The following is a 57671-nucleotide window of genomic DNA, read 5'->3' as shown; positions in this document are numbered from 1 at the left end:
GTGAGGGGGGAGTTCACCGCGGTGTTTGAAAGGTTGGATTACTTCTTCGCGACGATGACCGCCCGCATCGGCGCCGGCAGCCCTTCGATGGTCTTGCTGTGATCTTCCGGATCAAGGAAGTCACTCAGCGACTGATACTTCATCCATTCGGTACCGCGTTGTTCTTCAACGGTGGTGGTGCTGACGTCCACGCATTTCACATCGGTGAAACCTGCCCGACGCAGCCACAATTCCAGCGCCGGCACCGACGGCAGGAACCACACGTTGCGCATCTGCGCGTAGCGATCTTCCGGCACCAGCACCTGATGCTTGTCGCCTTCAACCACCAGCGTTTCCAGCACCAGTTCGCCGCCCTTGACCAGGCAATCCTTCAGCGCCAGCAAATGCTCGATCGGCGAACGTCGGTGGTAGAACACACCCATCGAAAACACTGTGTCGAAGCCTTCAAGGTTCGGCGGCAGGTCTTCGAACGGGAACGGCAGGTGCCAGGCATTCGGCTCGGACAGATAACGCTGCACGGCCTGGAACTGGCAGAAGAACAGCCAGTTCGGATCGACGCCGATCACGCTGTCGGCACCGGCGCCGAGCATGCGCCACATGTAATAGCCGTTGCCGCAACCGACGTCGAGGATGCGTTTGCCCTTCAGGTCCAGATGCGGGGCGACCCGCGACCACTTCCAGTCCGAGCGCCATTCGGTGTCGACGTGCACGCCGAACAGGTCGAACGGCCCCTTGCGCCACGGCGACAGGCCCATCAGCGCGGTGCGCATCTGCGCGCGGGTTTCGTCGTCGCAGTCGGTGTCGAGTTTCAGGCCGTTGAACAGATCGACTTCAGTCGGCTGGAGTTTCGGCAACGCGTCCAGCGCGCTCTGCCAGCGCTCCAGATCGCCGTGACCTTTCTCCATTTTCCTGTCGAGTTGCACTTGCAGGGTGTTGGCCCAGTCGGCCAGCGGGGTGCCGGCCAGACGGCGGGCGAGGGGGGACAGATCAATCATGGCAAGGCAATCAACGAGGCAAAGTTAAGACACTGGAACCACGGCACGACTTTCGAGAACCCGGCGGCCAACAGGCGTTCGCGGTGTTCTTCGAGGCTGTCGGGCTTCATGACGTTTTCGATGGCGCTGCGCTTCTGGGCAATTTCCAGTTCGCTGTAGCCGTTGGCACGTTTGAACGCGACGTGCAGATCGGTGAGCAGCGCGTGCTCTTGCGCATCGTTAAAGCGCAGTTTCTCCGACAGAATCAGCGCGCCGCCGGGCAGCAGCGACTGGCGGATGCGCGAGAGCAACGCGGTGCGCTGCTCCGGGGCGATGAATTGCAGGGTGAAGTTCAGTGCCACCACCGAGGCCGGTTTGAACTCGAGCGCGAGAATGTCGCCTTCGATCACTTCGACCGGTAACAACTCCTGGAACATCGAATCCTGACCGTTGAGGTACTCGCGGCAGCGTTCGACCATCGCCGCCGAGTTATCCACCGCGATCACCCGGCAACCGTCGGTGCGCACGTGACGGCGCAAGGCTTGAGTCACGGCGCCGAGCGAAGCACCGAGGTCGTACAGAACGCTGTTCGGTTGGGCAAATTGCGCCGCGAGTACGCCGAGGTTTTCGACGATGGTCGGGTAACCCGGCACCGAGCGCTTGATCATGTCCGGGAACACCCGCACCACGTCCTCGTTGAAGGCGAAGTCAGGCACCTGGGCCATCGGCTGGGCGAAAATGCGATCGGGTTCTTTGCTCACGGCGGTTCCGGCGGTGTTGATGAAAAGGCCGGCATTTTAGCCAAAGTGGCGTCGGGATGCTTGGGTTGTCCGACGTGGCGAGGGGATTTATCCCCGATGGGCTGCGAAGCAGCCCCAAGATCTGTGCCTGCGGTCTGTCTGACATACCTGATTGACCGGTTTCAGGGCCGCTGCGCAGCCCATCGGGGATAAATCCCCTCACTACAAAATTAGCGGTGTTTCACGGAAAACGCCGAAGCGGCAATCCCCCACTGCCCCAGCCAGTAACTGAGGATGATCACGTACGGCGCAGCATGAAACGGCGCCACAAAGCGATCAATGCCGATCACACTGTCGGAGAACACGAACGCCAGCGCACCCGCCGCCGCCAGCAGCGCCGAACGCTTGGGCACATCGGTGCCGAGGCGGGCGAGGGCGCGCCAGAGCATGGCGCTGATCGCGGTGCCATAGACGAGCACTGGCACTAGCAACGGCCCGAGGCCACTGGAAATCAAAATCCCCAGCAGCACCGCGCCGACGCCGAGCGCGAGCACCAGCGGCAAGAGCGCCAAACGCTTGCAATCGCTGAGGTAAGCCTTGAGGTACGCCAGATGCGCCACCAGAAACGCACCCAGACCAAACACAAACAAATCCCCCGGCCACGCCAGCAACACGTCACCGAGCACAGAGAAAATCAGCCCCAGACTGATCCAGCGTCGATAGTCGCTGGGTGGCGCATCGTGCAGCCAGCCGAGCAGCGCCAGCACCGGTAACGGTTTGACCAGCAGGCAGAGCAATGCCGCATGCGTGCTCACACCGTAGATAAACGTCACCGCGCCCATCAGCGCCAGAATCAGCCAGCCCACGATCAGTTCACCGAAATGGCGCAGTCGAAGGTTTCTGCCGGTTCAACTTCCGGTTCCCACGGCTGCTGCGAGGTCAGGCGCAGGCGGCCGTTGCCGGTGGCAAAGGCCTGGAAGCGCCAGGTGGAAAAACCGCCCGCGCCGACCATGCCGGAATCTTTCGGACTGCTGTAAACCTCGGGACTGAGTGCATGTAGCACGCCGCCGGCGGAATCCTGAATTGCCCAGCGATAGCCCGTGGTCGGGTTGCTCGGCAGCATCACGATCAGGTTTTGTCCGTTGGTCAACTGCACGGGGCATTCGCTCTGGTTTTCCACGGTCACGTTCTGTTTTGGCTGCGTGGCGCAGGCGGCCAGCAAAGAGAGGGCGAGAGGGACAAACAGGCGAGTGGCGGACATAGGCTCAGTGGCTCCGGCGTTGACGACGAACGGCGAGCATAACTGAAGATGAGACAAAGTGTGACAGTGCCTGCCCTCACCCTAACCCTCTCCCAGAGGGAGAGGGGACTGACCGGGGGATATTCCAGAGATACACCGACCTGAAATAGATCGCTGAATCCATAATCGACTCGGTCTTACAGGTCGATGCGTAGCGCAAGACAACTCGGTCGGCTCCCTCTCCCTCCGGGAGAGGGTCGGGGTGAGGGGTTTTCTGTCAGAACAAGATCTTCGCCACATCCGCAAAGCGCTTGGCGAAGTGCACGGTAATCCCTTCCTTCAGATAATCCGGCAACTCCTCAAAGTTGCCCCGGTTCGGCTCCGGCAGGATCAGTTCGAAGATCTTCTGCCGCCGCGCCGCGATGACTTTCTCGCGCACCCCGCCAATCGGCAGTACATGCCCGGTCAGGGTCAGTTCGCCGGTCATCGCCACGCCTTTTTTCGGCGGCTGATTGCGGGCGAGCGAGAGCAGGGCGCTGGCCATGGTCACGCCGGCGCTCGGGCCGTCTTTCGGTGTGGCGCCTTCCGGCACGTGCAGGTGGACGAAGGCCTCGTCGAAGAATTTCGCATCGCCGCCAAACTGTTTCAGGTGTGAGCTGACGTAGCTGTAGGCGATCTCCGCCGACTCTTTCATCACGTCACCCAGTTGCCCGGTGAGTTTGAAACCACGGTTGAGCGTGTGAATTCGCGTGGCTTCGATCGGCAGGGTCGCGCCGCCCATGCTGGTCCAGGCCAGACCGGTGATCACACCGGTGCCCGACAGCACTTGTTCATTGCGGAACACTGGATGGCCCAGCGATGCTTCGAGGTCTTTCGGGCCAAGCTTGATCACCGCTTTCGGGTCGTCGATCAGCTTCATCACCGCCTTGCGCACCAGTTTGCCCATCTGTTTTTCCAGCTGGCGCACCCCGGCTTCGCGGGCGTAACCGTCGATCAAGGCCTTGAGCGCGCTGTCGCTGATGCTCAGGCTGCCCTTGGACACGCCAGCCTTTTCCAGCAGTTTCGGCCACAGGTGACGCTTGGCGATGGCGACTTTTTCTTCGGTGATGTAGCCCGACAGGCGAATCACTTCCATGCGGTCCAGCAACGGCCCGGGAATCGAATCCAGGGTGTTGGCGGTGCACACGAACAGCACTTTCGACAGGTCCATGCGCAGGTCGAGATAGTGATCGAGGAATTCGACGTTCTGTTCCGGATCGAGGGTTTCCAGCAGCGCCGACGCCGGGTCGCCTTGGTAGCTCTGGCCCATCTTGTCGATCTCGTCGAGCATGATCACCGGGTTCATCACTTCGACGTCTTTCAATGCCTGTACCAGCTTGCCCGGCTGCGCGCCAATGTAGGTGCGGCGGTGGCCCTTGATCTCGGCTTCGTCACGCATGCCGCCGAGGCTGAAGCGGTAGAACGGCCGGCCAAGGGATTCGGCGATGGATTTGCCGACGCTGGTTTTACCCACGCCCGGCGGACCGACCAGCAATACGATGGAGCCGCTGATTTCGCCTTTATAGGCACCGACCGCGAGGAATTCGAGGATGCGATCCTTGATGTCGTCGAGGCCGGCGTGGTGTTTGTCGAGTACCTTGCGCGCGTACTTGAGGTCGAGTTTGTCCTCGCCGTACACGCCCCACGGCACCGAGGTCGCCCAGTCGAGGTAGTTGCGGGTGACCGCGTACTCCGGCGAGCCGGTCTCGAGGATCGACAGTTTGTTCATTTCCTCTTCGAGGCGTTTCTGCACCTGTGCCGGCAGGACTTTGCCTTCCAGGCGTTGTTCGAACTGTTCGAGATCGGCGCTGCGGTCGTCCTTGGTCAGGCCGAGTTCCTGCTGGATCACCTTGAGTTGTTCCTTGAGGAAGAACTCGCGTTGGTGCTCGCCGATCTTGCGGTTCACTTCGGCGGAGATCTCTTTCTGCAGGCGCGCGACTTCGACTTCCTTGCGCAGCATCGGCAGGACTTTTTCCATGCGCTTGAGCATTGGAACGCAGTCGAGCACTTCTTGCAGCTCATTACCTGTCGCCGACGTGAGGGCGGCAGCGAAGTCGGTCAGCGGCGACGGATCGTTGGGGCTGAAGCGGTTGAGGTAGTTCTTTAATTCTTCGCTGTACAGCGGGTTGAGCGGCAGCAGTTCCTTGATCGCGTTGATCAGCGCCATGCCGTAGGCCTTGACCTCGTCGGTCGGCTCGGTGGGCTGGTGCGGGTATTCGACTTCGACCAGGTACGGCGGGCGGTGGTGTTTGAGCCAGGTCTTGATGCGTACGCGGCTCAGGCCTTGGGCGACGAATTGCAGTTTGCCGTTTTCGCGGCTGGCGTGATGGACTTTGACCAGCGTGCCGTATTCGGGAAGGGCGCCGGTGTTGAAGTGGCGCGGGTCTTCCTGGGGCGTGTCCATGAAGAACAGGGCCAGGGAGTGGTGGTCGGATTTGCTCACCAGATCGAGGGTTTCGGCCCAGGGTTCTTCGTTGACGATGACCGGCAGCACTTGGGCCGGGAAGAACGGGCGGTTGTGGATCGGGATGACGTAGACCTTGTCCGGCAGGTTCTGGCCGGGCAGGGCCAGGCCTTTGCCGGATGAGGTGTGTTCGATGTGTTCTGCTTCGGTGTAGTCGTCGGGGTTGTCCGGGAATTCTTGCTGGTCGCTCATGGGGCACCTGCGCAATGGGGTATGGGTCTTAGATGGGGCAGGCTTTGGGTGGTTTCAATGGGGGGCGGTGTTTCTGCTTGTGCGTTCAGGGTTTTGACAGGCGTCACGCTTTGGACTTGGCGGCCTTTGGGCCGACCAGGTTCTTGGGGTTTTGGGGGTATATCCGTTTTTTTGGGTGTGGCGGCTGGCGGTTTCGCCCTTACGGCGAGTCACCTTTTCCAGACGCCGAAAAGGTAACCGAAAAGGCTTGCTCCTGCGTTCGGCCCGCTCGCTGGGGCTCGGGGTTCCTTCGCTCCGGGACTGATCCGTGGGGCAGCGCCTCCGGTTTGCTTCGCTGCACCTCCTCTCGCTGTGTTTGGCTGCGCCAAACGGTCGCTGCGCTCCCACCCCCGGATCAATCCCTCCACTCAGCCTTCCGACGTCGCCCGTGGATCAAGATCAAGAGCGGTACTCGAGCTTGCGCTCATTGTTTTGAGTGGGGCGGCTGCGCCGCATGGGGCGTACACAAATCAAAACTGTGGGAGCTGGCTTGCCAGCGATGGCGGCCTGACAGCCGACCATGTTCTGGCTGAATGCACTCAATTTACCTGTGGGAGTGAGCCTGCTCGCGATGGCGGCCTACGAGCCGACCCATCTCCACCTGACTCACCCAATTCCACTGTGGGAGCGAGCTTGCTCGCGAAAGCGGTGTGTCGGTCACCGCAAGTGTTGGATGTGCTGACGCTTTCGCGAGCAAGCCCGCTCCCACTATGGCTCAGCTGTGTGCCGCAGATTGGGTGATTTCCACATTATCCAGCACCCGATTCACCGCCAGTTCTGCGAGCATGATGATTTGCTGAATGGCCAGTATCGTCCGGCGCTGCGGGATGTCGATGTACGCGGCGATGTCGCTGGTCATGAGGCTGGCTTGGGCCAGTGATTCGCAGGCGTGGACCAGCAGGCTTTCGTTGTCCATGTCCGGGGCGACCTGGAACATGCTGCTGGGTTTGTGGAATCTCACAGCGGCGGCGGAGGGTTTCAGGTAATGATCCAGCGCACGCTCGGCGGCGTCGTGGAGTTTTCTGGAATCGAGGGATTCGTAGGGGGAGGTTTCGGGGGGATTGGGTGTGGGTTTGATCATGATGAATTCTCAGTTGGTGAAGTGGAACTACCTTCAATTGCCGCGACGCAATCTGAGGTGGCAGCTGTACGCGGGTTCGCGGACCGATAACTGAGGAATCGGCATACCCCCAAAGAAGGTATCCCGCGCACAGCCGCCATGACACAACCAACAGGCATCCGAGGTGCTGTCAGGTTGGCGATTATGCATCAGTTATCAGGCCGCGACGCCCGGCCGCTGAATTTCCAGCGACCACCAGAGCCTATCCAGCCAATTTCCGAGGCACAACCGACGCGACTTGTCGGAAAACTCCCGCGTATAACGCGCTTCTGTAGGACGGACACCGTCCAGTGTGGGAGCGGGCTTGCTCGCGAAGGCAATGTGTCAGCCGGCAAACTCATTGGTTGATACACCGCTTTCGCGAGCAAGCCCGCTCCCACAGGTTTGTCCGGTGGACTCAGAAAGGGTGGGCACAAAAAAGGCGATGCCCCTCACGGAGCATCGCCTTTCCTTTACCGCCGCTAAAACTTATTCCGGCAGTTTGTACGCAATCACATAGTCACCCATCTTGGTGCCCAGCGAGCCGTGACCGCCAACAACGAGCAGCACGTATTGCTTGCCGTCCTTGCCGGTGTAGGTCATCGGGGTCGCTTGGCCGCCGGCAGGCAGACGCGATTTCCACAGTTCTTTACCGGTGTTCACGTCGTAGGCGCGCAGGTACTGGTCGAGGGTGCCGCTGAGGAAGCCGACGCCGCCTGCAGTGACCATCGAACCGCCCATGCTTGGTACGCCCAAGGTGAAGCCGATCGGGATTGGCGAGCTGTCGCGGCTGGTGCCGTTTTTGCGTTTCCACACGACTTTACCGGTGGTCAGGTCGATACCGGCGACGTAGCCCCAGGCCGGGGCCTGGCACGGTACGCCCAGTGGCGACATGAACGGGTGCATGATCACCGCGTATGGCGCGCCGGTGTTTGGCTGCACGCCAGCGGTTTCGCTCTCGCGTTTGCTGCCGGCGGCGACTTTCTCGCGTGGCACCATTTTCGAGACGAAGGCCATGTAGTTCGGGCTGGTGAACAGCATCTGGCGAACCGGGTCGACCGAGACGCCGCCCCAGTTGAACACGCCGACGTTACCCGGATAGATCAGGCTGCCCTGTTCCGACGGAGGCGTGTATTGGCCTTCGTAGCGCAGTTCCTTGAACTGGATGCGGCACAGCATCTGGTCGAACGGGCTGGCGCCCCACATGGCTTTTTCGGTCAGTTCCGGGGCCAGCAGGTTGAGGTCCGAACGGGCCTGGGTCGGTGCGGTGTGGTCGCCTTTCACGGCGCCTTGCGGAACCGGGATTTCCTTGATCGGGATGATCGGCGTGCCGTCACGACGGTCGAGGACGTACAGGCTGCCCTGTTTGGTCGGGGCGATCAGCGCCGGCTTCACGCCGTCGGCGGTTTTCATGTCGAGCAGGGTTGGCTGGCTGCCAACGTCCATGTCCCACAGGTCGTGGTGGGTGAACTGGTAGTTCCAGCGCACTTTACCGGTGGCCAGGTCGAGGGCGACGATGCCGGCGCTGAATTTCTCGGCGCCTGGAGTGCGGTCGGCGCCCCACTGGTCTGGAGTCTGGTTGCCCAGTGGCAGGTAAACCATGCCGAGTTTTTCGTCGACGCTGGCCAGCGACCACATGTTGGCCGAGTTGCGGCTGTAGGTTTCGCCCGGCGCCAATGGCTCGGTGGCGTCCGGCTTGTCGCTGTCCCAGTTCCACACCAGGTGACCGTCGCGCACGTCGAAGGCGCGGATTACGCCCGATGGCTCGTTGGTCGACTCGTTGTCGGTGACGTGACCGCCCATGATCACCAGATCACGGGTAATCGCCGCTGGCGAGGTGGAGTAGTAGCCACCGGCGGTGAACGGGCCGATGCCTTGGGTCAGGTCGACCACGCCGTTTTTGCCGAAGCCTTCGCAGATCTTGCCGGTGTCGGCGTTCAGGGCGATCAGGCGCGCATCGGCGGTTGGCAGGTACAGGCGACGCGGGCAAGCCTGAGCAACGGCTTTGCCAGCTTCGGAGATAACGGCCGAGGCAGCGTTCTCAGACTTGGCGTAAGCGGCTTCGTCGTAGTACGACACGCCACGGCAGGTCATGTGGGCGAAGCCCTTGAAGCCGACCGGGCTCTTGATCTGCGGGTCGAAGCGCCACAGTTCCTTGCCGGTGTCCGGATCCAGCGCCAGCACTTTGCTGTGCGCGGTGCAGGCATAGAGCATGCCGTTGGCTTTGAGCGGGGTGTTTTCGTTGGTCAGCTCGACCGGGTCATCTGCGGTTGGCAGGTCGCCGGTCTGGATGCGCCAGGCTTCTTGCAGCTTGCCGACGTTGGCCGGAGTGATCTGCTTCAGCGGCGAGTAGCGGTCACCGAATTCGGTGCGGCCATAGGCCTGCCAGTCGCCTTCAGGCATTTGCGGTGCGGTACTGGTCATGTCCGCGGTGTCGCGGCCCAGTTCGCCAAAGGTTTCGCCCGGGTGGGTGAACAGGCTGGCCAGGGCAGTCACACCGGCCAGCACCACGGCCACGGTCAGGCCACCCGTGCCCATCGGCGCAGGGCCATTGAGCAGCAGCGGACGACGGAACCACGGCAGCAACATCACGAGGCCGAGAACGAACCACAGGGCCAGACGCGGTACCAGTTGCCACCAGTCCAGACCGACTTCCCACAAGGCCCAGACCGTGCTGGCGAACAGCACGATGGCGTACAGGCCCAGCGCTGCGCGACGACGCAGCAGCAACAGAATGCCGCTCAGCGCAATGCCGATACCGGCCAGCAGGTAGTACAGCGAGCCGCCGAGCATGCTCAGCTTGACTCCCCCGGCCAGCATGGCCAGGCCCATCAGTAGAAGCAGAATGCCGAGCAGGCTCGGTAGCAGACGGCCCCGACTCGAAGCACTTTCGGTGCTCATAGTGTGATTCTCCGTGACGTTTATGTAGTCCCGCGCTGTAGTCACTTTAGATGACGATTGGGCACAGGTATGGTTCAGATAAAACTTGTGTAGCTAACGAATTTCATAAATCTCCTTGTGGGAGCGGGCTTGCTCGCGAAAGCGGTGTGTCAGAAGGCTGATGCATCGACTGACACGCCGCCTTCGCGAGCAAGCCCGCTCCCACCTTGGGGATTTGCGTAAATCTTTAGAACGAGGACTGGATCTTGATCCCCGCGATCAGTGCGTCATCGACCTCGTTCACACCGCCCGGATGGCGGATGTATTGCAGGTTCGGGCGCACGGTCAGCCAGTTGGCGACGTGCACGCCGTAATACAGTTCGGCGCTGTATTCGGTGTCCTGCGGCGGCAGGAAGGACGGGTCGTCATAGTCGTAGACGGCGTGCGCCTGATTGCTCGCTTCGGCGTTTTTGCGAAAGGCCGGGTTGACGTGGACGCGGGCCAGGGCGAAACCGATGTCGTCCTTGGCGCGGGCATCGAACGGGCCTTTGTAGACCACACCGGCCTGCACGTAGTTGTCGATGGCGTTGGTTTTCTTGTCGTGCATCGTCGCGTTGGCAAACACGCTCAAGCCGCGCGAGTGGTCGCTGGCGAGGCTGGTGACTTGCTGCTGCGCACCGAACCACACGCCGTGTTTGCTCGACGCGCTGCGGTAGGCTTCGCCGCTCAGTGCGGCGGGCTGGCCGTTCTGGTCTTTATAGACGTCAGAGGCCTTGGCGCTGCTGTAGTAGTAACCGGCACGGTATTCGCCCGGCAGACCGTTGAGCTTCGGCGTCCACACCAGTTCCACCGGCAACACGGCGCCTTGGGTACCGCTGCCGCTGAGTTTGAAGCCGTTGCCGCGATCGAGGTTTGACGGGTTCTGCTCGTAGGCGCCGACCTGCGCGTACAACTCTGGGGTCAGGTGATATTTGACCCGCAGCGCCCATTGGCTGACCGGCCAGTTGTACCAGATGCCGCCGACCCAGTTGCCGACCTGCGAGCCGCAGAACGCCAGGTTCTGGAAGTCGCACGGGAAGCTGTTGAAGTCTTCGCCTTCGCCGAAGCGGCCGACCTTGATGTCGAGCTTCTGGTCGAAGAATTTCTGCTGGTACCACATCTGCGTCAGGCGCGTGGTCTGGCCACGGCCCCAGACTTCCTGGGCCGAGGTGAAGCCGCCAACGCGTGGGTCGTTGATGCGGTCATTGCTGATGTTGTTGCCGCTGCGCTTGGTGATGGTCAACTGAAACTCGGCGTCGTCCCAGCCAAGGATTTTTTGCAGGTCCAGGTGCGTGCCCAGACCGAACTGGTCGCTGTAACGCGCGGTGCGATCGTGGTCGTAGCCGCCGTGCAGGTTACTGCCCATTTCGCCGGTGTAATCGAGTTTGAAGTCGTAGCCTTTTTCCGCGAGTTCGGTACGCGTGCCGTTCCAGTCACCGAGCATCCACGGTGAGTCGCTGTCGAAGGCGGGGGCCGCCTGGGCGTAGGTGGCGAAGCCGAGCGCGGTGCAGCCGCCGAGCAGGCGCAGGGCTGAGATAGCGCTGTCTCGGGAGAAGGAAAAATCAGGCATGGGTCAGTCTTTTTTTGGTGTTTTACGGGGGTAAACCGAGCGCTTCAATTTGACGCAGGCAGTGAAGCGATTCAGCTGAAGGGCGGCAGGATAATGATCTGTAACAAAAAGACAAAGGGCTTTTGCAGACATGCAGCATTTCTGATTTGGTAACAGTGCGGCAAACGGGCGCATTGTGGCGATGGTCGCAGGCTGCGATCTTCTCGGGTTGGCCTACATTTGATGCAAGGCCTTCCACCTGACCGGCCCCTCGGCTAAGGTGCGCGGCTTGTGCATTTTCCCTCCGTCCAAAGGCCTGGCATGAACGACCACACTCCCGATCCGCTGCATGGCGTAACCCTCGAACAGATCCTCAATGCGCTGGTGGCGCATTACGAGTGGTCGGGGTTGGCCGAGCGCATCGATATCCGCTGCTTCAAGAGCGATCCGAGCATCAAGTCGAGCCTGACCTTCCTGCGCAAAACCCCGTGGGCGCGGGAGAAGGTCGAGCGCTTGTACGTGAAACTGATGCGCACCAAGCGTCCGCTCTGAGATGGACGCCGTTACGCGGCGACGCCTGATCACGCTCATCGCCACGCTCGGTTGGGCCGGGCTGAGTATCCAGCTGTACCTGATTTTCCTTGCGCGGCTGAGTGTCGACGCCAGCCTGCTGGGCGGGCTGGTGAGTTTCTTCAGTTACTTCACGGTACTCACCAACACCCTGGTGGTGACCGTGCTGACCTGCGCTGTCACCGGGCGTGAATCCGCTGCGCAGCGCTGGTTTCTGCAGCCATGGGTGAGCAGCGGGATTGCGGTCAGCATTGCGGTGGTCGGTCTGGCTTACAGCATTCTGCTACGGCATTTGTGGCATCCGCAGGGCTGGCAGTTTATCGCTGACGAACTGCTGCACGACGTGATGCCGCTGCTGTTTCTCGGTTACTGGTGGTTTTGCGTACCCAAAGGCACGTTGCGCCTTTGGCACCTGCCGCTGTGGCTGATTTACCCGTTGGTGTATTTCATTTACGCGTTGCTGCGCGGGCATCTGCTTGGCGCGTATGCGTATCCGTTCATCGATGTGGCGCTGCTGGGTTATGCACAGGTGTTCGTCAATGCTGGAGGGATATTGGTGGGGTTTGTGCTGATTGGGTTGTTGGTGATCGGCATCGACCGCTGGCAGTCAGGACGAAGTTAAAAGGTCAATGTGGGAGCGGGCTTGCTCGCGAAGGCGTCAGGTCAGTCAACATCATGGTTGAATGATCGACCGCATTCGCGAGCAAGCCCGCTCCCACAAGGGTAAATCACTCTTCTGCCGAACCCTCAGCGCGCCAGTAGCCGACGGCTTTGACGAACTGCTCATTGAGTCCATGCTCATCCAGCAGCACCCGACGGATCTGCCGCGAGACCTTGGTCTCGGTCGCTACCCACGCATACAGATTGCCCTTGGGCACCTGCAGCTCTTTGACCGTGGTCAGCAGGTTGTCCTTGCCGCCTTCACGCAGGACCCAGATCACATTGACCTGCGCCTTACTTTCCAGCACTTGTTGCTCGGCACCGTTCTCCACTTCGATCACCACCAGCGCCTTGCGATTGGCCGCCAGACCTTCAAGGCGGCGGGCGATGGCGGGGAGGGCGGTTTCGTCGCCGATCAGCAGGTAGCTGTCGAAGATGTCCGGCACGATCATCGAACCGCGCGGCCCGCCGATGTGCAGAAACTGTCCCGGCTTGGCCTGTTCAGCCCAGGTCGAGGCAGGGCCGTCGCCGTGCAGGACGAAGTCGATGTCCAGCTCGAGTTTTTCCAGGTCGTAGCGGCGCGGGGTGTAGTCGCGCATCTCGGGCAGCGGGCCGTTGTCCTTGCCGGCGCCGAGCACCATGGTCTCCAGCGCAGCGGTTTGTTCGGCATTCTGCGGGAACAGCAATTTCACGTGATCGTCGGTGCCCAGGCTGATGAACCCGGCCAGCTCTGGCCCGCCGAGGGTGATGCGGCGCATGCGCGGGGTCAGGTCGACCACGCGCAGGACTTCGAGTTTGCGGCGTTTGATTTCGTGCATCACGCGGTGAATGGTTTGCGTATCGACTGCAGTCATTCGGCTTTCTCCGGGGCAGTTTGAACGGCGGGGCCGTCGACGATGGCTTTGGCGGTGTCGTTGAGCAGCGCGGCAACCCGCTGGATTTCTTCCGCGCTCCAGCGTCCATGGTGCAGTTGCAAGGCGTGACGCAGGTTGTGCACTGCCTCGTGGATTTCCGGCGGCCGGTCATGGCCGCGCAACGAGCGTTTGCTGACGTCGATGCGCATGCGCACGCCGTCCAGCGCTACCGCTTGTTCGATTAGGGACAAACGACCGGCGTCGGTCACGCTGTAGCGTTTTTTGCCGGCCTCGGCGTCGCCGCTGATCAGGTCGCTTTCTTCAAGGAAGGTCAGGGTCGGGTAGATCACGCCGGGGCTTGGGCTGTAGGCGCCGTCGAACATGCCTTCGATCTGGCGGATCAGGTCATAGCCGTGGCACGGCTGCTCGGCGATCAGCGCCAGCAGCAACAATTTCAGATCACCGGGGGCGAAGACCCGTGGGCCGCGTCCACCGCGTTCGCGGCCGGGGCGTTTTTCGAAGCCGTCACGGCCGTCGCCGTGTTCGCGGTGATGATGGGGGGAATGATGGTCTCTCATTTTCCTGCTCTCTCGTCGTGTTTAGATACAACTTAAGATATATCTTTAGGCGTTGACAAGGGTTCCTGACCAACGGCGCTCACCTGACCGATCGAATCTGCGGTCGAAAAAAACGGAAAATGATCAAGAAAACGCAGTATTAAATCCCCCGGCAAAGGCGCAGATTAGTGCAGATTCTCTAATATTCCGTTTCGCCCTTTGTTTCCGGGAAAGTGTGGTACATGTCTTACGGAAGTTGCTACCAAGTTGTGGCGCATGCAGTCATTCGGCTGGCGCGCTGTAGCCTGCTTCTTACAGTTGGACAGGAACTTTCCTGAATTTCGCGGTTTTTTCTTTCTCATCTAATAGCGTCCAGGCTACAAGGTCGCAGGACGTTGCCTGCTTACTTTGAAGATAAATTGGTTGAACATTCTTCGGCGTTGAAAGTTAACGGTGAGCACTGACTGCTCGTGACTGTTCAGTTCACCTTGACTGCTCGACGACTCAACTAATTTATATAAGACAGGTATTCAATGATGCTCAAGAAACTCGCCTTTGCCGCCCCTCTGACTGTCCTGGCCATGAGCGCCTCGATGGCGTTTGCCGCCACTGAAGCCAAGCACTCCATCAGTCTCGTGGCGCACGTGCCGGCTGACGACTTCTATGCGGTGCCGGTGGATGCCGATCTGGTCAACAAGGATCAGGACATGAGCTACAACCCGGCCACCAATTCGATGCGCGAAGTCAACGGGCACTTCGACGTGCTGCACACGGCCGGCAAGGTTCATGCACGTCTGGAAGGTGTGCCGAAGCTGATTGGCGGTAACAACACCATCGACCTGAAAGTCGAACTCAACGGCAAGACGCTGACCACCACTTCGCAGGAAGTGGTCGGTGATACCGAGTCCAATACGCGTTATCGCGCGCCCTTCAAGATCAGCGCTACCGGTGCCAAACCGGCCGCTGGCGATTACACCGGTGTGGTCATGCTGGTCGTCGAACCTTCGGTTTGAGTCATAACGGCAATACCTGACGTTACTTGTCCAGTAACGTAACCGGCCGGCAACTTTGAAGTTGCCCGGCCGGGCTTTTACTTCCGGTAATCAGAGTATTAATCCATGTATCCGATGACGCCCATCGCGGCTGCGCTTGCATTGCTTTTGAGCAGCAGCGTACTGGCGGCGCCGCCTCCAGTCGATAATACCCCGCGAAGTTTGCTGGCTCAGGCGAAAGGTCTTCCGGCGGACTTTGAAGAGCATTTCTTTGATGTGCCTTTGGCGGTTCGTGTCGAACTTGATCAACAACCGCTGGGTGAGGCGATGATTATATTGTCGCGCGATGATCGCATTACCTTGCTCGACTTCACCGACACCAGTGACAGCCGTATCAGTGCCGCCGAGCGCGAAACCTGGGCCAGTCTCCTCAAATCCGGCGTAGCCCTGGGCAACTGCAGCGGGCAATGCCCCGAGCAACTGCTGGCGGTGCATTACAACCTGGAAAACTCACTGCTCTCGATCGCCACCGAAAACGCCGAGCGCGATCTGCAGACGCAACGCTTCCACGAGCAGCCCGAGGGGGGCAGCAGCGGTCTGATGCTGCGTAATCAGCTGAACCTCAATGGCGGCCAGAACCAGGATCTGGGCGGACGTTTCGGTCTGGAAGCCAGTGCCAGTCTCGGCAACTGGAGCCAGGCCTTCAATATGCAACTGGCGCGCCTCGGCGGGCCGGACACCAAGACCTATCATGCGGTACACGAACTCTACACCCAGCGCGAACTGCAGGGCAGTTTTTTCCGCCTGGGCTATTTCACCCCCAATTCCGAAGGCCTGACCCGCCAGCCCCGGTCGTTCGGCACCAGCCCCGATACGGCGGTGGGTGTGATGTATGGCAGCTCCGACAGCCTGGCGATCGACAGCCCGCGACCCAGCGTCTACCCGATTTTCGTCACGGCCAATCGCCAGGCGTCGGTGGAGATCTATCGCGATGGCCTGCTGATCAATACGCAAGCCGTGCCGGCCGGGTTGCAGACGCTGGATACCCGGCCCTTGCCCGGCGGCATCTATGAAGTCGAAGTGCGCCTGATCGAGGATGGCCAGACCACCGCGACCACACAGGAGCTGGTCTACAAACCGGTGAACTGGCAAAACCTCGACCAGCGCTGGCGCTATAACGTGTTCGCCGGGCAGGAAAGCAAACTGCTGAGCAATTGGGAGGAACAGCAAAGCGGTGATCTCACCGCCGGCGCGGCGCTCAACTACCTGCTGCACCCGCGGGTGATCCTTGGCCTGTCGGCGCGTCAGGTACGCGATACCTTGCAGTACGGCACTTCGATCGACTGGAGCCTGGCCGACAGCATCAGCCTCTTCGCCAATCTCTATCAGACCGAAGACCACGGCACCGGCGCCGATGTGCAGGGCCTGTACAACTATGGCGCCGGCAGCCTGGTGGTCAGCCACAACCGCAGCTGGCTCGACACCCGCAACAGTTACGACACGCTGCCCGACGGCACCCGGGTGCGGCAGCGCAATGTGTTCACCGGCGAAACCAGCAACTCGTCGCTGGCGCTCAACCACCGTATCAGCCGCAAGGATTCGCTGAGTGCGCGGGTCTCGCACAGCACAGGCAACGTCGAAGGCGTCGGCATGGACCTGGGCTGGACGCAGCGCACCGAGCTGTTTGGCAGCGATGCCAACTGGCGGCTGTCGCTGTTCGACCGGCCGGGCAGCTACAGCAGTGGCGAGGCGCGTAATCGAGGGATCGACCTGAGCATCAACATGGCGCTGGGCGGGCCGGGCCAGCAGATTTCCGGCAGCATCGGCAGCCGCACCGCCCGCGATGGCGGGCGCGACAACAATGGCTCGATCGGCTATCGCAAGGATCTGCAGAATCACATTCTGCAAAGCGTTTCGGTCACGGCGCTGACCGACACCTACGGCGTCGGTCTTTCGAGCCTGGCCAACTTCCGTACCGACTGGGTCAATGGCGACGGCTTCGTGCAGCGCTCGTCCTACAACGGCAACTTCACCGGTGGCGTTAACCTCGACAGCAGCGTGATCGTCGGCGGTCAGCAACTGGTCATGACCAGCCAGCATCAGGGCCGTGGCGCCGGAATGATCGTCGATGTCGAGTCGGATATCGCCGACATCACCCTGCGCGCCGACGACCTCAGCGGCGGCAGTTCAGCGCTGCGGCCGGGGCGCAATTTCATCCCGCTCACGGCGTACCGCAACAGTTCGGTGGGCTTCGATTTCGAAGGCAATCACGTTCCGGCCGCCAACATCGAACCGTCTCGCGCCCGCTATCACCTGAACAAGGGCGGCGTGGAGTACCGCAAGGTGCGGGTGATGAAAACCGTCACCGTACTTGGGCGCCTGCTCGACCCCCAGGGCCAGCCGCTCAAAGGCCATCACGTGATCAATCACGCCAGTCGCGGGGTCAGCGAAGTCGACGGGTTTTTCTCGATGGAAATGCACGCCAGCTCACCGACCCTCGAAGTGCGCTACGCCGATCAACTGCTGTGCCAGTTCCGGCTCGACCCCGACCAACACCGTAGCGAAAACAACGTGCTGATGATCGGCGATTTGCGCTGCTCGCCGGACACGTTGGCCGACGTCACCCAAAAGGCTCACACCGCGGGTTGATCCGGCCTGCTTCAGGAGATTTGCAGACATGAACGTCTCACCCTTGGCTACATACCTGCGTCGCGGGCTGGCCGCTGTTGTGCTGGTCGCCGGCACGGTATCTGCGGCTCACGCCGAACAGGTGTCGATCACCGCCGAGTTCAAGCCGGACTCGTCTTATCCGCACCGCAACAAGTTCCAGAACACCACGCCCTCCAGTGGTTACTGCACCTACGACCCGGCGCAGTGCGAGCAGCATGAAATATTCAGCTTGCAGGTGCCGATTCAGTTCAACGCTCGTGCGCCGATTGCGGCGAATCATCCTTCGCCGCGGCAAGGGGCAACGTTTCAGGTACCCGTGCAGTGGCGTGAGCTGACGGTCTATCACGAGACCACCCACGAGCCGCAAATCGTCAAGGTGCGGATCGTCGGTATCGGCTCGCGCTATGTGACCGAGAACGTGAGGAAACTGGTGGAGGGCGCCGAAGACGATCGCATCGCCCACAACCTGTTGTGGGGCTCAAGTTGGGTCTATGCTCCGGCGCCCTGTCAGTACAGCGGTGTGGGTTGGTACTCCCCCAATTCATACTCGTTTTTCTGGAAAACGCCAGCGGCTGCTGCCTGTACCAAACAGGCGAAGTTCGAGGTGCCGTGGTTGCGTCTGGAACACCTCGATTTTGCCTATGAACTGGTCACCCCCGATCCGCTGGGCATGTCGTCGGGGGACTACAGCGGTTCGCTGACCTACAGTGTCGGGCCGAATGCGGATTTCGATTTTGGCGATGTGATGTTGCCGTCGAGTTCGTCTCTGACCTTGAATTTCAATCTGAATGTGCAGCACACCCTCAAGGTCGACATCCCGCCCGGTGGCGAAAAAGTCCGCCTGGTTCCCAACGGTGGCTGGCAGAGCTGGCTGCAGGCCGGACGGCGGCCGGTCGGGCTGTTCCGCGACCAGACCTTCAACATTTCGGCGTCATCGCGTTTCAAGATGCTGATCAATTGCGGTCCCGGAGTAGGTGCCGAGTGCGGATTGCAGGACAGTAATAATTACCGTCGAGTCGAGCTGTACGTCAGCGTCAGCATGCCCAACGGCATAACCGATCTTGCCGGCCAGCCGGTGCGGCGCATGCCATTGAAGCCCAGCGCCGGGAATGCCCTGTATTTCAAGCCCGGTTTTTATGTGGATCGAGCACCGGGAACCCTGCATTTCGAAGTTCGGCCGCATTCGATGGCAGAGATGCTGCAGCCCGGCGTGAGCGACAGCTATTCCGGCACTGTCATTGTGATCTGGGATTCGGATATCTGATGGGCCATTCAGCGATGAGTCGAATCGGCACTGTGTTCAACGACCAAGGAATCAAGGTGATGAAGCGTCTGGTGTTAGCAATGGTTTTGAGCGGGCTGCCCTTTGCCCTGCAGGCCGGCCCGCAGATCAATGTCGGGACGGTCTACGACTATCTCGACGGTGACAAGAGCACGTACCTGAAACGGGTATTCAACAGCGGCGACAGCACTGCATTCGTCAAGGTCAACATTCTCGAAATCCTCTATGACGCCGACGGCACCTCGCGGGAAATCGAGGTCAGGAGCCAGGCTGACATGAGCAGTCGAGACGGCCTGATGGCCAGCCCCGCGCGATTGATCGTGCCGGCCAACGGCATGCAGGGTACGCGTCTGTTGATGATGGGCGAGCGTGACCGGGAGCGCTATTTCCGCGTGCGGTTCATCCCCGTTGTCCCGGAAAAGGAAGACGAATTCGCCGTGTCCGCCGAGGAGCGTGAGCAATACAAAACCACCTTGTCGGCCGGGGTCAACGTCATGACCGGTTTCGGTACGGTGTTCTTTGTGCGCCCGAAAGACAGCCGTTTCGACAGCGTGATCGAAGACACCCGGACAACCTATCGAGTGCGCAATAACGGCAACACCGTGGTGCTGATCGACGAGTTCCGAAATTGTGCGCTGAAAGACGAAACCGCCTGCCAGCCAACCACCAAACACCACATCCGCGCAGGCAACAGTTTCGAGTTCGACAAGCAGTCCGGACGCGAATACCGCTTCAATCTGGTGGAGGGCGAGAGCAAGAAGCCCCTGCGCGTAGCCGGCCAATCATCAGGGGGGGCCTGAAATGATCAAGCCATCGTTGATGATCCTGTGCGCGGGCGTTCTGACCCTGTTCAGTGCAGAATCGTTTGCGGCACGCGAAGAGCACCGGTTCGAGGTGTCGGTGGATATTCCGACGCTGGGTTTTTATGTGATACCGGCCGAAACGGACTGGATTCATCGTGAACAGATTCTGCCGTGGAATATCAGCACCAAGAGCCTTGGCGGATTGCGCAAACACTTCGACCTCAGGCACGACACCAGTGCCATCGAGGCCCGCCTGGAGAACGTAGCGTTTCTGTCCAATGGTCGCGAGGAGCAGAACATTTATCTGCGCGTCAGCTTCGCCGATACCGTGCTGACTCACGAGACGCCGCGTCAGGTGGTTTCTGCAGAGCAGGCCAGGGCCGGCGGGCGTTACGCGCTGGAGATCCAGCCGATCACGCCCGCCGGCGGCTATAAGCCGGGGAATTACTATGGCAACGTGCACCTGATCTTCAATGCGGCGGCGCCCTGAGGTGGCCCGGCCTGCCCGATGTGCAACGGGCAGACCGACGCGCCGTCATCAAAGCCCGGCGCGGGTCAGGGCTTCACGGGTCAGGCGACGCGCGAGCTCTTTTTCGTCATCCGCCAGATCGACCAGCAGCCGCTCGAACAGCGCGTCGCTGATCGGTTCTTCATTGAACACCACGGTTGCCGGCGCCGGCAGATCGTTCATCAACGTCTTGAGCTGTTCGCGCAAGGCTGCGCGTTCCTCGGCCACGGTCGATTGCACCCACTGGCGCTGGATCTCGCGCAGCGATTCAAGGGCTTCGTAGCGGTGCTGGAACAGACGCTTGTTGCTTTCCAGGCGCACGGGATAGCGCTCGCTCAAATACTCTTTCCAGAAGTCGAGCTCAAGCATCTGGTTGACCAGGCCATCACCTTCACCCAGCGCCAGTACCGTGTCGCAGGCCTGATCGATCATCGCGTCAGTGACGCCGGACACCGCCCGGTACAGCATGCCCTCGGACTGCCAGGGCAAGCCGAGACGTTTGGCCAGGCCGGTCTGGTAGGCCAGATAAACTTCCACGTCGTCGGGATTGCCGCCACGGCTGGCGACATCGGCCCGGGCGATTTCGTTGACCTGTTCCAGGCGCGCCGCGCCTTTGGCCAGCGTCACCAGCTTCAGTTCCAGTTCCTTCGGCTCGACCGAATAGGCATGCGCCTCGTAGGCCAGTACGTTCACCCCCATGTGGTTGAACAGCTGCGTACCGGCATCGGCGCAGTCCACCGGCGCCACCACCATGGTGAACAGTTTTTCGCGCAAGCGACTGTCGACGTGCACGGCGTCGAGCATGCGCCAGACGCGTTGCATCAACTGCTCGCGCGCCGTTCCGCCAGCGCGGAAATCGGCAAACTCACGCACGCTGAGCAACGTCGCCATGAACGGTGCGGCCATGGGATCTTCCACCAGCTCTGTCCACGGTGTTTCGCGATCAATGCCCCAGCCCGGCACGTCGGACCAGTAATCGGCGCCATAGTTGGAGATGATCGAGGTGCCCGGGATGGCGACCGGCATGATCGGCTCCGGTGGCAGTGCCATCGAACGGCGACTGTCCTGGTAACGCAACTGGTTGAGATCAGACAGGGCCGCGACGTCCAGACGCGTGCGCGCCACCAGCCATTGCCCATCGGAACCGCTCGGCACGTCGGGGATTACCGTCAGCGGGTTGCCGCGCAGATCGAGCAGCAGACCGCGTGGCCGAGGCTTGGCCAGAATGCCGTCAGGCCAGGTGGTCAGGCCGGTGTTCTTCAGCGCCACCACCTTGAGGCGCGGCATGCGCGACAGATCAGGCGACAGCCCCAGCGGGTTGTCGTCCATTCTCAGCACTTCGAGGTAGGTCAGGCTGCCCAGCCGTTCGACGGCGGCGCGGTCCAGCACAATGTGGTTATTGTTCAGACGCAGACGTTCGAGGCGGGGCATCGTGCTCCCGATGCGTTCCGGCAAGCGCGTCAGCTCGCAGTATTTGGCACTCAGCTCGACCACGTTCGGAAAGTCTTTGAGCAGGCCGTTGGCGTCGGGGGAAAACCGCGCGTTGTCGAGATTGAGCAGCGTGACCTTGTCGAGAAACTTCTTCAGCGGCGGACGTTTCGCCCACCAGGTTTCCAGATCCGTGGAGAGCAGTTCCAGCGACAGGTCCAGCGCATAGGCCGACGAATCGGTGCGGTTGCCCAGGTGCGCGTTTTTGCGTTCGAAGCAGTTCAGCAGACTTTCGTAGATATGCAGCCCGCCACCGTCACGGAACCCCTGACTGCCCGGCCCCCAGCTCTCCGGTTGCTGATAGCGCCAGCGATGGACGATGACCCGCAGTTCATCGAGTTCATCTTCATGTGCCTCGATGGCCTTGAGCGGCTCGCCGCGTTCGGTCAGGGCATTGGCAAACGCTTCGACCTCGCTCGGGCTGAAATGCGGATGCAGATCCTGGATGCGTTGCTCCAGCGTGGCGGCATTGCGGCTCAGGCCCGGCCCGCGTACCAGAAACAGGGTGTTGTATTCAGCGATCGGGCGGATCGGCGGACTGGCGAGTAGCGTGCGCCGCTCGCTGGGGGCCTGGGTTCTGGCGATGATCCACTGTTTGAACGGTTCGATGTCGTCGGTTCGATACCCCAGGGCACTGCGGCCTTCGTGATTGATCGCCTGCAGGATTGCCTCGTACAGGCCACTGGCGGGGTGGATCGGCAGGTCCGCGCCATCGCGCACTTGATAGCGATCGGCAGCGACCCGCACCAGCACCCGGACGCGCTCGGCGACCGCAGCACCGGCTTCGCAGCGCAACTCGCCATCGAACGTGCCTTCACGGATTTCAATCCGCAGCGCCCCGAAAGTATCGCTGTAATGCCGCAGCGCGCCGAGGATCAGCCGTTCGCTGTCGATATTGCTCAGGGCTTCCTGCTGCAAACCCTGGGCGGCGCGCACGGACTGCAATTCAAACTGCACCTCGCGGGCGGTCGTGCGCAAACGCAAGGGCAGACGGCGTTGCGTCGTGGCTTGCTGCTGTTCCAGCGGCCGGGCATGGGACACCACCCGTTCGGCGAGAACCGGCGTCAACTGTGGACAATCCACCAGCACCTGGCTGGCCGCCGGCGACAGTGGCGCGTCGGGCTGCACCGGCCGCGCCGGGCCAAGTCGATCCAGCGTATCGCTGAGCAATGGCGGCGGCGGGGTGTTGTCCACATGCATGCGGCGCAGCATGTCCTCGTCGGTGCCGGTCAGCAGGCGCATGTGCTCCAGTTGCGCGTCGCTGAAACCATCGGTGCGATGGCCGATGCGTCGCATCAGTTTTGGTCCGTCCCACAGACGCGGGTTTTCCGTTTCACAGACCCAGGCCCCGTCGGCGTTGTGTGCAAGCGTCGGTGCGTAGGCCCGGGGACGTCGCGGATGGCGCAGGCGGTGTTTCCCGGAAGCCGGATCCTTGGTCACCTCGAACAGGTGTTGATCCAGGCGCAGCAGGTGTTTGTCCCCCAGCGTATGAACGCCGTGCGCATCGGGGCGGGCCGGGCTCGGCAGGGTCTGTTCCGGCAGGCGATAGGGCGCCAGATCCGGATTCCACAGGCGGGTCTGGCCATCGGCCAACTGCACCGGTTTCAGGCCTTCGACAAACGACGACAGCTTGACCCGTGCGACACGTCCCAGGCTGGCGCCAGCGGCGAAGGCGCCGAGCTGGACGATGCTTTGCAGCACGCCAATGGCTTGCTCACCCGCTTCGGCCAAATGCCCTTCGGCCATGTCGACGATGCCTTCAAAGACGCCGTCGAGCAGTTGATACGTGGTGTAGGCCAGCATCAATTCGCCGAGCCCCGGCACCAGCGGGGTCACCACCAGCAGCGCCACGTTGAAGATATCCGAGAGGATTTTCCCCAGATTGTCCCACCAGGCCCAGCGGGCCATGCGGTCGGCGTACTCGGTGGAAATGGCGATCTCCCGGGCGTCATTGAAAATCTTGTTGAGCTTCTGCTGGTGGAAGTAAGCCCAGAGACTGCCGGTGTAACGGGTATCGCGGTCGTCCTGGATTTTTGTCAGGCGAAAGCGCAGGTCGGGGTGATCCACAGGCGTTTCGCGCCAACTGGGCAGGTGGGTTCCCGGCGGTACGGCGTGCCATTTCACGATGCTCAGGCGGGCGTTCAACCCTGCAAAAAAATGCCCGCGTTGCTGATGGTTGACGAACTGGCTGAAAAACCGCTGATAGCTGCCGGCAGCGTCGCGGTCGCGCAGTTGCCGCGTCAGTTCCGCCATGAAGTCCAGCGCCGAGGGGTATTGTTTGAGCGGGTGTTCCGGGTCGTGGGGCACATAGGCAATCACCGGGACCGGGGCGTTGGCGGTGTCCACGTCGGGGGCGATGAGGGTGATACCGGTCAGCGCCGTATCCATCATGGCGAGGTTGTAGTAGTTGATGGCACGCCCGCGCCAGCGCAGGTTGCGCCGGTCATCGAGCATGCCCTGAATGACCTCGTAGGCGTCGCGGTCAATGTCCTTTTTTGCCAGAGCCAACTGGGCACAGACGCTCAATGTACTTTTCTGACTGAAGATGACCCGGTACTGCAAAACCTGGCGGGCCACACGGTTGCCCGAGCGCAGAAAATCGTTGAGATGCTGCTCGTATCGGGCGCCGATATTCAGCTCGCGGCACAGTGACTTGAACTGCTCGATACTGAGATTGTGCTTGAGCGGCCTGACCGTGAAGTGGCCGTTGGCATCGGGGCGGGTGATGAACTCCGAGTCCGAACTGAACGCTTCATCACGGGAGAAATTATGCAATGCAGCGTCGAGCAGCGAGACGGTCCGGCTGGTGGTTGCACCGGCAAAGTCATGGGCCCACCACGCGCTGTTGACGGGGGCGTACAGGCGCAGCCAGGTGTTCTCGACGTCGTCCTCGACGCCGAAGCGCTGTCGCAACGCCTGCTGTAATAACGGTTTGGCGAAGGCGTAGACGTCTTGCAGGCTGCTCAAGGCCTTGTCCACGTCGTTTTGTGCTTTCCAGGCATTTTGCATCTGCTGTTGCAGACGCCGATGTTCGGCGTCCGATACCTCTTGATACCAGGCCGGCAGTTTCAGTCGGTGCAGCTGCAATTCATTGACCCGCTTTGCTGAGCTTGCGCGCAGCCAGGCCGGGATGGCTTTTTCGATCGTCTGATAATGAACACTGACATCCGGTGAGACGAGGTGCGCCGTGCGTGGCGGTTGCCCCTGCGGGGAAAGGGTGGGCATTGCTGGATCGTCCTTGATCAAAAATGGAACGATCAGCCTAGGCAAGGACCGAGGGTGAAAAAAGCGCAAATACCCGGTTGAAAGCGCCGGGGTTGCGTACGGAGCCTTCGAAAAACACGGAGTGAAAAATACACAGTTACCACCACGCCACGCTGCTTTCGTGGCTTAGCGGGCGGCGGTGACCTCCGGCGCCTGGCACATCGTGTGCGTGCCCGGTTGCAGGTATGGCGAAAGGATCGGCGCCATGCCCTTGAGCACTTGCACCGGCAGTGCCGAGGTGAACTTGAAGTTCTCCGCCGAGCGTCCGGGGACGAACGCGGTGAGCGTGCCGAAGTGGTTGTTGCCGATGTAGAACACGAAGGTCGCGGTACGGTTGATCGACTTCGAACTAAGGATGCGCCCGCCGGAGCCGATGGCTTCGATGCGGTTGTCGCCGGTGCCGGTCTTGCCGCCCATCACCAGCGGGGTGCCGTCGGCGGTTTTGAAACTGCCGGACACCCGTTTCGCCGTACCCGAGTCCACCACTTGTGAAAGCGCCTCGCGCATTGCCGTGGCGACCTCCGATGGCATCACCCGTTTGCCCACATGCGGGTCGTTGGTCAGACGCGTTTCATACGGGGTGTCTGCAGCAAAGTGCAGGCTGTCGATGCGCAGGGTCGGCATGCGCACGCCGTCGTTGAGGATGGTGCCGATCAGTTCGGCCAGCGCGGCAGGACGATCGCCGGAGCTGCCGATGGCGGTGGCCAGCGACGGCACCAGATGGTCGAACGGATAGCCGACTTTCTGCCAGCGCTGGTGAATCTCCAGGAACGCTTCGATCTCGAGCATGGTGCGGATGCGGCTGTCACGGGCACCCTTGTGCTTGCTCTTGAACAGCCAGCTATAGACTTCCTGACGCTCGAACTGGCTGGCCTTGACCACCTGGCTGAAGGTGGCGTCCGGGTTGTGCAGCAGATAGCCCATCAACCACAGGTCCAGCGGATGGACCTTGGCAATGAAGCCTTGATCCGGCAGATCGTAGGTGCCCGGGCCGTAGGCGTCGTACAACCGGATCAGGCGATCGTCGGTGAGTTTCTCGGTGAGCTTGGCGCCTTTGAGGTGCGCGCGCACGAAGCTGTTGAAGTCTTCCTGACTGGCATTGGGCAGCAGATAACGATGCACCGCGGCCATGCGGATCGGGGTCGGGCGCATGCTGTCGAGGAAGGTGTCGAGGCGCGCCTGGGTGTCCTTGTTCTTGTACTTCTTCCAGAACTTGAGCAGGAACGAGGTGCCTTCGCGGTCAGCGAAATTGGCCAGGTATTCCTGACGTCGCGGATCGCGGTCGTCTTTGAGCAGTTCGGCGCTGCTGTTGGGGCCGGAGTAGGTGACGTAGCGCACCACGTCGCGCATCAGGCGAATGAATGGCAGGTTGATCGACTCGCGCAGCGCATCGCGCAGGGTCGGCAGGCGGCCGTTATCTTCCTTGCGAAAGTTGTGGAACACATGCAGGCCGCCACCGGTGAAAAACGCCTCGCCGGGGCTGGCCGAATATTTGCGGTCGAGCGCGGCGCCGAGCATTTTCGACAGATCGTGATCCTTGTTCTGGATCAGGTAGTCGATCACCCATTGGCTGAGGCGGTCCTGATCCGGCACTTCGACCTTCTTCAGTTCCGGCACGCTCATGGCGCCGTACTTGTCGTGCAGTTCGGAGATGATCTGCAGGTAAGTGGTGAGCACGCGCATCTTCGCCGTCGAGCCGAGCTCCAGCTTGCTGCCTTCGTTGATGTCGAACGGCTGGTCGGTGCTGTCGGTCTGCACGCGCACCCGCGAGCCGTCCGGGGTCAGTTCGAACAGGGTGAAGCTGTAGCGCACCTGGGTGGTGCTGGTGGGGGTGAGCAGGCGTTCGCCAATCAGGCCGATCTGCCCGGCAAACGTGGGGTCGGCGAGTTTTTTCAGGTAATCGGTGGCCTGGGTCTGCAACTCGCCCTGCAAGGTGCTGGTGGCTGAGAGGTCGAGGCGATCAAGGTCGTACAGCGGACGGTTGAGCATACTCGCCAGACGGCTGCGGGCGACGCTGATGCCCTTGTTGGTTTCGATCGGCTGAAGGGTCGGCTGGGTCTGCCAGTCGCGGTAAGTGACCTTGCTCGCCAGTGCGGCATCGGCCAGCGCGCTGTCGATCACGCCGCCCTGTTTGAGCAGGCGCAAGTGGCTGTCGGTGAGGTCGGCGAGTTCTTCGCGGCCCTTGGTCAGGTAATGCGAAGGGCGGCGCTGGGCGATCATCAGCGAGAGCATTTCGCGCAGGGCCAGGCCTTTGTCGGCCATGGTTTTCGGATCGGTGGCCGGGCTGTTCAGCTGTGCATTGGCCTGGTTGAAATCGCTGCCGTACCAGACTCGCAAACCTTCAGCCATGCCGTGTACTTCACCGTGCCCCGGTACAGCGGAAAGCGGCACGCTGTTGAGGTAGTCGCGGATGATGTTCTGCCGCGCGCCGAGGGTTTCCGGGCCGGGCTGATAGGCACGCACGCTGGCGGAAATCATCTGACGGATCTTCTCGGCGCCAGACACCGTCAGGCCATCGGGCGAGTGCCGGTACTTCTCCAGTTGCGTCGCCAGGGTGCTGCCCCCCGCCGATTGCCCCGGCAGGTGCAGCAGTTTCGCCACCTGCGACCACGCGGCCATGCCGAAGCGCGGCCAGTCCACCGCCGGGTTGGCCAGCGGTTGCTTGGGGTCGAGCAGAAAGCGGTTTTCGATGAACAGCAGACTGCTGACCACCACCGGCGGAATCGCCGCAAAACTCGAATACAGCTGCTGCGGGTACTTGTACTGATACAACGGCGCAGCGCGGCAATCGGTGATCGACAGCCCGGCCTGGATCTTTTCCGAATAGGGCACGAACAGGCCCTTGTCGGTGTAGCTCAGCAGCGCGGGTGAAAATCGTGTCTGCTCGGTGATCACGTAATTGCGCTTGAGCAGGCGTGGCAGGAATTCATCGAGAGAGCTGTAGCCCAGACGCAGATCGAACGGCCCGTTGCCCGGATAGCGGATCGCTTCGCTGGGGCCGGGCTCCAACTGATATTTGAGCGAGGCGGCGTACTGGCTCAGCTCCCGGGACTGGAAACGCGAGGTACGCATCTCCTTGCTCGCGGCCAGACCCACCACGATGGCGATAATCAGCAGCAATAACCAGAACGCCTTCCAGCCATGCCGGCTGCGGCGTTTTTGGGGGGGAACAGGCGCTTCATCCACACGTTCAGTCGGAACCACGGCTTTACTCGAATCGGTTTGCCACAAAGCGCCCATAGTCGATTGATCCATTCACGCAGATTGATCGGACTTGACTGAAGCTTAGACGGTGGTTGGTGATGGGGAAAAAAAAGTGCGGTGAAGCCATCTGAACAAAACTGGAGTCGCTGGCTATTTTGAGTGGAGGTTAACTGTGGTGAGGGGATTTATCCCCGATGGGGCGCGAAGCGGCCCCTGAACAAGGGGCTACGCATTTTAATAGCTGGGCCTGCTGCGCAGTCCATCGGGGATAAATCCCCTCGCCACAGATAAGTCCCCTCACCACATTCAAATCTCCTGACCACAGATGAATTGACATGATTGAGTTTAGGTAATGGACCTAGAGCCAGCAGGCGTCCCAAAGCGGGTAGTCGCCAATCCGCTCTACCAATCCCGCCCGTAGCGGATTGGCGATGATGTACCGGGCGAATGGTTTCAAGTCCTCACCATCACGGATAGCGCGGTCGTGGAAACCGGTTTGCCACAATCGACCGCGCCGACCGGTTTTCCTGTTAACGGCTTGGGTGCAGCGCGCCTTTACCGCGCCAATGACTGTGCCAAGGTTGTCGCTTTTCAACTGCATCAACCAATGAAAGTGATCAGGCATGACCACCCAGGCGATGGACTCCACTAAGCCTTGTTCATGGGCGTGGCGGAACTCTGTAACCAATAATCGGCCTGTGCGCCAGTCGGAAAATACGGGGTGGCGGTCATACACCACTGAAGTGACGAAATAGGCTCGGTCTGTTTCGGAATGTCGGCCTAAACGAAGACGGTAAGTATTTGGTTTGACTGGCATGTTCGCTCCCTGCGTTCAGTAATCAGGTCTGAAGGCTAGTGGCGAATTACTTGAGCCGGGTCTGTAAATGCCGTAGGAATTTTCGTTTTTCAGGCGGGGCGGGGAATATTGACGTCACGTGTGGCGAGGGGATTTACCCCCGATGGGGCGCGAAGCGGCCCTGACCAAGGGTGATCACATTTTAAGAGCTTGGGCCTGCTGCGCAGTCCATCGGGGATAAATCCCCTCACCACAGAAAGCTTTCAACGCAATAGGCCATATGAACTGAGGAGTACCGGTTTAGAGCTCTTTAATCTTCAAGACCACCAAAGCAGGGCCATGACGGTGCACCATCATCGTGCAATACTCGCCGGGATTTTTTGTGGTGAATATTCCTACGCATATCAGGTAATATCTCTCCGCAAAGCGGCTTTTTGCCGAGACTTCTAGCTGAATGTTGTCACTTATAGAGTGAAAAGCCCTGTGACAAGCTTTCTATACTGCACGCCCCGCTGATCTTGCAGGCAGGGTCCTGCATGACGTGTCTGCCCACGAAGCAGGCGCGGTGTCGGTAAGCTGAGGCCTATCGGTCGAGGCTTCGACACACGGTGGTCATATCCAATAACAAGACGAGGTTGTATCCCTATGCCAGTCGGCAATCACCTGCCCCATGGCGAGACCGCTCACGGCGGCCCGCTTAAACGCGAACTCGGCGAACGGCATATTCGCCTGATGGCACTCGGTGCCTGTATCGGCGTCGGCCTGTTTCTCGGCTCGGCCAAGGCCATTGAAATGGCCGGCCCGGCGATTATGCTCTCCTACATTCTCGGCGGCCTGGCGATCCTGGTGATCATGCGCGCCCTCGGCGAGATGGCCGTGCACAACCCGGTGGCCGGTTCGTTCAGCCGCTATGCCCAGGACTACCTCGGCCCGCTCGCGGGCTTTCTCACCGGCTGGAACTACTGGTTCCTGTGGCTGGTGACCTGCGTCGCGGAAATCACCGCCGTCGCCGTGTACATGGGCATCTGGTTCCCCGATGTACCGCGCTGGATCTGGGCCCTCGCGGCGCTGATCAGCATGGGCTCGATCAACCTCATCGCGGTAAAAGCCTTCGGTGAATTCGAGTTCTGGTTCGCCCTGATCAAGATCGTCACCATCATCGCCATGGTCATCGGCGGCGTCGGCATCATTGCTTTCGGTTTCGGCAACGACGGCGTGGCGCTGGGGATTTCCAACCTGTGGGCCCACGGCGGCTTCATGCCCAACGGCGTGACCGGTGTGCTGATGTCCCTGCAAATGGTCATGTTCGCCTATCTCGGTGTCGAGATGATTGGCCTGACCGCCGGTGAAGCGAAGAACCCGCAGAAGACCATTCCCGATGCGATCGGCTCGGTGTTCTGGCGCATTCTGCTGTTCTACGTCGGCGCGCTGTTCGTGATCCTGTCGATCTACCCGTGGAACGAAATCGGCACCCAGGGCAGCCCGTTCGTGATGACCTTCGAGCGTCTGGGCATCAAGACCGCCGCCGGCATCATCAACTTCGTGGTGATCACTGCGGCGCTGTCGTCGTGCAACGGCGGCATCTTCAGCACCGGGCGCATGCTCTACAGCCTGGCGCAGAACGGCCAGGCCCCGGCCGGTTTCGCCAAGACCTCCAACGGCGTGCCGCGTCGGGCATTGCTCTTGTCGATTTTCGCGCTGCTGATCGGCGTGCTGCTCAACTACCTGGTGCCGGAGAAAGTCTTCGTCTGGGTGACCTCGATCGCCACCTTCGGCGCGATCTGGACTTGGGTGATGATCCTGCTGGCGCAACTGAAATTCCGCAAAGGCCTGAGCGCCAGCGAACGTGCCGGCCTGAAATACAAGATGTGGTTGTACCCGGTCAGCTCTTACTTCGCGCTGGCGTTTCTGGTGCTGGTGGTCGGCCTGATGGCGTACTTCCCGGACACCCGCGTGGCGCTATATGTGGGGCCGGTGTTCCTGGTGCTGCTGACCGTGTTGTTCTACGTGTTCAAGCTGCAGCCGACCGGTGAAACGCAGGGTGCGGTGCGTTCGGCCACTTGATGTAGCGCGATAGCAAAAGCAAAAGATCGCAGCCTGCGGCAGCTCCTACATGGGACATGTATTCACCTTGTAGGAGCTGCCGCAGGCTGCGATCTTTTGCCGTTTTACCGCCGGTCTGAAAGAGCGATACAAACCCAGAAGCAAGGCTCAAACCTGTATCACTCAGCAATCCCGCGCGGCAGTGAACCGAGGCGCGCACATGAGAACGAGCGCATTTCTCCAACGAGAACTCAGTCAGCGTCAGGTCGCGCTGTTTTTCCTGCTGGCTACCGCGTTGTACGTCCTGCCCCTGATCCTCGCCGACTTTCCCTACATCGACGATAACTGGCGCACGCTGGCCGCCGGCAATGCCTGGGCCGGGCAGGGGCGATTGTTTGCCGACTGGTTTTATCAAGCGCTGACGTTCACCGGCGCCGCGCCGAACATCTTTCCGTTGCCGCTGTTGCTCGCCGTCGTAGCGATGAGTCTGGCCCTGACGCGCCTGACCTTTCACTACTTTACAGAACCGACGCTGGCCTGCTGTCTGGTGCCGTTGCCGCTCTGGTATAACCCGTTCCTGCTGCAGAATCTGTCCTATCAATACGACGGCCCGATCATGGCCCTGAGCATGGTCGCGGCGATCTACGCCATCACATTCGAAGGTTCATCGCGGGTGCAGCGCTGGCTGGTGCCGGCGGCGTTGCTGGCGCTGGCAATCGGTCTTTATCAGATCAGCTTCAATGTGTTTCTCGGGCTGTGTTGTGTCGAGTTGATCAGGGCTGTTCAGCGGCGAACGCAGTGGCCGGAGATTCTGCGGATGCTGGGCTGGAAACTCGCACAAGCGGGCCTGGGCATCCTGATCTACAGCGCCACGGCGTACCCATTCATGGAAACGTTGCGAAAAACGGATCTGTTGAGCCTGGACGCCGATCCGCTGTTGCAGATCGGCATCAATTTCGCTCGGGTCCTGGAGAAAGTCGCGCTGCTGTTTCACGGCGGCTACCCGTGGGTTTTCGCTGCGCTGGTGTTGTGTGCGATCGCTGGCAGTGTGCGCCTGATTCAGTACCGCCAGAACCGTTGGTCAACCCTGTTGCTGTGCTTGCTGACGCTGCCAGTGCTGGTCTTGCTGGTGCCGGGGATCACGCTGCTGTTCCGTGATTTCAATGAGGGCGCGCGCACCCTGATGGGGTTCGGCGTGTTGTTGCTGGGGTTGTTCTATCTGTCTCACGTTGCGTTGGCATCCGCGCACCGTCGCTTGCCCTTGCTGCTGATCATTGCGCTGCTGGCGACTCTCTCGCTGTCCTTCGCGTATGGCCGGGTGCTGAGTCTGCAGAAAACCTTCGCCAACAGCGCGCTGTACAGCCTGAGCCACGACATCGCCGCCCATCGCGAGTTGCGTGAAGCCAAGCGGATCTATCTCTCGGTGAGCTACTCCGAGCGCTGGCTGGCCAGTGCGACCGGTTCATTCAAACGGCTACCGGTTCTGAAGTATTTGCTCAACGTCGACTACTTCATGCTCGCGGAAAATCTGCCGTCAGCAGGCATTACCAACGTGGTCGCCGAACGCGAGCGGCGCAATGCCACCCGCGTCGGCTATCAGGGGTTTCCAGCGCTGGTGGACAGCCTGTATTACCGGATTTACCTGATTGGCGATTACGGTTTCATCGTCATGAAAGAGCCGCCGCCTCACCGCCTGCTCAGTTGGTGACGACGCTCAGGCTGCCGCCACTTCCTGCGGCTCAAAACTGTCCGCCCGCGCCATCTGCCACATCCGCGAATAGAACTCGCCATTCACCTCACCCGTGAGCAATTCCCCCGGTTTCAGAAACACATGCAGCTGCGAAAACAGTTTGATCTCGGTTGCCGACATGCGGCGCACCAGGTGCTTGGCCGACAGTTGCGACGGATGCTCAAGGCCTGCGGCGGCGAGCATTTCTGCCAGCGCCTTGAGCGTGTTGCGGTGGAAGTTGTAGACGCGCTGGGCCTTGTCCGGGACGACGAGGGCGCGTTGGCGCAGAGCGTCCTGGGTGGCGACGCCGGTCGGGCATTTGTTGGTGTGGCAGCTTTGCGACTGGATGCAGCCGATGGCGAACATGAAACCGCGTGCCGAGTTGGCCCAGTCGGCGCCGATGGCCAGGACGCTGGCGATGTCGAAGGCGCTGACGATCTTGCCGCTGGCGCCGAGTTTGATCTTGTCGCGCAGGTTCAGGCCGACCAGGGTGTTGTGCACGAACAACAGGCCTTCGCGCATCGGCACGCCGATGTGGTCGGTGAACTCCACGGGCGCTGCGCCGGTGCCACCTTCCTTGCCGTCGACCACGATAAAGTCCGGCAGGATGCCGGTTTCCAGCATCGCCTTGGCGATGCCCATGAACTCCCACGGATGCCCGAGGCAGAACTTGAAGCCCACCGGTTTGCCGCCGGACAGTTCACGCAGTTGCTGGATGAAATGCATCATTTCGATTGGCGTGGAAAACGCGCTGTGGCGTGACGGCGAGATGCAGTCTTCGCCCATCATGATGCCGCGGGTGTCGGCGATTTCCTGGGTCACCTTGTGTTTTGGCAAGATCCCGCCGTGGCCCGGTTTGGCGCCCTGGCTCATCTTGATTTCGATCATCCGCACCTGCGGGTTCTGCGCCTGGGTGGCAAAGCGCTCCGGGTCGAAACGGCCGTCGCTGGTGCGGCAGCCGAAGTAGCCGCTGCCCAGTTCCCAGGTCAGGTCGCCGCCGTGTTCCCGGTGATACGGGCTGATGCTGCCTTCGCCGGTGTCGTGGGCGAAGTTGCCGAGCTTGGCGCCCTGATTCAGCGCGCGGATGGCGTTGGCGCTGAGCGAGCCGAAGCTCATCGCCGAGATGTTGAACACCGAGGCCGAATACGGCTGGGTGCACTGCGGGCCGCCGACGGTGACGCGGAAACCGCTCGGGTCGCTCAACGGCGCCGGGCGCATCGAGTGGCCGATGAATTCGAAGCCCGATTGATACACGTCGATCAGCGTGCCGAAGGGTTTGTCGGCGCTTTCATTTTTCGCCCGTGAATAGACCAGCGAACGCTGGGCGCGGGAGAAGGGCAGGGCGTCGCTGTCGGATTCCAGCAGGTACTGGCGGATCTCCGGGCGGATGCCTTCGACCAGATAGCGGATGTTGCCCAGGATCGGGTAGTTGCGGCGCACCGCGTGCGGGCTCTGCAGCAGGTCGAACAGACCAAGCAGGCTCAGCACGCCGGTGACGGCGGTGATCGGCCATAGCCAGTCGTGTTCGAGAAAGGGCAGGCTGGCGAGGGTGAAAATCACGCAGACGGCAAAGAAGGCGTAGCGGCTCAGGAGTGACAGGCTCATACGGTTTCCTTGGTTCGGACTCAATGGTTTGCAAACCTGTGGCAGCAGGCGGGCCTGTTGATGAGATTTATTGTGGTGAGGGGATTTATCCCCGATGGGTGGCGAAGCCGCCCCAAAACCATTCACTGCGGTTTAACTGAAAGACCGCATGCGTAGACTTGGGGCTGCTGCGCAGCCCATCGGGGATGAATCCCCTCACCACAGAGAATCTGTCGACACAGGAAAGCATTTCCACGCGTTATCAGGCGTTCTGCGCCTGGAGAAAAATCGAAAACAGCTCCGACTGGGATTTGATCCCCAGCTTGCTGTACATGTGTTTCTTATGGACTTTCACGGTTTCTACGGAGATTTCCAGCTTACGGGCGATTTCTTTACTGGAGCAACCGCTGAGCATCAAACGCCCGACATCCAGCTCCCGGGCGGTCAGTTGCGCACCCTTGAGTTGTTGCACCGAGGCTTCCAGTTGCACCCGCCAGTCGGCCGCAGCTGGCGCGGCAGCGAGGGCCACGGTCTGGTTGATCTCGTACGGCAGGCGCTGACGCAACAGGCCCAGCACCCACGGCTGGATCAAAGACAGCAAAGCGATCTGTTCGCCAGTGAAACGTTTTTCACTGCCCAGCGACAGGCACAACGTGCGCTCGCCTTCGAGTTGGCAATTGAACTGGATTTCGTCGGCGACCACATTCAGACGAAAGTATCGCTGGTAATACTCGGTCAGCTCGAAATGCTCCGGCGCCACCTCGGACAGGCGATACAACCCGGTGCGCGACTGCTCGCGGCAGGCGATGTAGAACGGGTCGAGCAGGTACAAGCCGCGCAGATAATCCTGAAACAGCGGGTCGGGACTGCCGTCCTCGCCGGGGCATTCGGCGAAGACCTGCGGGTGCTGATCGGCACTGAACAGCAGCACCACCCAACTATCGAACGCCACGTACTGGTCGAGCAGGCGCACCAGTTGCGCCCAGAAATTCGGCTTGTCCAGCGCGTCGATCAGTTGCCCGACGGCGCGGTGCCAGGTGATGTCATCAAACGAAACGGTCATGGATCTACCCCTATCGGGTTACCCCGGCCGCGTGATTCCCTGGCCGGTTGCTTGCTGCGCATACTGGCCCACAGACAGCCACCGGGCAATCTTTCAGCGCCCGGCCATGACCATAAGGACTCGCGATGAAAGTCGAACTCGCCCAACTGGCGGGCCGTGACAAAGACACGGCGTACAACCTCGAACGTGCCCTCGCGGCGATTGCCGCATGCGCGGCCGACACGCAATTGATCGTGTTCCCGGAAACCCACCTGATGGGCTTCCCGAGCGCCGACACCGTGGCGCAGATCGCCGAGCCGCAGGATGGCCAGACCGTCCGCGCGGTGCTGGCCGCCGCCCGCGAGCGCAATATCGCTGTGGTGATCGGCATGGCCGAAAGCGACAACGGGCGCTTCTACAACACCACGCTGCTGATCACCCCGGAAGGCATCGCGCTGAAATATCGCAAAACCCACCTCTGGGCTTCGGATCGCGGCGTGTTCGAGGCGGGCGACCGCTATGCCACTTGCGAGTGGAACGGTGTGCGCGTCGGCCTGCTGATCTGCTACGACATCGAGTTCCCCGAATCCGCCCGCGCACTGGCGCAACTGGGGGCCGAATTGCTGATCGTGACCAACGGCAACATGGACCCGTACGCCCCGACTCACCGTACCGCGATCATGGCCCGCGCCCAGGAAAACCAGGCGTTTGCGCTGATGGTCAACCGCGTCGAGGCCGGGGATGACGGTTTGATGTTTGCCGGCGGCAGTGCGCTGGTGGATCCGCTGGGGGAATTGCTGTTCGAAGCGGGGCGGGAAGAGGGGCAGTTCAGCGTCGAGCTGGATTTCGACCGGTTGGAGGTTGCGCGCAAGGATTACCGCTACCTGGATGATCAGCGTTTGAAACTGCCGGGGGAGGTGGTGGAGCACGCTTCTGGATTGCGTGAGTTGCTGATTCCTGCGCGCTGATCCGGGTTCTGTGTCGGTCGGGCTGACGCCTTCGCGAGCAAGCTCGCTCCCACAGGGGAGCGCGGTCACTGTGGGAGCGAGCTTGCTCGCGAAGAGACCAGTCCAGACAACACACCTGCTTGATCCAAAAAACAACAAAGCCACACCCGAAATATTCGCCGAACTCGGCTCTGCCATAAATCCAATAACATTCGGAGTAAGTCGCCCATGGCTCGTTTGCAACGCACCCTGTCATTAGGGTCGGTGGTGCTGTTCGGCATCGCCTACATGACGCCGATCATTGTCCTCGGCACTTTCGGCATCCTCGCGCAATCCACCGCCGGCATGGTCCCGGCCGCGTATCTGGCGGCACTGGTGGCGATGTTCTTCACCGCCATGAGCTACGGGCGCATGGCCGCCGCGTTCCCGGTCGCCGGTTCCGCCTACAGCTACGTGCGCAAGGCGATCAGCCCCAAGCTCGGCTTCATCGCCGGTTGGGCGGTGCTGCTCGATTATCTGTTCTTGCCGATGGCGATCTGGCTGATCGGCGCGGCGTACCTCGCTTCGGCGTTCCCGTCGATCCCGCAGTGGATCTGGGTACTGGCGTTCATCGGCATCACCAGCGCGATCAACATCATCGGTTTGAAACTGGCCAACGGCATCAACGCCTTGCTGATGCTGGTGCAATTTCTGGTGCTGATCGCCTTCGTCGCGCTGTGCGTGCACTACGTCGGCGGCGATGCGCGCACGCCGTTGTGGTCGATCAAACCGTTTTTCAACGGCGACATGCAGATGCCGCTGATCATGAGTGGCGCGGCTATCGCCTGTTATTCGTTCCTCGGTTTCGACGCGGTCAGCACGCTGACCGAAGAGACCCGCGACCCACGCCGCACCATTCCACGGGCGATCATGTTGATTACGCTGATTGGCGGGCTGATCTTCGTCGGGGTGTCGTACTTTGTGCAGATCGCACATCCGTCGTTTGAATTCGACAGCGTCGACTCGGCGGCCTATGAAATTGCGCGCAACATCGGCGGCGATCTGTTCGTCTCGATCTTCCTCATTGGCTTGATCGTCGGCCAGTTCGCCTCGGGGTTGTCAGCCCAGGCCAGCGGTTCGCGTCTGCTGTTTGCGATGGGCCGCGACGGCGTGTTGCCAAAATCGTTTTTCGGCGCCTTGCATGCGCGCTTCGGCACACCGGTCAACAGCATCCTGCTGTGTGCAGTGGTGGCGTTGCTGGCGCTGAAACTCGACGTGACCACGTCCACTTCGTTCATCAACTTCGGCGCGTTCCTGGCGTTCAGTCTGGTCAACCTGTCGGTGATCTTTCATTACTGGATCGGCGGCGAGAAAAAGGGCCCGCGTGAGCTGGTGCTGTTTCTGATCTTCCCGTTCATCGGGCTGGTGGCGGACTTGTGGCTGATGGTCAGCCTGGATCACCTGGCGGTGTATCTGGGCCTGAGCTGGCTGGCGATTGGCGTGGTGTATCTGGCGGTGCTCACGGGCGGCTTTCGTCGTCAGCCGCCGGAGATGGATTTTCAAGAAGCGACCTGAGGCACCTCAGGCTGCGGGTCGGCTCTGGCGCATCGGTAACTCGACGCGAAAGGTTGTGCCCACGCCCGGTTCGCTGCGGACTGAAATGTCGCCACCGTGTTTTTTCACGATGCCGTAAGACAGGGACAGGCCCAGCCCGGTGCCCTGACCGACCGGTTTGGTGGTGAAAAACGGATCGAAGATTTTCTGCAGGATGTCCGGCGCGATCCCCGCGCCGGTATCCGCGACTTCCACCCAGGCCGTGTCTTGCTGCTGCCCGGTACGCAAAGTGATGGTGCCGCGCTCGGGCCCCATGGCCTGCGCCGCGTTGACCACCAGGTTCATGATCACCTGATTGATTTGTGACGGCAGGCACTCGATGTCCGGCAGCGGCTGATATTCCTTGATCACGTCGGCCTTGTACTTGAGTTCGCTGGCGACGATGTTCAGCGTCGAGTCGATGCCTTGTTGCAGATTGGCCCACTGCCATTGCTGATGGGTATCGACCCGGGAGAAATCTTTCAGATCCTTGACGATCTGTCCGACCCGGCCAATGCCTTCCTTGGATTCGCGGATCAACACCGGAATGTCTTCGAGCAGAAAATCCAGATCGGCGTCTTTGCGCAGTTGCTCAAGTCGGGCCACGGATTCGCTGTCTGGAGTGGGGCCCAGCGTCTGCCAGGCATCGAGTACGCTCAACAATTGGTTGAAGTAGCCGTCGAGGGTGCCGAGGTTGGAGGAGATAAAGCCGATCGGGTTATTGATTTCATGGGCCACGCCGGCTGCCATTTGCCCCAATGAAGCAAGCTTTTCCGACTGCACCAACTGACTTTCCAGTTGCTTGCGTTCATCTATTTCGCGCTGCAGTTCTTCGCTGGCCTGCTTGAACTGCGCGGTACGCTGATCCACCAGATGTTCCAGGTGATGCATCTGCAACGAGGCCCGTTCGGTCATCTGCCATTTGGTCAGCAGGGTGTTGGCCATCTGCTGCACTTCGATGTTGTCGAACGGCTTTTTCAGGATCAGTAACCGGTCATGCGCCTGCAGACGTTCGAGCAGTTCATCCCAGGAATAATCCGAGTAGGCGGTACACACCACCACCTGCAACAGCGGGTCTTGCTGCCATAGATGCTCGATGGTTTTTGCGCCGTCCCAGCCATCGGGCATGCGCATGTCGACGAAGGCCAGCGCGTAAGGGCGTTGTTCCTGCAAGGCCTGCATCAGTTTGCCCAGACCTTCCTCGCCGCCGTAGGCCGAGTCCAGCTCGAACGGCGGACGTTCGGCGCGAATCTGAGCGCCAAACAGTGCTGCTTCCATCTCGTCCAGTTCCACTGACTGTGCTGCCGGTGGCGCGAGGATCTTGCGGAAGTCTTCATGAATCGACGGCATGTCGTCGATCAGCAGAATGCGGCGGTTCGACAGCTCGCTCATGCGTTCTCCGTGACGCTGATCAGGGGGATCTGCAAGGTGAACAGCGCGCCTTTGCCCGGTCCGTCGCTGTGCGCGGTGAGGTGCCCGTTCATCTCGATGGCCGCCAGCGCGCAGCTGTGCAGACCGAAGCCGTGACCTTCCTTGCGGGTGGTGAAACCGTGGGCAAAGATCCGCGTCATGTTTTCCGGCGCGATGCCTTCGCCGTCGTCCCTGACGCTGATTTCGAGGAAGTTGTCATCGACGATCCTTACCGCCAGGGTCATGGTGCGGGGGCGGTTGCTGAGGTCGGACATGGCGTATTTGGCATTGCTGATGAGGTTGATCAGGATCAACAGCAAACGGTGTTTGTCGCCCATCACCTGGGGCACCTCGGCGTACTCCTTGACCACCGTGACGTGATGCCGGGTCAGGGCCCCGGCGTTCATGCGCAACGCATCTTCGAGCAGCTCGTTGATGAACAGCGGCTCGGTCATGCTGTTGGCGCCAGCGTAGGATTGCTGGGTGGCGACGATGTCCTTGATGTGATCGACGCTTTTGTTCATCTGGTTCAATTCGTCGATCATTTCCTGCTGTTCCTGGGCGATGGCTCCGACCAGTTGGTTGAGGTAACCGGGGAGCAATTTGCCCTTGGCGTCTTCGCTGAGAAAGGCGCCGAGGTCGTGCGGGTGCTCGTTGATCAGTTGCATCGCCTTGCCCAGGCCCTGGGTCTTGCTGCTGCGCAGCTTGCGCGCGATCAGATCGCTGGAAATGTTCACGCTGTTGAGCACGTTGCCGACGTTGTGCAGCACGTTGGTGGCGATTTCCGCCATGCCGGCCTGACGTGCAGCGTCGAGCAGCTCGCTCTGGGCGTTCTTGAGTTCCCGGGTGCGTTCCTCGACGCGTTGCTCGAGTGCATCGTTGGCGGTTTGCAGGGCCGTATTGACCCGATTGATCTCGGCGAAACTGCCGATCAGGCGGATGGCCAGCCACACCAGCGACAACATCAGCAGCACCGAGAACAGCAGCAGGTAGAAATGGTATTGGCGGTCGACCTGATCGACACGCTGTTGATCGCGATCGAGCATGGTGGTGATGTTGTCCAGGCGTTCGGCGACGGGAATGTTTTCGATGCTCTCGAGCAACTGATTCACCAGTGGCTGCTCGCGAGCGATCAGGCTGATGTGGTTGCTGAGGATTTTGACCGGGGTTTGAAACGCCTGCGGCAGGCGCTGTGCGTTGACGGTGAGTTTGTTCAGACCCACCTCGATGTCGGCGGCCCGGTCATCGGAGGTGACTTGAGCAAACTCCAGCGCACTGAGCAGCAGGTCGTAGGTATCGGTGGTGATGTTCTCCAACTGGGATTTATCGAAGTCCGACAGGTTGGCCAGTTGTTGCTGAATGTCGTCTTCGGCGGTGGGCAAAAACGCCAGAGAGTTGCGCAGCAAGGCGTTGTGCGATTTGAATTGTTCGACCAGCCGGGTTTTTTCCTGCATCGCTTGCAGGAAACTCTCATAGGCCTCGTTCCACTGCGTCGAATCGTTTCGACCATGCCCCGACTCTATGGCGTCGAAGCGCTCCCAGAGCCGGTTCATCTCGTTCATCGGCGACACCAGCGGATCATAGTTGTGGGTCAGCGCCACCCGCGCCTTGAGGATCTCGTTTTCCCACAGCGAATTCTGCTGTTTGATCTGCCGGATCAGATCCCGCGATTCGGTGTACGTCATGGTCTGGTCGGAGCTGGACTTGAAGTACAGAAACAGCAGGATCGAGGCCAACGCGAGGACGACCAGTGTGAGCAGCAACAGACTACGGCGACGGGAAATGTTGATCATGGCTTGCCTTCCCTTTGGCCGGTCAGGGTCTTGAGAAACAGAACAATCAGCCGTTTGTCGTCTTCGGTCGGCGTGCGTCCCAACTGATACTGGAACATCACATCCACGGCTCGTTCGAGGGTAGGCGCTGACCCGTCGTGAAAATACGGTGCGGTCAGCGCGACGTTGCGCAGGCTCGGCACTTTGAAAAATTCACGATCCGCTTCGTCTCGAGTGACGTTGAAGCGGCCCTGATCGGCCACGGTCGGGTTGCCGCGATCGGCAATGTAATCACCGAACACGCCAAACTTCTGGAACATGTTGCCGCCGATGTTCACCCCTTGGTGACAGGAGATACAGCCGTACTCCTTGAAGCGCTGATAACCGTATTTTTCGTCCAGCGTGAGGATGTCGGTATTGCCCAGCAGGTACTGATCGAAGCGTGAGTTGGGGGTCAGCAAGGTACGTTCGAAACTGGCCAGCGCCTGCTGGATGTTGGTCTTGGTCACGCCGTCCGGGTAGGTGGCGGCGAAATCGCGGCGGTAATCGGCGTCGTTGGCGATCCGCTCGACGACCGTGCTCCAGTCGCTGCCCATTTCATGGGGGCTGGTGATGACGACATTGCTCTGTTCTTCCAGCGTCTCGACGCGGCCGTCCCAGAACTGGCGGAAATTGAGGCTGGCGTTGAACACGGTCGGTGTGTTGACCGCCACCGGTTTGCCGTCGAACCCCAGCGAGAGCGCCCGGCTGTCGGCACCGTTCTTGTCCAGTTGGTGGCAACTGGCACAGGACAGTGTGTTGTTGATCGACAAGCGTGGCTCGTGGAATAAACGACGTCCCAGTTCCACGCGCCGGGCGTCCTGCTGTGGCACGGCGGGCAACGGTTTGAGCGGCTCGTCCAGCGGGTCGGCACTGGCCCCGGCGCAGAGTCCGCACAGCAGCAGCGTCATGGCGGGACGGAACAGGTTCATCGGCAATCGTCTCCTTGACTCAAGGCCGGTATCGAGGCGTTCATCGCGCCGTCCACGGTGGCGGGGCTGCGCTGGCCAGCCAGTGCGCAAAGTCGTCAGCCGGTAATGCCTTGCTGAAAAAGTAGCCCTGACCTTCTTCGCAGTCGTGGGCCTTGAGGAACGCCAGTTGCTCGGCGGTTTCGATGCCTTCGGCGATGACGTTGAGCCCCAGACTCCTGCCCAGGCTGATGATGGCGCTGACCAGTGCCGCATCGTTGCTGTCGTTGCACAGACCGCGAATGAACGACTGGTCGATCTTCAGCACATCAATCGGAAACCGGCGCAGGTAACTCAGGCTGGAATAGCCGGTGCCGAAGTCATCGATGGCCAGGCGGGTGCCCAGCGCCTTCAAACGATTGAGCGCTACCATCGTTGTTTCGACGTTCTGCATCAGCACACCTTCGGTGATCTCGATCTCCAGCCAGTCAGGGGCCAGGCCAGTCTGCTCAAGCACGCGTTCGACGCCCGCAACGAAGTCACGCTGGCGAAAATCGATGGGTGACATGTTCACCGACATGCGGATCGGCGGCAGACCGGCTGTTTGCCAGGCGCGGGTCTGACGACAGGCTTCGCCCAGTACCCATTTGCTCAGGGGAACGATCAGCCCCGTGTCTTCGGCCACTGGAATGAAATCCGCCGGGTAGATCCAGCCTTGTTCCGGTTTCTGCCAGCGCACCAGTGCTTCGGCACCGACTACGGTGCCGCTGCGCAGGTCGATTTTCGGCTGATAGTGCAGGATAAACTCGTGCTCGTGCAGAGCGCGGCGAATGCCCGACTCGATGCTGTGCTGCTCGCGGGCGTGCTGGTTCATGGCTTCGATGAAGAAGCCAACGCTGTCAGGGCCGTGCTCCTTGACGTTGCGCATCGCCGTCTCGGCTTTCTTGATCAGCTCGATGGCTTCGAGGCCGTCATCGGGGTACACGCTGATGCCGACGCTGGCGGTGACGCTGACGTCATGCCCGGCTATCGTCTGCGGCAGACGAATGGCAGCCAGCAGTTTTTCCGCGACGCCGTGGGTTTGCTGGGGATGGTTGATGTCGCCGAGGATCACCACGAACTCGTCCGAGCCATAGCGAAACACCGAGTCGGAATCACGCACGCATGACAGCAGTTGGCGGGCGGTGCGTTTGAGCATTTCATCGCCCGCTGGATGGCCCAACGCGTTGTTGATGCGCTTGAAGCGATCCAGGCCGAGAAACATCACCACCAGTTGCTTGTCATGGCGCCGGCAGACAGCCATGGCCTGGCTCAGGCGATCACCCAGCAGGGTGCTGTTGGGCAGCTCCGTGAGACTGTCGTATTGCAACAGATGCGAGACCTTGAGCAATTCGTGAACCCGCGCCTCGATGGTCTGCTCAAGGCTGAGCATCTTCAGCGCCGCGTCCTGCGCCAGTTGCCATTTCCAGGTCAGGGCGTTGGCCATCTGGCGGATTTCCAGACTGTCGAACGGCTTTTTCAGGATCAGCAACTGGTCGCCGAATTCCAGCCGTTCGGCCATCGCTTCCCAGCTGTAGTCGCTGTACGCAGTGCACAGGGCAACCTGCAGATTTGGATCGACACGCCATAGCTGCTCGATGGTTTCCAGGCCATCCCAGCCCGGTGGCATGCGCATGTCGATGAACGCCAGGGCATACGGGTTACCGCTGGCCAGCGCGTGTTTGACCAGGGCCAGGGCTTCCTGGCCCTGATAGGCGGAGTCGAGCTGGAAGGTCAGGTGCGGCGATTGGCGGGTACCGAACAGCGTCTGCTCCAACTGATGCAAGTCGACGTCGTCCTGCGCCTGCGGGGCCAGAATCTTGCGAAAGTCTTCATGAATCGCTGGCGTGTCATCGATGATCAGGATGCGCCGGTTGGTCTGGGGGAAGGCCGTTTTCATGCCTCATCCTCCTTGGGGGAGGGCGCCGCGCGGGGCACGTCCCGGAGCAGCCGGCCTGCCTGTTCGGCGCTGACCGCTTCGCTGAAATACAACCCCTGTGCGCTGGGCAGCGGTGCTTCGGCACGGGGCACATCGGGTCGATTCAGGGGTGTCTGGCCTTCGGCGATGATGCCGATGTCCAGATCCCGGGCGAAATTGACGATCGCTCGCAGGGCGTTGGCTCCGGCCACATCCTGGGACGCACTGGCGATAAAGCTCTGGGCCAGTTTGAGGTGATTGACCCGGTAGGTTTTCAGGTAATCGAACGAGGAATATTCGGTGCCGAAATCATCGATGGCAATCGCCACGCCCAGCTCACGCAGGCGTGGCAATGCATCGTTGTGGGTCCATTTGGTCTGGGCCAGCGTGGCTTCGGTGACATCGAATCGCAGGTCCCAGGGGGCGAGTTCCCAGCGTGCGGTGGTGCGCAGAACGTCGTAGATCAGTTCGGGGCCACTTTTGAGCTGTGCCAGGGAAATCTTGATCGCCATCACCGGCGGGGCGACCCCGTCATTTCGCCACAGGTGCATCTGGTGGCAGGCGTGATTCAGTACCCAGCGTCCGAGCGGAATGATCGCGCCGGTTTTCTCCGCTATCGGTACGAAAGCGGAGGCCGGCAGCAGGCCGAGGCGCGGATGTTGCCAGAGGATTTGCGCCTCCATGCCCAGAATCCTGCCGCTGTGCAGGTCAATCTCCGGTGCGTAATGCAGCAACAGTTGATTGCCCTGAAGGGCGCTGGTCAATTCGTCGACCAGGGTCATGCGTTCGGCCACTTCCCGCGAGATGTCCTCGGAGTGGAAGTGATACTGGTTGCGCCCCATTTCCTTGGCGCGGTACAGCGCCATGTCGGCCTGGCTTAGCAGGCTGTCGGCGTCGAGACTGAGCTCGCTGTAACTGCTGATGCCGATGCTCACCGAAATGTGCAACGCATTGCCGGCCAGGTTGTAGGGCGCCAGCAGCGTGTCGCGGATATTGGCCGCCATGGCGGCTGATTGGGTCGGATCGCTGACGTCCAGTTGCAGGATCGCGAATTCATCGCCGCCCAGGCGCGCCACCACGTCGCTTTCGCGCACGCCTGATTTGATGCGGCGGGCGACTTCCTGCAGCAGCAGATCGCCCACCGGGTGGCCCAAGGTGTCGTTGATCCGTTTGAAGTGGTCAAGATCCAGATAAAACACCGCAAACGGCGCGGCCCCCCGACGCGCGGCGGCGAAGGCCTGATGCAGGCGTTCGATCAGCGTGGCGCGATTGGCCAGGCCTGTCAGGCCGTCGGAGCGCGCCAACAACGCCAGTTTTTCCTCGGCCACGCGGCGCTCGGTGATGTCGAGGATGATGCCTTCGACTTCCAGCAGACGGCCGTCATCATCGCGCACCGGGATATAGCGGTTTTCCACCCAGCGCCAGGTGCCCTGGCCGGTTCTCAGGCGAAATTCGATCGACGCGCCCGACGCATGCCGATCCAGCACCCGCGCCATGGCGGCATCGACGCTGGCCTGATCGTCCGGGTGAATCAGTTCCTGCGCCCAGTTGGGCGAGCGCAGCAGGTCGGCGGCGACATGGCCGTAACGGGTGATGTTGTGGGAGATGTACATCAGGGCAAACGACGGATCGCCGCGCAGCCGGTACAGGATGGTCGGGCTGTTCTGCACAATCATGTTGGCGTCGGACAGCTCGCGGGTGCGCGCCTGAACCGCCTGTTCCAGCTGGTTCATTTTCAGCTCGGCGTCTTCGGTCATCTGCCATTTGACCGTGAGCGCGCTGGCCATCTGCCGGATCTCGATCGCGTCGAACGGCTTTTTCAGAATCAGCAAGCGGTCATTGAGTGCCAGACGCTGGTCGATGTCTTCCCAGGAATAGTCGGAATACGCCGTGCACAGCGCGACTTGCAGCTTGGGGTCGACTTGCCACAGCCGTTCGATGGTCTCCAGGCCATCCCAGCCTGGCGGCATGCGCATGTCGATGAACGCCATGGCGTAGGGGCGGTTTTCAGCCAGCGCGGCTTCGAGTTTTTCCAGCGCTTCGCGGCCCTGAAAGGCCGAGTCCAGCTCGAAATGCTGGGACGGTGTCGCGGACGGGGTGCCAAACAACAGATTCTCGGTTTCGCCCAGGCCATCGTCAGCGGGGACGAGCGGGCAGAGAATCTTGGCGAAATCGCCATGGATCGACGGGCTGTCGTCGACGATGAGCACTCGGCGATTGATCTGCGCTGTTGGCTGGTTCATGCCGCGCCGCCCATGAGGCCGCTGGCGGGTGTCATCCGGGGCATCCTTTTCCCTCGCAACTTGTCGGTTCGACCGATGGAGTATTGCGCCGTGTTCAGCATAGTCGTCCCGGCGCGACGCCGTGGCCTGTGAGCGAAGATTTGCGTGAATGCAGTCAAAAATCATCTAGCCTTGGACTCAGGCGCGGGCCAGTGAGGCGGTCGGTCGATGTGTCGTTAACCCTGTTTCTTGAGGCCAAGCCATGGAAGAGCAATCCGCCCCTTTGCCGGTACATCGACCCAAGGTGTTGCTGGTCGATGACGAGGAATCGATCCTCAACAGCCTGCGTCGTCTGCTGCGGGGACAACCCTATGACGTCCTGTTGGCGACCAGCGGTGCCCAGGCGCTGGAGATGCTGGAGCAACAGCCAGTGGACCTGGTGATGAGCGATGCGCGCATGCCGAACATGGATGGCGCCTCGTTACTGGCGCATGTCCGTCAACGCTATCCGGCAACCGTGCGCATCATGCTCACCGGTTATGCCGACCCGTCGGCAATCATCAAGGCGATCAACGACGGGCAGATTCACCGCTACATCAGCAAACCGTGGAATGACGAGGAGTTGCTGCTGATCCTGCGCCAAGCCCTCGAACATCAGCATTCCGAGCAGGAGCGCCAACGTCTGGAGCGTCTGACCCGGGTGCAGAACGACCAGCTCAAGCTGCTCAACAGCACCCTGGAAAAACACGTCGCGGCGCGTACCGCCGAGTTGCAGCAGACCGCCGATATGCTCGATCTGGCCTACGAAGAACTCAAACACAGCTATGTCACCGGCACCGAAGTGTTCTCGCTGCTGGCCAATTTGCGTCTGCCACCTGCGAAGCAGACCAATCGGCAGATCATCGAACTGGTGCGCAGCTACTGCAAACAGCACGGTCTGGACGAGGCCTCAAGCCGCGATCTGACCATGGCCGCCGCGCTGTACAACATCGGCAAACTGAGCTGGACCGACGGCATGATGACCACGCCTTCGGATCTGCTGCGTCACACCGATCGCGAGCGTTATCGCAGCTATCCGAAGCAGAGCGAATCGCTGTTGATGACGCTTGACCCGATGAAGGACGCGGCGCGCCTGATCCTGCATCACCAGGAGCGCTGGGACGGCAGCGGTTTTCCTGACCGGCTCAAGGGCGAGGCGATTCCGTTGGGGTCGCGGTTGCTGAAACTGGCAGTGGATTTCGTCGAGTTGCAACGCGGCCTGATCCTCGAACGGCATTTGAACAGCGACGAAGCGTTGCTCTATCTGCGGCAGTACGCCGGGCGTTTGTATGATCCCGAGCTGGTCGAGGATTTCATTCAGGTGTGCGCGGCATTTCTGGGCGACGTCACCCTCGCCGACCCGTCGGTCAAGGTGCTGACCACCCGGGACCTGGCAGCAGGGATGATTCTGGCGCGTAATCTCAATGCCGATAACGGCATGCTGCTGCTCAACGCCGGCAAGGTGCTCAGCGCGCTGCTGGTGGAAAAGCTGATTGCCTTCGAAGCCATGGAGGGCGGCAAATACAAGATATTCGTCAAGCTGCCCGAGGAGGATGAAACCGCGCTCAAGGCTCAGGGGGAGTGACCTATGAGGTGACTGAATCAGGCCGGGCATGGGATCCTTGCGGTTTTTCCAGGCCGGTGGCTGACCCATGACCTCTGCATCCGTTGTCGCTCCAAACCTCATCCGTATCGCCGCGGCGCTGTTGCTCAACGTCGAAGGCCAGACCCTGCTGGTGCGCAAGCGCGGCACCACGGCGTTCATGCAACCGGGCGGCAAGATCGAAGCGCATGAGTTACCGGTGCACGCACTGGCCCGCGAGCTGGAAGAAGAGCTGGGCCTGCAAATCGACCCGACGCAGGCCTGCTTCCTTGGCCAGTTCTCGGCGCCGGCCGCCAACGAGCCGGGATTTGTGGTGCAAGCGGAGATCTTTCAGCTGACGATCAACACCGATGTGATGCCCGCTGCCGAAATCGAGGAAGTGATCTGGATCGATCCGGCCACTGACGCGGGTCTGGTTCTGGCGCCATTGACACGCGACCTGATCCTGCCGTTTTATCGCAGCTCACTGACGGCGCTCGCCTGATCATTCACGCAAAGGACATTGCCATGATCCCGCTTCAAGACCTGCTGATCTTCGCCGCCGCCGCGCTGTTGATGGTACTGACGCCGGGGCCGAACATGATCTACCTGATCTCGCGTTCGATCTGTCAGGGACGCAAGGCCGGAGTCACCTCGTTGCTCGGTGTGGTCGCGGGATTTTTCGTGCACATGTTTGCCGCGGCCGCCGGTTTGACCGCGGTGTTTCTGGCGGTGCCGCTGGCTTATGAAGTGCTGAAGTGGGCCGGTGCGCTGTATCTGCTGTGGCTGGCCTGGCAAGCGGTCAAACCCGGTGCGCGCTCGCCGTTCGAAGCGCAGCAACTGCCGGCGGATTCGTCGCGCAAACTGATCACCATGGGCTTTCTTACCAGCGCCCTGAATCCGAAAATCGCCGTGTTTTACCTTTCGGTGTTTCCGCAATTTATCAGCCCCGAACACGGTTCTGTGTTCACCCAGAGCATCATTCTTGGCCTGACCCAGATCAGCGTCAGTTTCAGCGTCAATCTGCTGATCGCGCTGTTCGCGGCGGGCATCGCGTCGTGGTTTGTGCGCAATCCGACATGGCTGGCGCTGCAGCGTTACTTCATGGGATTTGTACTCGCCGGTCTGGCGGTGCGCCTGATGCTTGAACAACGCAGGACGGCCTGAACATGTGGATCGAACGCCTCGACGCCAGTCATGCCCTGGCTTATCGCGAGCTGATGCTCGAAGCCTACGACCGCCATCCGCAGGCCTTCACCTCCAGCGTGCGCGAGCGCGCGGTGATGCCGCTGAGCTGGTGGGAAGCGCGGCTGACCAGCAAGCTCGACGTGGTGCTCGGTGCGTTCGAGGAAGGCACACTGGCCGGCATCGTCGGCCTGGCATTCGAGCCGCGAGAAAAGGCCCGCCATAAGTCGACCCTGTTCGGCATGTACGTCTCAGCCGATTTTCGCCAGCACGGCCTGGGCCATCAGCTGGTCGAGGCTGCCATCGCTGAAGCCCAAACCCATCCCGAACTGAAAGTCCTCCAGCTCACCGTCACCGCCGGCAACGACGCCGCGCTCAACCTGTACCAGCGCTGCGGCTTCATCCAGTTCGGCCTTGAGCCGCTGGCGGTGCGGGTCGGCGAAGACTACTTCGACAAGATTCACATGTGGCGACAACTCTGATCGTCCCCCTAAGTGAGAGGTTTTTGTGGCGAGGGGATTTATCCCCGATGGGCGGCGAAGCAGCCCCAAATCCTACAAACGCGGGCTATCTGAAACTCCGAGTGCACAGGTCTCAGGGCTGCTGCGCAGCCCATCGGGGATAAATCCCCTCACCACAATGAATCTTTTTGTCTCGCAAATGTTCTCGGTTTACCGTCAGTCATGAGGCACCTTGGTGTCAGCGAACCGCGCTGACCCCATCCAGCGTCGAGAATGATGTGTCCTTGGCGGTCAGCAGGAAATCGCGCATGTAAGGCGCATCGAGCATGTCCGCACGAATCGCCGCGTACAGCGTGGCAAACAGACCTTTCTCACCCAGGCGCTTGGCCTTTACGTAGCCGCGTGAGCTGTATTCGTGCAGCGCCCAGTGCGGCATGCCGCAGACGCCACGGCCGCTGGCGACCAGTTGCATCATCATCACCGACAGCTCCGAGGTGCGCACTTGCGCCGGTTCGATGTCGGCCGGTTCGAGGAAGCGGGTGAAGATGTCCAGCCGATCGCGCTCCACCGGATAGGTGATCAGCGTTTCAGTCAGCAGGTCTTCGGGAACGATGTACGGTTTGCTCGCCAGCGGGTGCTGGTTGGCGACTGCGAGCATCGCTTCGTAAGTGAACAGCGGCACGTAAGTGATGCCGGCGATGTCCAGCGGATCGGAGGTCACCACCAGATCCAGATCGCCGCGGGCCAGTGCCGGCAACGGGGCGAAGGCGAAGCCCGAGGCGAGGTCGAGTTCGACTTCCGGCCAGGCGTCGCGGAACTGGTCGATGGTCGGCATCAGCCACTGGAAACAGCTGTGGCATTCGATCGCCATGTGCAAACGCCCGGCGGTACCCCCGGCCAGACGACTGATGTCGCGTTCGGCGGCGCGTAGCAGCGGCAGGGTCGCGTCAGCCAGTTGCAGCAGGCGCAGGCCGGCGCTGGTGAAACGCACCGGTTTGGTCTTGCGCACGAACAACGGCATGCCCAGGCGTTCCTCCAGTTCCTTGAACTGGTGCGACAGCGCCGATTGGGTCAGGTGCAGACGGTCGGCGGCATCGACCAGGCTGTCAGCCTCGCGCAGGGCATGCAGGGTTTTCAGATGACGGATTTCAAGCACTGCTGGCCCCATGAGGAAAATTTGTGATTATGACGAAAGCGGTGAGTTTGTCTCATGTTGACGGCGCTGTCGACCGCTCAAATAGCAGCGGGGCACAGTCAGTGCCCCGCTGGTTTTGCTCTAGAGATCAGCGAAATGCCGAATGCCCAGCGGTTTGCCGATATCGCCACGCCAGATCGCTTCGACCTGCGCACCGCCGGCGGCCTGGGCCTGCTGCCATTGCATGCCGAGATTGCGTTGTTCCGGCAATTTCAGGTGGGCTTTGACGAAGTCGGCGAACGGCACCTTGTCCGAGGTGTAGTGAAAGTGGGCGAACCACAGCGTGCGCGGTGGGGTGCTGGTGAGGTCGCGCACTTGGTATTCCTGAAGGAAATCCTTGCGTCCGTCAGCGCGTTTGCCCAGTGCCCGCAATGAACCTTCGCGGCGGATATCCACCACTTGCTGTTGCAGCAAATAGTCCAGATAGCCTTCGGTGGGTGTCTTGCTGCGCAGTGACTGATCAATGCGCAGGGTACGACCGGTACGTCGCAGCTCACTGGCCTTGGCGTGCAATTGCACCACCAGTGGTTCGGTCGGCGATAACCGTTCGATGGCCTGGGCGCGGATGCTCAGCTCGGTCGCTTCGCTGCTGAACATGTGTTCCAGATCCACCGGCAACATGTCCTGACGGGTGTAGCCCTGCACCTTGGCGCTGTAGGCCGCAACCGCCTCCAGACGTTTTCGCGCTTCCGCGAGCAATGGTTGAACATCGGTCGGCAGCGGTGTTGTGGCAGGTGCGGGGCGGGCTTGCAGATGATATTTGCCGCTGGAGCGCGGCAGCCAGGTTTCGCGGAAACCGTCGATGCCTTCGACGGTAAAGCGTTTTTCCCGGGTGCCGGGGTCAATGCTTTCGGTACCGATCAGCAACTGGTTGTCCTCGGTTTCGAACAGTTGCCTGCCGCCCGGCTCTCGCGGTTTGATCGGCGGGCGCTGTTTGATCGAGTGCCGCGCGTGTGCTTCGACCTTGGTCAGGCCATCGAGGAATGGCCCGACCTGTTCCAGATCCAGATGCTGCGCATAACCCAGCGTCCAGGCGTTGAGCTGACGACGGAAACCGGCATAGATCTGCAGGCAATCCTCGATCACCTGTTTGCGCTCGACCAGGCTGGCGCTGACTTCTGGCAGGTGATGCTGGGTCAGCAGTGCGCGCCCGACCTTGACCCGGGCGTCTTTGAGCTGGGTATGAAAATACACCCAGGACAGGTCGCTGACCGCATCGTAGCGAGTAATGATTTCCAGCAGATGTGCAGTTCTCAGGTAGTGGTGCGTGTTGTCGCCCAGGTTGCGGTTGAGCGCGGTCATGTCTTTCGCCATCTGGGCTTTCTGCGCGCGATTGCTGATGCGGTTGTTCCACAGGTTGGCCTGCTCGGTGATTGCGTGCAGTTGATCGAACTCCTTGAGGAAATCCTTGCGTACCTGCTTGCGCCGGGCCATGAGTTTTATATGGGCCGCTGTATTGCCGAAAGGGGTGGCATCGGATTCGGCGACCAGTGCGTCGATCCGGTTCAGGTGTTCCAGCAAGCGGTCGCGGGCAACAGTGACGCGCTGCACGGCGCGGTCGGCCACGATCCAGGCACAGCGGCTGCGGATGTCTTCGATCTGCAGACGCTTGCGGCCATGGCTCAAGGGCAACAGTTCGGCAAGGTTGTCGTATTGGGCGATCGCGAGGTCGATGTCATTCAGGCATGCTGCGTCGACTGCTGTGTGTAGTGGCTTGCGCTGGGCAACGTCGAGTTTCTGGTAGTTCTCCAGCAACTGGTTGGAAGCGCGTGTCTGGGTATCAAGGCGCCGGGTATAGGCGTCGGCGGTGTTGGTCAGGGTCAATTGCCGGCGCAGTTGCCGATCGGTCCACCAGCGCGGTAACCACTGGCGAATTGGCGCGGGCCAGAGCGGGTCCATGCCGTCGGCCAGATGTCCAAGCACGGCGCCGCCGCCAGCACCGCCGCCGTCCATAACGGTGCCGTACACCGCGTAATGGGTGTTCCACTGGCCGTTTTCGTCGAGGGCGATCGGTTGTTTGTAGCTGCGCAGCCGTGAGCCGTAAAGCCTCCAGCCACGTGGCGCGTCGCTGAGCTGAACCCGATAGATGCGGCCCTGACGAATGATGAAGTCACCATCGGCGTGGCGGTAGACGTTGCGATAGACACCGTGGGTGGCCGGGTGCAGGCCGGCGAGGGAGATGTCGAATTCGTACTCGTATCCCGTGAAGCGCTCGAGCGACTGCCTGGCATATTGCCAGGATGTTGGTATCGCGGCGGATCTGCCCAATGCCGCGCGTTGCCGCTGGCGGCTGGCCAGACGAGCGGCTGCGGGTGCCGAAACTGTTCCGGGAAGCACATCCATTGCCGCGTCGATCAGCGACAGCAGCACCGCCTCTACCTCCGCCAGCCCATGCCCGAGCTCGCCGCGCAAGAACGCCGCGACGGCCAGATTGGCACTGTTCCAGGCGTCATACAGGGCCACGGCCGCGCCCACGAACGGCAGCATGCCGATGGCCATTTTCAGATAGTTGAACAACGCCCCGGACTTCAGTGCACAGCGTTCGAGATACAACGCATCGTTGGAACGTGAACTGCTGCGATGGGCCTCCAGCAACCGGCCCATGTGCACGTTCAGTAAATGAATGGCCAGTGATGTGGTCGCCGGCCAGGCCATCCCGACGCCGATCAGCGCATCGAAATTGCGCAGCTGTGCCTGGTTGATCCGGCTGACATGGCTGGCAAACTCGCCGCTTACCGCGCGTCCCGCCAAGTAGCTGACCATTTTGCTGTCCACACAACGCTTGAACAGATCCACCCGCGCCTGCTCCAGCGTTTCGTATTGACGGAGGAAGATCGCGTCGGGGCTGTCGGGCAAGTAGAGCAGGGTCAGGCCACTGGTTTGCTCGACAATGAACGTGACACCCGCGAGCGTGCTCGGTCCTTGATGCGCGGTGTCCTCTCCACCGACGGTCAGGTGCACCGGCAGCAGCGCGATGCGTTGTCCATTCACGGCATACGCCTGAGGTGTAGTCGCCTCGATGGCGACTTTCAGCACGGCATGGCCGGCATTGTCGATGTGCCGTTGCAGCAGCGCGAACTCACCTTGCAACCTGAGCATCAGCCGCCACGGTTCGCTCAGGCATTCACGGCGCCAGGCCTGCTGAAACGCCGGTTCTCCCGGCGCGCCGAAAAATGCCTGGCGAATCAGTTCTTCGTAACGTCCGGGCAGATCCAGCTCTGTTACCAGATTGCGCAAATAGGCCGGGGTGATCCCGGCTTCCAGGCGCTGTCGATCAGTGGGGTTCTCGGCGCGGATCCTGGCCCGCATGAAGGACAGGCGCCACTGCACCTCCTGATCGATGTTTTCCTGTGCCAGTTGTTCAAGGGTGAGGTCGCCGCGCTTGTCGCTCGCGGTCAGGACAATGCGTTGCGGTGTGCCAGGCGCGGCGCCTTCCATCACGGTTTTTTGCCAGAAGGTCGAGTCGGGCAGGTCGAGGCTCACGCTCACGCTTTGTTTGAGCGCGAAGTCTGCGCGCAAGCGGGCGTCGATGCGTTGTTCGGCGAAGGCCTGACGCGGCGGTAATTCCCGTTCGAGCAACGCATGAGCGCGTTGCATGGCGCCGAGGTACTGGGTGATCAGCGTTTTGATCCGTGCACGTGGCGCGTCGTCCAGCTTTTCAAACCATGCAGGCAGGTGGCCGGCCAGCGCCGCGCTGCGGTCTTGCGCCTGACGTTCGGTAAATGCCCGTTCACGGGCTTGCGCGACCGCTACGGTCAGGCGTGGCAGATATTGTTCGCGCAGCTTTTCCATCTCGGCCCGGCGCTCGTCGGCCCGGCCGGGCAGCGGGTTGTCACGCAGGATCTGCGCGGCCTGCTGTTCGCATTGATAGAGCTGTCGATCAAGGGACCAGGCCAGAGGGTCCCCCGTGAGCGGGGTCAGGTGCAGGGTCAGCCCGCCGTCGTTCGGCGAATGTTTGAACAGATCCTGTGCCAGCGCTGTACGTGAAGTAAAACGTTGCAGCCCGCCGAACTCGCCCGGCCAGTAAAGCAGCAGGCTGTCGCTCGAGTCAGGCTCCAGTGCGGCGGTCGTCGCTATGATCAGTACGCCATGCAGCTCCTCGACGGCGGTCATGTTCTGATCTGCCGCCGCCATCGATAGGCGGGCGATAACCCCGTCCGCTGTCGGCAGATGGCGCCCCGGTGCGTCCAGCATCGCGATGATTCGCCGATGCTCCTCGACGGTCAGCTGATCCAGCGCCCTTTGCAGTTCGACCTCGGCGCGCAGCCCTGCGATACGGGCCTGAAGCAGGGCGTGGTGATGGACATTCGTGGCATGACGCAGCTCGAGCATTTTCAGCGGATCGCGACTCTCAAGCAGTGCTGAAGCGGCAGCGTGGCTGGCTTGCCGGGCTTCACTCAGTGCGTCGAAATGCTGCGCCAGTTGTTGGCGTTGCGGGTTGTTCAGCTCTGCTGCAGCGGCTTCGCCGAGCAAGCGCTCGAGGGCCCGCTGCTCAACATCAAGCGCCCGACTGCGCTGGTTGAAGGGAATGTCCGGACTCAGCAGACCGAACAGCGCGACGTCATCGGAGGCAGGCAACGCGTCGATCGCAAGTTCGGACGGTGCGCCGATCAGCTCGTGGAAGTCACTCGTCGACGCTGAACCCGTGAACAGCATTTGCAGGTTGAGGCGCAGCGGATCCTGACCGAGCACCGGCTCGACCAGTGTCACCGCCTCCAGCCGTGAGTATTGCCCGCTCTGCCGGCAATGACTGATCAACCAGTCCTGCAGATCGACGTGTTGCCGGAACAGCTGCAGTGCCGGGTCGTGCGAGGGCAGATACAGTAAATGTCGCGTCGGGTCGAGACGAATCAGCAGCGCACCGGGCAACGTGACCTGGCTGTCATCGCGGCGTGCGAGTCGTGGCTGGCGGATGGCAACGTCGCTGTGTGTGGTCTGCGGGTCAACGCTTGTCAGCAGCCTCTGCAGGGGCGCGGCCTGCAGCGTCCCTTGTGCATGGGCATTCAGGCAGCTCGCCTCGAAGTGCTGGCGATAGATAAGCAGCGCCTGATCCCGACGCGAAAACGGCGTGCCGGTTGCGCGCTGATCCCAATCGTCGCGCGCGGCTTGCGCCATCAATGCCCGCCACTGCCGATGACAATCGCGCAAACACGCGCTGGACTGCTGGTGGAGGTTCTGATCGAGATTTTTCGGCAACGAATGGGGCAGGCCGAAATCGACCGTGGCGGGGGTGGGGAGGTCGAACATGATGAAAGGATTCCAATGGCTTGAAAGACCGGGCTGAGCCGGATTTCAAGCCATTAGAGGTCAGACGTCGGAGGCAGGTGTGGTACTGGGGTATCGCTTTGCGCTGGTCTGTTTGCAGAGTGTGTCCGCCTGCTCAACGGCCTGCACAAATGACCGCTCGGCAATCTTCATCAAACTGTCACGCAACTGTGGCAGCGCGCTTGAACAAACTTCATCAGACTCGCGCTCTACTGGGGTTCTGCGTTTCGGTGTTTTTCATGAGCAAGGGATTTTTTTCGCTCGCGGCCGTTTTGGTCGCGTTTTTATTCGGTACGTCAGCGTTCGCGGCGGCGCGTTGCGATGTGAATGTGCCGACCGCGCATGTCGATCTGCAACAAGTGAGCATTGCCTACCAGAGCATCGGCCGTGCTTCGGATCCGGCGCTGTTGCTGGTCATGGGCCTGGGTGGTCAGTTGATCCACTGGCCGGACGAGGTGGTGGTTGCGCTGTGTCAGCAGGGTTTTCGAGTGATCCGCTATGACAACCGCGATGTCGGCCTGTCGACCTGGCGACAGGCCCCGGCCGACGCCAACCTGACGTTTGAAGTGCTGCGCTACAAGCTCGGCTTGCCAGTGTCGGCGCCGTACTCGCTGACGGACATGGCCGACGATGCGCTGGGCTTGATGGACGCGTTGCACATCGACCAGTTTCACGTACTGGGCGCGAGCATGGGCGGAATGATCGCCCAGCATCTGGCGGCGATGGCACCGCAGCGGGTAGAGAGTCTGACGCTGATCATGACCAGTTCCGGCGCTGAAGGTTTGCCGGCGCCCAGTGCGGCGCTGGTGCAATTGCTGGCGCGGCGTGGTGCGCCGAATCGCGAGGTGGCGCTGGAGCAGCAGGCCGATCTGCTGGCGGCGCTCGGTAGCCCGGCGGTCACCGATGACCGGCAAGCGTTGCTGCATCAGGCGGCGGTAGCCTACGACCGGGCGTTCAACCCTGAGGGCGTGAAGCGCCAGATCATGGCGATCCTTGCCGAGCCGAGCCGGGTGGCCTTGCTCAATCAACTGCGGGTGCCGACGCTGGTGGTGCACGGCACAGCCGATCCGCTGTTGCCGGTGATGCACGGGGTGCATCTGGCGGCGCACATTCGCGGTAGTCAGTTGAAGCTGATTCCTGGGCTGGCTCATCGTTTTCAGGAGGCGTTCAAGGCGCCCTTGCTGGCGGCGGTGTTGCCGTATTTGCAAGAGCACCGTGAAGACACCTCGCACTGGGCGCAGATTGAGCCGGTGGCAAGCGGCAACCTGCTGTAGCTGAGGTTTTGGCGGTGTTGATTCGGGCCTCTTCGCGATCCAGCCCGCTCCCACAAGGGGAACCGTATTCCGAATGTGGGAGCGGGCTTGCTCGCGAAGGGGCCATCACTGTCATCGCAAGAGCAGGCAGGTGTATCGTGCAAACTTTCCCGCACGATTTCCGCCCGCGAGGTATGTGATGAATTCCGCTTTGAAAATCGATTTTGTCAGCGACGTTTCCTGCCCGTGGTGCGTCGTCGGCCTGAATGGCCTGCTGCAGGCGCTGGAGATTCTGCGCGATGAAGTGCAGGCCGAGATTCATTTCCAGCCGTTCGAACTGAACCCGAAGATGGGCCCGGACGGGCAGAACATCACCGAACACATCAGCGAAAAATACGGCTCGACTCCGGAGCAGTCACAGAAGAACCGCGAGGCGATTCGTGCCCGTGGCGCCGAGGTCGGATTTGCCTTTCGCACCGATGGCAACAGCCGCATCTACAACACCTTTGATGCTCATCGTCTGTTGCATTGGGCCGGGCTTGAGGGGGTGCAGTTGCCGTTGA

Annotated in this window: 39 protein-coding genes and 1 pseudogene (1 of these 40 cut by a window edge); 18 read left to right on the top strand and 22 right to left on the bottom strand. The window is 61.0% G+C overall.

Annotated elements, in window-relative coordinates:
- Positions 1-38: 38 nt before the first annotated feature.
- The 8 genes from cmoB to M0808_RS13945 all read right to left on the bottom strand — a co-directional run bounded on the left by cmoB (position 39) and on the right by M0808_RS13945 (position 11276).
- The gene (gene cmoB, locus M0808_RS13985; protein ID WP_247841505.1) at positions 39-995 is read right to left on the bottom strand and encodes a tRNA 5-methoxyuridine(34)/uridine 5-oxyacetic acid(34) synthase CmoB; all 957 of its coding nucleotides are present in this window, start codon (positions 993-995) and stop codon (positions 39-41) included.
- Positions 992-1699, bottom strand: coding sequence for a carboxy-S-adenosyl-L-methionine synthase CmoA (gene cmoA / locus M0808_RS13980; protein ID WP_208101786.1), 708 nt, complete (start codon positions 1697-1699; stop codon positions 992-994). The genes cmoB and cmoA overlap by 4 nt, the downstream gene beginning before the upstream one ends.
- 245 nt (positions 1700-1944) lie before the next feature.
- Positions 1945-2580, bottom strand: coding sequence for a lysoplasmalogenase (locus M0808_RS13975; RefSeq protein ID WP_225136218.1), 636 nt, complete (start codon positions 2578-2580; stop codon positions 1945-1947).
- A gap of 2 nt (positions 2581-2582) precedes the next feature.
- Complete coding sequence (locus M0808_RS13970; RefSeq protein WP_098965453.1) at positions 2583-2975, bottom strand: protease inhibitor I42 family protein; 393 nt, start codon at positions 2973-2975, stop codon at positions 2583-2585.
- Positions 2976-3231: 256 nt separating this feature from the next.
- Positions 3232-5649 carry an endopeptidase La gene (gene lon / locus M0808_RS13965; RefSeq protein WP_247841503.1) on the bottom strand — a complete coding sequence of 806 codons (2418 nt, stop codon included), beginning with the start codon at positions 5647-5649 and terminating at the stop codon, positions 3232-3234.
- A gap of 754 nt (positions 5650-6403) precedes the next feature.
- On the bottom strand, positions 6404-6769 hold the full coding sequence (locus M0808_RS13960; RefSeq protein WP_027612112.1) for a DUF6124 family protein: 366 nt from the start codon (positions 6767-6769) through the stop codon (positions 6404-6406).
- Positions 6770-7276: 507 nt separating this feature from the next.
- On the bottom strand, positions 7277-9688 hold the full coding sequence (locus tag M0808_RS13950; RefSeq protein WP_204895274.1) for a glucose/quinate/shikimate family membrane-bound PQQ-dependent dehydrogenase: 2412 nt from the start codon (positions 9686-9688) through the stop codon (positions 7277-7279).
- A 226-nt stretch (positions 9689-9914) separates the two neighbouring features.
- Positions 9915-11276, bottom strand: coding sequence for a carbohydrate porin (locus tag M0808_RS13945; protein ID WP_098965447.1), 1362 nt, complete (start codon positions 11274-11276; stop codon positions 9915-9917).
- A gap of 300 nt (positions 11277-11576) precedes the next feature.
- Here M0808_RS13945 and M0808_RS13940 point away from each other — a divergent pair, with 300 nt between their 5' ends.
- The 3 genes and pseudogenes from M0808_RS13940 to M0808_RS28570 all read left to right on the top strand — a co-directional run.
- Entirely contained in the window at positions 11577-11807 is a 231-nt protein-coding gene (locus M0808_RS13940; protein WP_003227831.1) for a VF530 family protein, read from the top strand.
- 1 nt (position 11808) lies between these two features.
- Positions 11809-12447 (top strand): Pr6Pr family membrane protein, encoded by a 639-nt coding sequence (locus M0808_RS13935; protein ID WP_247841501.1) that lies wholly within the window; start codon positions 11809-11811, stop codon positions 12445-12447.
- 9 nt (positions 12448-12456) lie between these two features.
- Positions 12457-12546: pseudogene (locus M0808_RS28570) on the top strand (metal ABC transporter ATP-binding protein); the annotation flags it as partial.
- 7 nt (positions 12547-12553) lie between these two features.
- Here the strand turns inward: M0808_RS28570 and M0808_RS13925 are convergent.
- Positions 12554-13339 carry a siderophore-interacting protein gene (locus M0808_RS13925; RefSeq protein ID WP_247841499.1) on the bottom strand — a complete coding sequence of 262 codons (786 nt, stop codon included), beginning with the start codon at positions 13337-13339 and terminating at the stop codon, positions 12554-12556.
- Positions 13336-13917 carry a PadR family transcriptional regulator gene (locus tag M0808_RS13920; RefSeq protein WP_139054248.1) on the bottom strand — a complete coding sequence of 194 codons (582 nt, stop codon included), beginning with the start codon at positions 13915-13917 and terminating at the stop codon, positions 13336-13338. Before M0808_RS13920 ends, M0808_RS13925 begins: the two co-directional genes overlap by 4 nt.
- 515 nt (positions 13918-14432) lie before the next feature.
- Between M0808_RS13920 and M0808_RS13915 the strand changes: the two genes are divergently transcribed.
- From M0808_RS13915 to M0808_RS13895, 5 genes are all read left to right on the top strand, one after another.
- Positions 14433-14909, top strand: a complete 477-nt coding sequence (locus tag M0808_RS13915) for a CS1 type fimbrial major subunit (protein WP_177416203.1) — start codon at positions 14433-14435, stop codon at positions 14907-14909.
- 105 nt (positions 14910-15014) lie between these two features.
- Positions 15015-17537: a CS1-pili formation C-terminal domain-containing protein gene (locus M0808_RS13910; RefSeq protein ID WP_247841497.1), complete on the top strand. Its 2523-nt coding sequence runs from the start codon at positions 15015-15017 to the stop codon at positions 17535-17537.
- 28 nt (positions 17538-17565) lie between these two features.
- Complete coding sequence (locus M0808_RS13905) at positions 17566-18822, top strand: hypothetical protein (protein WP_247841495.1); 1257 nt, start codon at positions 17566-17568, stop codon at positions 18820-18822.
- A 59-nt stretch (positions 18823-18881) separates the two neighbouring features.
- Complete coding sequence (locus tag M0808_RS13900; RefSeq protein ID WP_247841493.1) at positions 18882-19640, top strand: molecular chaperone; 759 nt, start codon at positions 18882-18884, stop codon at positions 19638-19640.
- A 1-nt stretch (position 19641) separates the two neighbouring features.
- The gene (locus tag M0808_RS13895; protein WP_247841492.1) at positions 19642-20133 is read left to right on the top strand and encodes a CS1 type fimbrial major subunit; all 492 of its coding nucleotides are present in this window, start codon (positions 19642-19644) and stop codon (positions 20131-20133) included.
- A gap of 48 nt (positions 20134-20181) precedes the next feature.
- On the opposite strand, the gene M0808_RS13890 is transcribed toward M0808_RS13895, so the two are convergent.
- From M0808_RS13890 to M0808_RS13880, 3 genes are all read right to left on the bottom strand, one after another.
- A complete protein-coding gene (locus M0808_RS13890) occupies positions 20182-24864 on the bottom strand; it encodes a DUF6543 domain-containing protein (protein WP_247841490.1) in 4683 nt (1560 codons plus the stop codon).
- Between the two features lie 165 nt (positions 24865-25029).
- A complete protein-coding gene (locus M0808_RS13885; RefSeq protein WP_247841488.1) occupies positions 25030-28143 on the bottom strand; it encodes a transglycosylase domain-containing protein in 3114 nt (1037 codons plus the stop codon).
- A 322-nt stretch (positions 28144-28465) separates the two neighbouring features.
- Positions 28466-28924, bottom strand: coding sequence for a transposase (locus M0808_RS13880; protein ID WP_247841486.1), 459 nt, complete (start codon positions 28922-28924; stop codon positions 28466-28468).
- Positions 28925-29548: 624 nt separating this feature from the next.
- Here M0808_RS13880 and M0808_RS13875 point away from each other — a divergent pair.
- Positions 29549-30967, top strand: a complete 1419-nt coding sequence (locus M0808_RS13875) for an amino acid permease (protein WP_247841484.1) — start codon at positions 29549-29551, stop codon at positions 30965-30967.
- Between the two features lie 199 nt (positions 30968-31166).
- Entirely contained in the window at positions 31167-32654 is a 1488-nt protein-coding gene (locus M0808_RS13870; protein WP_247841482.1) for a glucosyltransferase domain-containing protein, read from the top strand.
- Between the two features lie 6 nt (positions 32655-32660).
- On the opposite strand, the gene M0808_RS13865 is transcribed toward M0808_RS13870, so the two are convergent.
- Together M0808_RS13865 and M0808_RS13860 are read right to left on the bottom strand one after the other, a co-directional pair.
- Positions 32661-34280 (bottom strand): FMN-binding glutamate synthase family protein, encoded by a 1620-nt coding sequence (locus M0808_RS13865; RefSeq protein ID WP_027612095.1) that lies wholly within the window; start codon positions 34278-34280, stop codon positions 32661-32663.
- 241 nt (positions 34281-34521) lie between these two features.
- On the bottom strand, positions 34522-35322 hold the full coding sequence (locus tag M0808_RS13860) for a LuxR C-terminal-related transcriptional regulator (RefSeq protein WP_098965425.1): 801 nt from the start codon (positions 35320-35322) through the stop codon (positions 34522-34524).
- A 125-nt stretch (positions 35323-35447) separates the two neighbouring features.
- Here M0808_RS13860 and M0808_RS13855 point away from each other — a divergent pair, with 125 nt between their 5' ends.
- Positions 35448-36269 (top strand): carbon-nitrogen hydrolase family protein, encoded by an 822-nt coding sequence (locus tag M0808_RS13855; protein WP_247841480.1) that lies wholly within the window; start codon positions 35448-35450, stop codon positions 36267-36269.
- 207 nt (positions 36270-36476) lie between these two features.
- Entirely contained in the window at positions 36477-37802 is a 1326-nt protein-coding gene (locus tag M0808_RS13850; RefSeq protein WP_247841478.1) for an APC family permease, read from the top strand.
- A gap of 6 nt (positions 37803-37808) precedes the next feature.
- Here M0808_RS13850 and M0808_RS13845 read toward each other — a convergent pair whose 3' ends face one another.
- Genes M0808_RS13845 through M0808_RS13825 form a run of 5 tightly spaced genes read right to left on the bottom strand, consistent with a single transcriptional unit; the run spans position 37809 to position 46149 of the window.
- Complete coding sequence (locus M0808_RS13845; RefSeq protein WP_183783970.1) at positions 37809-39212, bottom strand: ATP-binding protein; 1404 nt, start codon at positions 39210-39212, stop codon at positions 37809-37811.
- Complete coding sequence (locus M0808_RS13840; RefSeq protein WP_202368949.1) at positions 39209-41023, bottom strand: DAHL domain-containing protein; 1815 nt, start codon at positions 41021-41023, stop codon at positions 39209-39211. The genes M0808_RS13845 and M0808_RS13840 overlap by 4 nt, the downstream gene beginning before the upstream one ends.
- A complete protein-coding gene (locus M0808_RS13835; protein ID WP_247841477.1) occupies positions 41020-41973 on the bottom strand; it encodes a cytochrome c peroxidase in 954 nt (317 codons plus the stop codon). The genes M0808_RS13840 and M0808_RS13835 overlap by 4 nt, the downstream gene beginning before the upstream one ends.
- Before the next feature lie 40 nt (positions 41974-42013).
- Positions 42014-43888, bottom strand: a complete 1875-nt coding sequence (locus M0808_RS13830; protein ID WP_247841475.1) for a GGDEF and EAL domain-containing protein — start codon at positions 43886-43888, stop codon at positions 42014-42016.
- Complete coding sequence (locus M0808_RS13825) at positions 43885-46149, bottom strand: EAL domain-containing protein (protein ID WP_223008028.1); 2265 nt, start codon at positions 46147-46149, stop codon at positions 43885-43887. Before M0808_RS13825 ends, M0808_RS13830 begins: the two co-directional genes overlap by 4 nt.
- A 241-nt stretch (positions 46150-46390) precedes the next feature.
- On the opposite strand from M0808_RS13825, the gene M0808_RS13820 reads away from it, so the two are divergent.
- The 4 genes from M0808_RS13820 to M0808_RS13805 all read left to right on the top strand — a co-directional run bounded on the left by M0808_RS13820 (position 46391) and on the right by M0808_RS13805 (position 49416).
- The gene (locus M0808_RS13820) at positions 46391-47752 is read left to right on the top strand and encodes an HD domain-containing phosphohydrolase (RefSeq protein ID WP_247841473.1); all 1362 of its coding nucleotides are present in this window, start codon (positions 46391-46393) and stop codon (positions 47750-47752) included.
- Positions 47753-47819: 67 nt separating this feature from the next.
- Positions 47820-48254 (top strand): NUDIX domain-containing protein, encoded by a 435-nt coding sequence (locus M0808_RS13815; RefSeq protein WP_247841471.1) that lies wholly within the window; start codon positions 47820-47822, stop codon positions 48252-48254.
- A gap of 23 nt (positions 48255-48277) precedes the next feature.
- The gene (locus M0808_RS13810; protein WP_134787245.1) at positions 48278-48916 is read left to right on the top strand and encodes a LysE family translocator; all 639 of its coding nucleotides are present in this window, start codon (positions 48278-48280) and stop codon (positions 48914-48916) included.
- Positions 48917-48918: 2 nt separating this feature from the next.
- On the top strand, positions 48919-49416 hold the full coding sequence (locus tag M0808_RS13805; RefSeq protein ID WP_247841469.1) for a GNAT family N-acetyltransferase: 498 nt from the start codon (positions 48919-48921) through the stop codon (positions 49414-49416).
- A gap of 217 nt (positions 49417-49633) precedes the next feature.
- Here M0808_RS13805 and metR read toward each other — a convergent pair whose 3' ends face one another.
- The gene (gene metR / locus M0808_RS13800) at positions 49634-50551 is read right to left on the bottom strand and encodes a transcriptional regulator MetR (protein WP_007968856.1); all 918 of its coding nucleotides are present in this window, start codon (positions 50549-50551) and stop codon (positions 49634-49636) included.
- 120 nt (positions 50552-50671) lie between these two features.
- Positions 50672-55837: a DUF6543 domain-containing protein gene (locus tag M0808_RS13795; RefSeq protein ID WP_247841467.1), complete on the bottom strand. Its 5166-nt coding sequence runs from the start codon at positions 55835-55837 to the stop codon at positions 50672-50674.
- A gap of 257 nt (positions 55838-56094) precedes the next feature.
- Here M0808_RS13795 and M0808_RS13790 point away from each other — a divergent pair, with 257 nt between their 5' ends.
- Together M0808_RS13790 and M0808_RS13785 are read left to right on the top strand one after the other, a co-directional pair.
- Positions 56095-57129, top strand: coding sequence for an alpha/beta hydrolase (locus M0808_RS13790; protein ID WP_247841465.1), 1035 nt, complete (start codon positions 56095-56097; stop codon positions 57127-57129).
- Positions 57130-57307: 178 nt separating this feature from the next.
- Positions 57308-57671: the 5' portion of a DsbA family oxidoreductase gene (locus M0808_RS13785; protein WP_247841463.1), read on the top strand. 302 nt of this gene lie beyond the right edge of the window; only the first 364 of its 666 coding nucleotides appear in the window; the start codon lies at positions 57308-57310; its stop codon lies beyond the right edge, outside the window.

It is taken from the genome of Pseudomonas sp. MWU12-3103b, from assembly GCF_023100615.1.
GTDB lineage: Bacteria > Pseudomonadota > Gammaproteobacteria > Pseudomonadales > Pseudomonadaceae > Aquipseudomonas > Aquipseudomonas putida_A.
Note: the sequence above shows the minus strand (reverse complement) of the source record. Positions and strands in the feature narration are given on the sequence as shown.

Excerpts from the sequence above, each read along its gene's own strand:
- M0808_RS13820 (WP_247841473.1), top strand. The coding sequence starts at position 46,391 with ATGGAAGAGCAATCCGCCCCTTTGCCGGTACATCGACCCAAGGTGTTG.
- M0808_RS13790 (WP_247841465.1), top strand. The coding sequence starts at position 56,095 with ATGAGCAAGGGATTTTTTTCGCTCGCGGCCGTTTTGGTCGCGTTTTTA.
- M0808_RS13945 (WP_098965447.1), bottom strand. The coding sequence starts at position 11,276 with ATGCCTGATTTTTCCTTCTCCCGAGACAGCGCTATCTCAGCCCTGCGC.
- M0808_RS13940 (WP_003227831.1), top strand. The coding sequence starts at position 11,577 with ATGAACGACCACACTCCCGATCCGCTGCATGGCGTAACCCTCGAACAG.
- M0808_RS13850 (WP_247841478.1), top strand. The coding sequence starts at position 36,477 with ATGGCTCGTTTGCAACGCACCCTGTCATTAGGGTCGGTGGTGCTGTTC.
- M0808_RS13825 (WP_223008028.1), bottom strand. The coding sequence starts at position 46,149 with ATGAACCAGCCAACAGCGCAGATCAATCGCCGAGTGCTCATCGTCGAC.
- M0808_RS13855 (WP_247841480.1), top strand. The coding sequence starts at position 35,448 with ATGAAAGTCGAACTCGCCCAACTGGCGGGCCGTGACAAAGACACGGCG.
- M0808_RS13880 (WP_247841486.1), bottom strand. The coding sequence starts at position 28,924 with ATGCCAGTCAAACCAAATACTTACCGTCTTCGTTTAGGCCGACATTCC.
- cmoA (WP_208101786.1), bottom strand. The coding sequence starts at position 1,699 with ATGGCCCAGGTGCCTGACTTCGCCTTCAACGAGGACGTGGTGCGGGTG.
- M0808_RS13810 (WP_134787245.1), top strand. The coding sequence starts at position 48,278 with ATGATCCCGCTTCAAGACCTGCTGATCTTCGCCGCCGCCGCGCTGTTG.
- M0808_RS13805 (WP_247841469.1), top strand. The coding sequence starts at position 48,919 with ATGTGGATCGAACGCCTCGACGCCAGTCATGCCCTGGCTTATCGCGAG.
- M0808_RS13815 (WP_247841471.1), top strand. The coding sequence starts at position 47,820 with ATGACCTCTGCATCCGTTGTCGCTCCAAACCTCATCCGTATCGCCGCG.
- M0808_RS13860 (WP_098965425.1), bottom strand. The coding sequence starts at position 35,322 with ATGACCGTTTCGTTTGATGACATCACCTGGCACCGCGCCGTCGGGCAA.
- lon (WP_247841503.1), bottom strand. The coding sequence starts at position 5,649 with ATGAGCGACCAGCAAGAATTCCCGGACAACCCCGACGACTACACCGAA.
- M0808_RS13890 (WP_247841490.1), bottom strand. The coding sequence starts at position 24,864 with ATGCCCACCCTTTCCCCGCAGGGGCAACCGCCACGCACGGCGCACCTC.
- M0808_RS13865 (WP_027612095.1), bottom strand. The coding sequence starts at position 34,280 with ATGAGCCTGTCACTCCTGAGCCGCTACGCCTTCTTTGCCGTCTGCGTG.
- M0808_RS13795 (WP_247841467.1), bottom strand. The coding sequence starts at position 55,837 with ATGTTCGACCTCCCCACCCCCGCCACGGTCGATTTCGGCCTGCCCCAT.
- M0808_RS13870 (WP_247841482.1), top strand. The coding sequence starts at position 31,167 with ATGAGAACGAGCGCATTTCTCCAACGAGAACTCAGTCAGCGTCAGGTC.
- M0808_RS13885 (WP_247841488.1), bottom strand. The coding sequence starts at position 28,143 with ATGGGCGCTTTGTGGCAAACCGATTCGAGTAAAGCCGTGGTTCCGACT.
- M0808_RS13910 (WP_247841497.1), top strand. The coding sequence starts at position 15,015 with ATGTATCCGATGACGCCCATCGCGGCTGCGCTTGCATTGCTTTTGAGC.
- M0808_RS13905 (WP_247841495.1), top strand. The coding sequence starts at position 17,566 with ATGAACGTCTCACCCTTGGCTACATACCTGCGTCGCGGGCTGGCCGCT.
- M0808_RS13840 (WP_202368949.1), bottom strand. The coding sequence starts at position 41,023 with ATGATCAACATTTCCCGTCGCCGTAGTCTGTTGCTGCTCACACTGGTC.
- M0808_RS13950 (WP_204895274.1), bottom strand. The coding sequence starts at position 9,688 with ATGAGCACCGAAAGTGCTTCGAGTCGGGGCCGTCTGCTACCGAGCCTG.
- M0808_RS13970 (WP_098965453.1), bottom strand. The coding sequence starts at position 2,975 with ATGTCCGCCACTCGCCTGTTTGTCCCTCTCGCCCTCTCTTTGCTGGCC.
- M0808_RS13960 (WP_027612112.1), bottom strand. The coding sequence starts at position 6,769 with ATGATCAAACCCACACCCAATCCCCCCGAAACCTCCCCCTACGAATCC.
- M0808_RS13915 (WP_177416203.1), top strand. The coding sequence starts at position 14,433 with ATGCTCAAGAAACTCGCCTTTGCCGCCCCTCTGACTGTCCTGGCCATG.
- M0808_RS13895 (WP_247841492.1), top strand. The coding sequence starts at position 19,642 with ATGATCAAGCCATCGTTGATGATCCTGTGCGCGGGCGTTCTGACCCTG.
- cmoB (WP_247841505.1), bottom strand. The coding sequence starts at position 995 with ATGATTGATCTGTCCCCCCTCGCCCGCCGTCTGGCCGGCACCCCGCTG.
- M0808_RS13900 (WP_247841493.1), top strand. The coding sequence starts at position 18,882 with ATGAAGCGTCTGGTGTTAGCAATGGTTTTGAGCGGGCTGCCCTTTGCC.
- M0808_RS13845 (WP_183783970.1), bottom strand. The coding sequence starts at position 39,212 with ATGAGCGAGCTGTCGAACCGCCGCATTCTGCTGATCGACGACATGCCG.
- M0808_RS13835 (WP_247841477.1), bottom strand. The coding sequence starts at position 41,973 with ATGAACCTGTTCCGTCCCGCCATGACGCTGCTGCTGTGCGGACTCTGC.
- M0808_RS13925 (WP_247841499.1), bottom strand. The coding sequence starts at position 13,339 with ATGACTGCAGTCGATACGCAAACCATTCACCGCGTGATGCACGAAATC.
- M0808_RS13830 (WP_247841475.1), bottom strand. The coding sequence starts at position 43,888 with ATGAAAACGGCCTTCCCCCAGACCAACCGGCGCATCCTGATCATCGAT.
- M0808_RS13935 (WP_247841501.1), top strand. The coding sequence starts at position 11,809 with ATGGACGCCGTTACGCGGCGACGCCTGATCACGCTCATCGCCACGCTC.
- M0808_RS13920 (WP_139054248.1), bottom strand. The coding sequence starts at position 13,917 with ATGAGAGACCATCATTCCCCCCATCATCACCGCGAACACGGCGACGGC.
- M0808_RS13875 (WP_247841484.1), top strand. The coding sequence starts at position 29,549 with ATGCCAGTCGGCAATCACCTGCCCCATGGCGAGACCGCTCACGGCGGC.